Genomic DNA, 57,671 nt, shown 5'->3' with positions numbered 1-57,671 from the left:
TCTTATTAAGAATGGCAGCGTCACGATGGCAGAACTCGACGACGCCACGCGCCACGTTCTGAACGTCAAATATGATATGGGGCTGTTTAACGATCCCTACAGCCATCTGGGGCCGAAAGATTCTGATCCGCAAGACACTAACGCCGAAAGCCGTCTGCATCGCGATGACGCCCGTAAAGTGGCGCGCGAAAGTCTGGTGCTGTTGAAAAACCGCCTCGATACGCTGCCTTTGAAAAAATCAGGCACCATCGCGGTGGTCGGGCCGCTGGCTGACAGCAAACGCGACATGATGGGCAGCTGGTCTGCCGCGGGCGTTGCTGACCAGTCCATCACGCTGCTGCAGGGCATGAAAAACGTCGCGGGCGACAAGGCGAAAATCCTCTACGCCAAAGGCGCGAACGTGACGGACGATAAAGGCATTGTCGACTTCCTGAACCTCTACGAGCCGGCGGTGGTGGTGGATAAACGCACGCCGAAGGAGATGATCGACGAGGCGGTTAACGTCGCGAAACAGTCTGATGTGGTGGTCGCTGTTGTCGGCGAAGCGCAGGGCATGGCTCATGAGGCTTCCAGCCGTACCGATCTGACCATTCCGCAGAGCCAGCGTGACCTGATAAGCGCGCTGAAAGCGACCGGTAAACCGCTGGTACTGGTGTTAATGAACGGTCGCCCGCTGGCGCTGGTTAAAGAGAACCAGCAGGCGGACGCCATTCTGGAAACCTGGTTTGCGGGCACAGAAGGCGGTAACGCCATCGCTGATGTGCTGTTTGGCGATTACAATCCGTCGGGCAAACTGCCGATTTCCTTCCCGCGCTCGGTCGGGCAGCTCCCGGTGTATTACAGCCATCTCAACACGGGCCGTCCGTACAACCCGGAAAAACCGAACAAATACACTTCGCGCTACTTTGATGAAGCCAATGGCCCGCTCTATCCGTTCGGGTATGGTCTGAGCTACACCACGTTCAGCGTCTCCGACGTGAAGCTCTCGTCACCCACCATGAAGCGCGACGGTAAAGTAACCGCCAGCGTCACGGTGACCAACACCGGTAAACGTGAAGGCGCGACGGCGGTGCAGATGTATCTTCAGGACGTCACGGCGTCCATGAGCCGCCCGGTAAAACAGCTGCGCGGCTTTGAGAAAATCACCCTGAAGCCTGGCGAAAGCCAGACCGTCAGCTTCCCGATTGACGTCGATGCGCTGAAATTCTGGAACCAGCGCATGAAATATGACGCGGAGCCGGGCAAGTTCAACGTCTTTATCGGGCTGGACTCCGCCCGTGTGAAACAAGGCGAATTCGAACTGCTGTAAACCTCGTTAAGGGCCGGACAACCGGCCCTTTTTTTCGCCTCGTCTGGCAAAAAATGCCATTTCCCGTCTTTTCTCTCCCTCCCTCACGTTTATCAACTACGCTTTTCTCTTAAGCCCTTAGCGAAGCGGATAAAAGAGGAAAATCATGAAGCTAAAACTCTGGAGCGCGGCAGGTCTGTTGCTGCTGGCGGCAGGTGCACAGGCGGCCGAGCCGGTGAAGGTGGGGTCGAAAATTGACACCGAAGGCGCGCTGCTGGGCAATATCATTTTGCAGGTGCTGGAAAGCCACGGCGTGAAAACCGTCAATAAAATACAGCTTGGCACCACACCGGTGGTGCGCGGCGCGATCACCGCCGGCGAGCTGGACATCTACCCGGAATACACTGGCAACGGGGCGTTTTTCTTTAAACAGGAGAACGATCCGGCGTGGAAAAACGCGCAGCAGGGCTATGAGAAAGTCAAAAAGCTCGACGCCGAACAGAACAAACTCATCTGGCTGACGCCGGCGGCGGCAAACAACACCTGGACCATCGCGGTGCGCCAGGATCTGGCGCAGAAAAACACGCTCATCTCGCTTGCCGATCTCAGCCGGTACCTGAAAGAGGGCGGGCAGTTTAAGCTTGCCGCTTCGGCGGAGTTTATCGAACGCCCGGACGCGCTGCCCGCGTTTGAAAAAGCCTATGGCTTTAAATTAAACCAGAATCAGATGTTGTCGCTCGCAGGCGGCGACACGGCGGTAACCATCAAAGCGGCGGCGCAGCAGACCTCCGGCGTTAACGCGGCGATGGCCTACGGCACCGACGGCCCGGTGGCGGCGCTCGGCCTGCAAACGCTCACCGATCCGAAAGGCGTGCAGCCGGTGTATGCGCCTGCGCCTGTCGTGCGCGAGGCTGTGCTTAAGGCTTACCCGGAGATGCCGCAGTGGTTCGAGCCGGTCTTTAACGCGCTGGATGAGAAAACGCTCCAGGAGCTCAACGGCCAGATTGCGGTCGAGGGGCTGGATGCCGGTAAAGTGGCATCGCAATGGCTCAAAGAAAAAGGACTGGTGAAATAGCGCGCCCTGCGCTTGCCTGCGGGATACGTTTTGTCGATTAAATGCCAAAACCGGGTCCTGGTGCTGCTGGCGGCGCTGCTCGCCGCCGCGGCCCTGTTGCCCTTTTTAAATCACGCGCCGAACCGGCTGGTCTCCGGCGCACCGCTCGGTCTTAATGAGCTTTTCCCGGCCATCGCGCCCGCGCTCTGGGCGCTGCCGCTATTACTTTGTCTGTTTGCCTGCGTGCCGGGAAAACCCGGTGCGCTGCTGGTGCTGGTTGCCGTAGAGGCGCTGTTTATTGTGCTGCTGTACGTGGCCGGCGAAGAGGCGAGACGGCTTGCGCAAGCGGGCAGTCGGCTTGCGCGCACGTCACCTGGCAGCGGGCTGTGGCTGATGCTCGCGGTCGCGCTCCTTGGCGCAAGCGATGCCATTAGCAGGCTGACGCGCCGTCCGCTCTGGCGCTGGCTGTTGCAGGCGCAAATCTGGATAGCGCCGCTGTGGCTGCTGCTTGACGGGCACTTCGATACGTTGTCATTGCTAAAAGAGTACGCCAACCGCCAGACGGTGTTTGATGACGCCACGGCGCGCCACCTGACGCTGCTGTTCGGTACGCTTGCGCCCGCGCTGGCTATCGGTATGCCGCTCGGCATTCTTTGCTACCGCCATCCGCGCTGGCAGCCAGGGCTGTTTGCCGCACTCAATATTATTCAGACGGTGCCCTCTGTGGCGCTGTTCGGTCTGTTAATGGCGCCGCTCGCAGGGCTGGCGCAGTCCTTTCCAGCGCTCGGCGCCATTGGCGTCTCCGGGACCGGGCTTGCGCCCGCTTTAATTGCGCTCACGCTCTACGCGCTATTGCCGCTGGTGCGCGGCGTGGTGGCAGGCCTCGGTCAGGTGCCTGCGCCAGTACTGGAGAGCGCGAAAGGAATGGGGATGTCGGCGCGCCAGCGCTTCTGGCATGTCGAGGCGCCGCTGGCGTTGCCGGTCTGGCTGCGTAGCCTGCGGGTGGTGGCGGTGCAGACGGTGGGCATGGCGGTAGTCGCCGCGCTTATCGGCGCGGGTGGCTTCGGCGCGCTGGTGTTTCAGGGGTTGCTTAGCAGCGCGCTTGATTTGGTCCTCCTCGGCGTTATCCCTGTGGTGGCGCTGGCGGTCGTGCTGGACGCGCTGTTTACGCTTGCGATCGGGGCGCTGGAGGCGAAACGAGATGATTGAATTTCAACAGGTCAGCAAATTTTATGAGGGCGGCGCGGCGGTCAAGGATCTCAGCCTGACGTTTGCGGAAGGCGCCTTTTCGGTGCTTATCGGCACCTCCGGCTCCGGGAAATCCACCACGCTGAAAATGATTAACCGTCTGGTGGAGCACGACGCGGGCGAAATCCGCTTTGCGGGTGAAGAGATCCGTCGCTTTTCGCCGGAGGCGCTGCGTCGGCGTATGGGCTACGCCATTCAGTCGGTCGGGCTGTTTCCGCACTGGACCGTGGCGCAAAACATCGCCACCGTGCCACAGCTACTGAAATGGCCGAAGGCGCGCATCCAGGCGCGGGTGGATGAACTGCTGGATCTGCTCGGCCTTGCGCCTGATGCGTTTCGCCGCCGCTACCCGCACCAGCTCTCCGGCGGGCAACAGCAGCGCGTCGGCGTGGCGCGGGCGCTTGCCGCCGACCCGGAGGTGTTGCTGATGGACGAGCCGTTTGGCGCGCTCGACCCGGTCACCCGCAACGCGCTGCAACAGGAGATGCGCCGTATACATCAGTTGCTCGGGCGCACCATTGTGCTGGTCACGCACGACATCGACGAGGCGCTTGGTCTGGCCCAGCATCTGGTGTTGATGGATAATGGCGAGGTTGTGCAACAAGGGGCGCCGCTCGACTTACTGACCGCGCCGCGCAACGATTTCGTGCGCGATTTCTTCGGACGCAGCGAACTTGGTGTGCGTCTGCTGTCGCTTAAACAGGTCGCGGAATTTATCGAGCCTGGCGTGGGTGAGGGCGAGCCGGTGGCGGAGACTATAACGCTGCGCGAGGCGATGTCAGTGTTTGTCGAGCGCCAGAGCGAGGCGCTGTCGGTCGTTGATGCCCAGGGCGCGCACCGTGGCGTGCTACGTTTTCGTCATCTGGTTAATCAGCGGGAGGCGCGGGGTGAGTAGACTGCGCGATCCGCTGCTCTGGCTGGCGCTTACATTTATCGCGCTGCTGTTGGCGATGCCGCACAGCGCGGGAGTGTTCCAATGGCTTTTTCCGGTGCTGTCGCGCCCGGTTTATCTTCAGGAAAGCTTTGTGGCGCTGACACTTTCCCATCTTGGCTTAGTGGCGGTCTCCGGCGCCGTATCGGTGGCCTGCGGTGTGGCTGTGGGGATTGCCGTCACGCGCCCATGGGGCCGTGAATTCCGCGCGCTTGCTGAAACGCTTGCTGCCGCCGGGCAGACCTTTCCGCCGGTGGCGGTCCTGGCTATTTGCGTGCCGGTGATGGGGTTTGGACGAGAGCCTGCGATTGTCGCGCTTATTCTCTACGGCCTGCTGCCCGTATTACAGGGCACGCTCGCCGGGCTAAGCGCGGTGCCGGAGGATGTTAAAGAGGTGGCGCGGGGCGTTGGAATGAGCCGCGGACAGATTTTACGCAAAGTCGAATTGCCGCTGGCTTTTGGCGTGATGCTGGCCGGTATCCGGACGTCGGTAATTATTAATATCGGTACCGCGACGATTGCCTCAACCGTGGGCGCCAGCACGCTTGGCACCCCGATTATCATTGGCCTGAGCGGCTTTAATACGGCGTATGTGATTCAGGGCGCGGTACTGGTGGCGCTGGCCGCAATCCTGGTAGACCGCCTTTTCGAGCGTCTTGCAAAGCTTATGAACCGGAATGCAGGATAACGGTATAACCTGCCAGCATGACGCCGCCAATACCGCCGATAGCCATCAGGACCATGCCGGTGATAAGGCTAATTCTGACTAATTTCATGCGTTGCTCCTTATGTTAACCGGATAATTATACGGTGAAGCGTGGGTGTTAATGAACCTTTAAATCAAATCCGGTTCATGGAGCGAAAAGACGGCGTGTCCTTGCTGGTGCCAGAGGGTAATCTGCTCAAGCTGACGTGAAGAGGGCGGTTCGCCGCACCACACCAGCAGCGTTTTACCTGGAAACAGTTCAGGGCGAAGCTGAACGAGCGGCTGCGCCAGCACATCGACCCGCCAGCCTTTCTGCACTGCCACCCAGGCCGCCAGCCACAGCGGCGTTGAATCCTGATTATTCCAGCCTACCACCAGCGCGTCGTTGCCCGGTTTCTTCCAGGCTGATTGCAGACAATACGCGACATAGTTAATCAGGATCCCGTCAAGCAGGCTCAGCAGCGCGTGCAGCGTGGCATGTTGTAGTTGCATGCGCCGGCGCAGTGGGGTGTAGAGATGACGCACCAGCATCTGTGCCGGATAGTCGCGCCCGAGTTCGCTTACCCAGTGACGGACCTGGCCGATATTCCCGCTGCGCAGTTTAGTCAGCAGTTCTTCCTGACGTTCGCGCCAGCCTTCCGGTTCATCTGTGCTGTCCTGGCTTAACAGGGTTTTGACTTTACTGACCTGTACGCCTTGCTCGATCCAGTGTTTGATTTCACGGATGCGGTCAATATCTGCCTCGCTGAAAAGGCGGTGGCCGCCGTCGGTGCGTACCGGTTTGATAAGACCGTAGCGCCGCTGCCAGGCGCGCAGCGTTACGGGGTTGACTTCGCAAAGATCGGCCACTTCGCCAATCGTATATAGCGCCATACTGGTTCTCTTCCTGGGATCGTACCCGTTAAATGTAGTCGGTGATGTGCGAACCGGGAAAAAGAGTTTAAGCCAGACCCGGCGGGGGTAAAAGGCGATTTAAATGTGCTGTGAGATGAGAGCCGACATGAAAAAGGGGAGACAGACATCTCCCCTTGATGAATGACGCTTATGGCGCGTCAGCGTGGTGAATTATTTCACCTGCTGACCCGGTTTCGCGCCGCTGTCCGGGCTCAGCAGGAAGATATCTTTCCCGCCAGGGCCTGCGGCCATCACCATGCCTTCGGAGATACCAAAGCGCATTTTGCGCGGCGCGAGGTTAGCCACCATCACGGTCAGACGGCCAATCAGCGCCTGCGGGTCCGGATAAGCGGAACGGATGCCGGAAAAGACATTGCGTTTTTCGCCGTCGAGATCGAGCGTCAGGCGCAGCAGCTTATCGGAACCGTCGACAAATTCAGCGTTTTCAATCAGCGCCACGCGCAGATCGATTTTCGCAAAATCATCAAACGTGATGGTTTCCTGGATAGGGTTATCCGCCAGTTCGCCGGTCGCCGGAGCGGCCGCCGCTTTCACTTCTTCTTTAGAGGCTTCCACGAGCGCGTCTACCTGTTTCATTTCAATACGGTTATAGAGGGCCTTGAAGCTATTTACTTTATGACTAAGCAGCGGGGTGTGGATGCCATCCCAGCTCAGCTCGACGTTCAGGAACGCTTCGGCGCGGGCGCACAGCTCCGGCAGCACCGGCTTAAGCCAGGTCATCAGCACGCGGAACATGTTCAGCCCCATGGTGCAGATAGCCTGCAGATCGGCATCGCGACCTTCCTGTTTTGCGACCACCCACGGCGCCTGCTCGTCAACGTAACGGTTAGCGGCATCCGCCAGCGCCATGATTTCACGAATCGCTTTGCCAAATTCACGGCTTTCCCACGCTTCGCCAATGGTGGCGGCCGCGTCGGTGAAGGTTTTGTACAGCGCCGGGTCGGCCAGTTCAGAGGCCAGTTCGCCATCGAACCGTTTGGCGATAAAGCCCGCGTTGCGCGACGCCAGGTTTACCACTTTATTGACGATGTCCGCATTCACGCGCTGCACGAAATCTTCCAGATTCAGGTCGATATCATCGATACGTGAAGAGAGTTTTGCCGCGTAGTAGTAACGCAGGCTGTCGGCATCAAAGTGGTTCAGCCAGGTGCTTGCCTTAATAAAGGTACCGCGCGATTTGGACATCTTCGCGCCGTTGACCGTCACATAACCGTGCACGAACAGGTTGGTCGGCTTGCGAAAACCGCTGCCTTCCAGCATGGCCGGCCAGAACAGGCTATGGAAATAGACGATATCTTTACCGATGAAATGATAAAGCTCGGCCTCGGAGTCTTTTTTCCAGTAGGTCTCAAAGCTTTCGTTATCGCCGCGCTTGTCGCACAGGTTTTTGAACGAGCCCATGTAGCCGATAGGCGCATCCAGCCAGACGTAGAAATATTTGCCCGGCGCATTCGGAATTTCAAAGCCGAAGTAAGGCGCATCGCGGGAGATATCCCACTGCTGCAGGCCGGATTCAAACCACTCCTGCATTTTGTTCGCCACCTGCTCCTGGAGCGCGCCGGAGCGGGTCCACGCCTGCAACATTTCGCTAAAGGACGGCAAGTCAAAGAAGAAGTGCTCAGAATCACGCATCACCGGCGTCGCGCCGGACACGACGGATTTCGGCTCGATAAGCTCCGTCGGGCTGTAGGTTGCGCCGCAGACTTCGCAGTTATCGCCGTACTGATCCGGAGATTTACATTTCGGGCAGGTGCCTTTCACGAAGCGGTCCGGCAGGAACATGCCTTTTTCCGGATCGTAAAGTTGCGAAATGGTGCGGTTTTTAATAAAGCCGTTTTCTTTAAGGCGCGTGTAAATCAGCTCCGACAGCACGCGGTTTTCGTCGCTGTGGGTCGAGTGATAATTGTCGTAGCTGATGTTGAAGCCCGCAAAATCGGTCTGATGCTCTTTGCTCATCTCGGCAATCATCTGCTCCGGCGTGATGCCAAGCTGCTGGGCTTTGAGCATGATAGGCGTGCCGTGGGCGTCGTCGGCGCAGATGAAGTTAACCTCGTGGCCGCGCATTCGCTGGTAACGGACCCAGACATCAGCCTGGATGTGCTCCAGCATATGGCCGAGGTGGATGGAGCCGTTGGCGTACGGCAGCGCGCACGTTACCAGAATTTTCTTCGCGACTTGAGTCATAGTGAGTATTACGTCTTCTGTGGCAAATGGGGCTGTCATAGTAACCGAATCAACCCGCGTTGAGTACCGCACGGCGGCAAAAGCGCGCAAAAAAGGAGACGAAAGAGCGGCATACGGTGAGGTGTTGAGCGGCCAGGAATAAGACGGCGTGGGATCCTGAATTCAGGACGCGGCGGGGGCGGCATAACCTCATCACTCTCTCTACGATGAAGATAGCCTGCGAACCCTATTATCACGGATAAAACCGGGCTTCTCTCCAGAGGTGAAAACGCTATCGGCGATGTCCTGATGTTGCGGGTTAATTTAACCGGCGGCGTCGCCGCCGACCCGGCGACATTTAATCGCCCCCTGCTGTCTGTCGGGCGCTGGCCTGACTCGCTTATAGCGCACGTCAGGCCAATGCAACGCAGGCGTTTAATATCGTCTTCTTCCCTGTGACTCTGTTATGATTCTATGACTGCAATTTTTTAACATCAGAACAACAAAGGAGTCGGGATGAATTCGCAATCCCAGGCCAAATCCCCCGAAGCGCTGCGTGCGCTGGTCGCCGGGACGCTGGCCAATTTCCAGCACCCAACCCTGAAGCACAACCTCACGGCGCTGAAAGCGCTGCATCATGTCGCCTGGCTTGATGACACCATCCACATCGAACTGCTGATGCCGTTCGTCTGGCGTAGCGGGTTTGAAGAGCTGAAAGAACAGGTGAGCGCAGAGCTGCTGCGTCTGACCGGCGCAAGCGCTATTGACTGGAAACTGTCGCACAATATCGCGACGTTAAAGCGCGTGAAAAACCAGCCGGGCGTGAACGGCGTGAAAAACATCATCGCGGTCAGCTCTGGTAAAGGCGGCGTCGGTAAATCTTCGACGGCGGTGAACCTGGCGCTCGCGCTGGCGGCCGAAGGCGCCAAAGTCGGGATCCTCGACGCTGACATTTACGGCCCGTCGGTGCCGACGATGCTCGGGGCGGAAGGCGAACGCCCGACCTCGCCAGATGGCACCCATATGGCGCCGATTATGTCGCACGGGCTTGCCACTAACTCCATCGGCTATCTGGTGACGGACGATAACGCCATGGTCTGGCGCGGCCCGATGGCGAGCAAAGCGCTGCTGCAACTGTTGCAGGAAACGATGTGGCCGGATCTCGATTATCTGGTACTGGATATGCCGCCGGGCACTGGCGACATTCAGCTGACCCTTGCGCAGAATATTCCGGTCACCGGCGCGGTCGTGGTCACCACGCCGCAGGATGTGGCGCTGATCGACGCCAAAAAAGGCATCGTGATGTTTGAGAAAGTCGAAGTGCCAGTGCTTGGGATCGTCGAGAACATGAGCATGCACATTTGTAGCAACTGCGGCCATCACGAACCGATTTTCGGCACTGGTGGCGCGCAGAAGCTCGCGGAAACGTACCGCACGCAGCTGCTGGCCCAGATGCCGCTGCACATCTCCCTGCGTGAAGATCTCGACCGCGGTCAGCCGACCGTCGTTTCCCGCCCGGAAAGCGAATTCACCACCATTTACCGTCAACTGGCGGGCCGTGTGGCGGCACAGCTTTACTGGCAGGGTGAAGTCATCCCTGGCGATATCGCCTTCCGCGCGGTGTAATGCGCGAGCGCGTTACGCTGAATGCCTGACCAGACGCCTCCTTCGGGAGGCGTTTTTATTGGTGTTATGACTGACGAAAATGCAGCAGTTCGTAGGCGCCTTCCGGCGCTTCGCCGCTTGCCTCTCGCACCCAACCGTGATGCTCATAAAAGCGCAGGGCATGTTCGTTTTTCGATAAGCATTTCAGCGCGCCGGTGCTGGTAAACCGCGCCTGCACAGCCGTCAGCAGCGCCGTACCGACGCCGCGCCCCTGAGCGTCCGGTGCCACAAACAGATGGTGCAGAAAGTTATCGCTCCCGGCAATTGAGGCAAAACCGAGCCGGTGCCCGTCCTCTTCTGCTACCAGAATCGTTTCGCCGAGCGTGTCGGCGTCGAAATCCTCCAGTTGCCATTCGCTGCTGTCAAGCCATGGCCACCCCTCGCGGCGGGCATGTAAATAAATCGTGCGCAAAAAAGGGCGATCGCTCTCCTGCCAGGGTCTGATGTTCACGCGCTACCTCCTTAATAAACGACGCTCACTCATGGTTTTTTGGTTTTCTTCATAGAAAGTTATGGCACAGCAGCGTATTTTACGCGCTCTTAATCGCAACCGGAGCGTGGGCGTGTACGAGTTTAATCTGGTGTTATTACTGCTCCAGCAGATGTGCGTGTTTCTGGTTATCGCCTGGCTTATGAGTAAAACGCGGTTGTTTATTCCGCTCATTCAGGTGTCGATTCGTCTGCCGCACAAGCTGTTGTGTTACGTCACGTTCTCCGGTTTCTGCATTATGGGCACCTATTTCGGGCTGCATATTCAGGATTCCATCGCCAACACCCGCGCCATCGGGGCCGTAATGGGCGGGCTGCTTGGCGGGCCGCTGGTCGGTGGGCTGGTGGGGCTCACCGGCGGGTTGCACCGCTATTCGCTCGGCGGGATGACGGCGCTAAGTTGCATGGTATCAACGATTGTCGAAGGGTTGCTCGGCGGCATCGTCCACCGCTGGCTGATTCGCCGCGGGCGCACCGATAAAATCTTTAATCCATTCACGGCGGGCGCCATTACGCTGGTGGCCGAAATCGTCCAGATGGGCATTATTTTGCTCATCGCGCGCCCGTTTGGCGATGCGCTGCACCTGGTGCAAAACATCGCCGCGCCGATGGTCGTCACCAATACTGTCGGGGCCGCGATGTTTATGCGCATTCTGCTTGATAAACGCGCCATGTTTGAGAAATACACCACCGCGTTTTCCGCCACGGCGCTGAAGGTCGCCTCCGCGACCGAAGGGATCCTGCGACAGGGCTTTAACGTCGAAAACAGCATGAAGGTCGCGCAGGTGATCCGCCAGGAATTAGACATCGGCGCGGTTGCCATTACCGATCGTGAACAGCTCCTCGCTTTTACCGGCATCGGGATGGATCACCATCTGCCCGGCAGCCCGATCTCGTCGCCCTGGACGCTGCGAGCTATCGAATCCGGCGAAGTGGTCTATGCCGACGGCAACGAGGTGCCGTACCGCTGCTCACTGCATCCGAACTGCAAACTTGGCTCAACGCTGGTTATTCCGCTGCGCGGCGAAAACCGCAAAGTGGTCGGGACCATCAAGCTCTACGAGCCGAAAAACCGCCTGTTCAGCTCTATCAACCGCACGCTGGGCGAGGGGATAGCGCAGCTGCTTTCCGCGCAGATACTGGCGGGGCAGTATGAGCGCCAGAAGCAGTTACTGACCCAATCAGAAATCAAACTGCTGCACGCGCAGGTAAACCCGCACTTCTTGTTTAACGCGCTTAACACGTTAATGGCGGTGATCCGCCGCGACAGCGAACAGGCCTGCCAGCTGGTGCAGTACCTTTCTACGTTCTTTCGCAAAAACCTCAAGCGCCCGACGGAAGTGGTGTCGCTTGCTGATGAAATAGAACACGTCAACGCGTACCTGAAAATTGAACAGGCGCGGTTTCAGTCTCATCTGCAGGTGAGCCTCAACCTGCCTGCTGAACTGAGCCATATCAAGCTCCCCGCGTTCACGTTGCAGCCGATTGTGGAAAATGCCATTAAGCATGGCACCTCACAGCTGCTGGGGGTGGGTGAAATTACCCTGCGCGCGAGCCGTGACGCTGACCATCTGGTGCTGGAAATTGAAGATAACGCCGGGCTCTATCAACCCAACGCCACCGGCAACGGGCTTGGCATGAGCCTGGTGGATAAACGACTGCGCGCGCGCTTCGGCGACGGGTGCGGCATTTCGGTCGCCTGTGAGCAGGACCGCTTTACCCGAATTACCTTACGTTTACCGCTGGAGGGAACGACATGATTAACGTGCTGATTGTCGATGACGAGCCGCTGGCGCGGGAAAATCTGCGCTTGTTGCTAAAAGAGGAGCCGGATATTGAGGTGGTGGGCGAATGCGCCAACGCCGTAGAGGCCATCGGGGCGGTGCATCGCCTGCGCCCCGATGTCGTGTTTCTCGATATCCAGATGCCGCGCATCTCCGGCCTCGAAATGGTCGGTATGCTCGACCCCGACACCCGCCCGTGGATAGTCTTCCTCACCGCGTTTGATGAATACGCTATCAAGGCGTTTGAAGAGCACGCGTTTGATTATCTCTTAAAACCCATCGAAACCGCGCGCCTGCAAAAAACGCTGGCGCGGATGCGCCATGCGCGCCGCGAGCAGGATATGTCGCCGCTCACTGAGCATCAGGAAGCGCTGAAGTTTATTCCCTGCACCGGCCACAGCCGCATTTATCTGCTGCAAATGGAGGATGTGGCGTTTGTGGCAAGCCGTATGAGCGGCGTGTACGTTACCAGCGGGCAGGGGCAGGAAGGATTCACGGAGCTTACGCTGCGCACGCTTGAGAGCCGCACGCCGCTGATGCGCTGTCACCGACAATATCTGGTTAACATGGCGCATCTGAAAGAGATCCGGCTGGAAGAGAACGGCCAGGCGGAGCTGCTGCTGCGCCACGGACAGACGGTGCCGGTGAGCCGCCGTTATCTTAAAACGCTTAAAGAGGCGCTCGGGCTGCGCGGTTAACCGGCCAATAGTACCGGTACTAAAATAAATATCGCCGCTCTGTACATCTTTTGCCTCGTTTGCCGATAACGGAGGATATATCCGTATCGGGCAAAAATGAGGACTTCTTGATGGGCCTGCTTAAAGACTTTTCCATCCGCGCAGTAATGCTGACGGTGCTTGGCGTACTCTGCGTGTTATGGGCAGCCGTGGGCGTCTACAGCGTCTATTCGCTTTCGGCGATGGCCGATGGCAACCGCGTGGACCGCCAGCTGGTGTCACAGATGACCGTGCTCAGCAAAGGTAACGACCAGTATTTCCGCTTTGTCACCCGTCTGACCCGCGCCATGGAAAATGGCACGCCGGACGCCAAATCGCTCGAATCCGTCCAGCAGGCGCTCGACAGCATGTCACGCCAGCTGGACCAGTTTAAAAAACTCTCGCCAGGCCCGCTGGATCCGGCCGTTTCACAGCAAGTGATTACCGACTGGCAAAAGCTGCTGAACGAAGGCGTGATTCCGCAGATGAAGCTGGCGCGTGAGGGCACCCCCGAGGCGTACCGCGCCCATGCGGGCAAGGTGACCCCGGCGTTCAGCCGCGCGTTTGGCGCAAGCGCTGAGAAATTCAACGCCGCAGCGGGCAGCAAGCTCGACGCCACGCGTGAAAGCGTCGATGCGATGACCACCGCCACCAAAACGGTGATTATTATCGCGGTCATCATTGGCCTGATGCTGCTGCTGTTGACCGACCGCTATCTGGTGGCGCTGCTGGTCAAGCCGCTTGAGAAAATCCGCAACCATTTCACTCTGATTGCTGGTGGCGATCTCAGCCAGCCGGTTGAGCCGTTTGGCCGCAACTGTGTCGGTAAACTGGTGCCGCTGCTGACCGCGATGCAGGATCAGCTGCGCGAGGCCGTCAGCGCCATCCGCCACGGCAGTGAAAATATCTGGCGCGGCGCGTCTGAAATCTCGGCAGGCAACAACGATCTCTCGTCGCGTACCGAAGAGCAGGCTGCGGCGCTGGAGCAGACCGCCGCCAGTATGGAAGAGCTGACCTCCACCGTACGTCTGAATGCTGAAAACGCCCGTCAGGCGAGCGAGCTGGCGCATGCCGCTTCGGAAAACGCCGGTCAGGGTGGGAAGCTTGCGCAGGATGTCATCGCGACGATGCAGGGCATTTCCGGCAGTTCGAAGAAAATCGCTGATATCACAAGCGTCATCAACAGCATTGCATTCCAGACTAACATTCTGGCGCTGAACGCCGCGGTGGAAGCTGCACGAGCAGGCGAACAGGGCCGTGGCTTCGCGGTAGTGGCAGGCGAAGTGCGCAACCTCGCAAGCCGCAGCGCCGAAGCCGCGCGCGAAATCGAAACGCTGATAACCGAATCGGTCGAGCGTATCGACAGGGGATCCGAGCTGGTGAATGCGGCGGGTGATTCCATGGCTGAAATTTATCGTGGCGTGTCAAACGTCAGCAGCATCATCAAACAGATAGCCTCCGCCTCGGAAGAGCAGAGCAAAGGCATTTCGCAGGTCGGGCTTGCCATCACTCAGATGGATACGGTCACCCAGCAGAACGCCTCGCTGGTGGAGCAGGTTTCCGCCGCCGCCGCCGCGCTGGAGCGCCAGACCGAAGAGCTGCAAAGCACCGTGCAGAAGTTCCGCCTCTCGGCCTGATCGTCTGCGTATACGCTATAAAAAAGCCGCCTGTCAGGGCGGCTTTTTGGTTTTATAAATTTATAGCCTTGCTGAATCTTGAACAGGTTCAGAAGGAAATGACATGTCAGACTATTTAACAGGAATGAACACGCCTGATAATCTCCCCCGTTTTGATAACCCCTTACGTGGGGCGGGCCGGGAGCCATTGATTTCAATTTTGATGCGCTTGCAAAAGAACTGGATCGTACGCATGACTTCAGCAATGTAGGCATCATATATTCCAACGGAATAAGTGACTGGCTTGTAAGGCCCTCACGACGTATCGCGACACCCAATCAAGCTACGGTTAGCCACGTTATCGTTACAAAGGTAAATGATACATTCCCTCAGAATGTAGCAAGAGCGATAACAAAACCACTGCAGGCACCCTCACTGACAACGGAAATAACTTCGACGGCCATATCTTGTGGTGCGTTAGTTGCGACCGCATTTATCGCTGTCAGTGCAACACTAGTCATTCCTTTTACGGCAGGAGCAACAGGTATCATTGCGGGCATTATGACTGCGGGAACAGTAGCTACAGGTTTCCAGTGCGCGGTAGGCGTTGGTCGCTTATTCGCTATGGGTTATGGTTACGAAGAAAATGTCGCCTGGTTAGATTCTCAGGAATGGTATGCCTCTACGATGACTGCGTTAGATGTCATTTCCATTGCTGGTGCGAGTGTCGCTCTTAAAAGTACAATTAAGGCCTATATGGCAATGAAAGCAGGCTCTTCGGCAAAGGCACTTGATTGGTTCAGGACATTAAGTCGACATGAACGTAAACGTATAACGATTGAAATCATACGTAACAGAAATCCAGGCATCTCTAATGACGGGATAAAAGCTCTCATTAAAGCTGGCGCTTATCCAGTTCGATACCCCACAGAAGCTATACAAAAAAGCTTGCAATATGAATTAATTAAAGCATTCAATAATGCATCTGCTTTTGCAGGGAGCGCTGTCTCGGGAACCATCAGGAATCCGCAAAACTTACCAAAAACCGGCCAGTTTGTTATTGGTCTTATCCAGTCGTTTTCACTGGCAGGGAGTCGTTAGATTAGGGATGTTTAATTATTTAAAAAGAAGTTTTGAACTGGCTCGCTTTGTCGAGAATGGGATTAAAACCACAGGATCAGACGCACCTGAGTTGCTCAAAAAGCAACTTAAAGAAAAAGTCAGTTTGCCAGTCGGTTGGCGCAGTTTTGGTTTGCCGTTAATTTTCAGTATGGTGCTGTCAGTGATTAGTTTTGCCATTCCGCAAGTTAATCTTTGGGTGGCAGTTTCTGATAGCCTGGCGTTGCCGGATCCCGCATTTATTATTGGTGTCCTGATAACCAATCTTCTTTTTTGCCTGCTTATCATTCCGGCTATGATGTGGGTCGCAAGGGGATATTTACGTGCATTGCAGCTTTATCTGGGACTCATTTCGCTTGCTGTGCTGGTTAACCTGATTTTCTTTATTCGCGTTATGCTGACCCTTTATAGCTCAGGCAGTGACGGGTACTGGAATGTTTTTGGGGCACTGTTGGGAATCATATTAATAGTATTTGGCGTGCGTTGTGTTAATAGCGAATCCTTCGTTAAAACCATTGCGCTTGGTCTGCATAATCGCATCGTGCGTAAGTAGGCCTCTTCGCGAACACATCGGTTCAACAAAATAAAGTCATAGAGGCTGTAGCTCCCTGAATATTTCAGGACACTATTGCGTTACGTAAAAAAGCCGCCTGTCAGGGCGGCTTTTTGGTTTATTCCAGCCCCAGCGCGGCGCTGATATGTGCTATCTCCTCCCGCCACTGCGCCTGTAAGGCCGGTTTCTGATGGCGCGGCTTGCGTTCGAGATCGGCGTTAAGCCGGGTCTCAAGCGCCACCAGCCGTTCCAGCAGATGGGTTTCATGCTCAGGCGCGGTCGCTTGCGGGGCCGGGCTCTCACTGGCAGAGGCCGCTGATGTGGCCGCCGCAGGCGCTTCGCGCAGTCGCGCCAGCAACGCTTCCAGGTTATGCCATTCGCTGAGAACGCCACCCTCCACGAGCCAGAAGCGGTTGCAGCTTGCCTCCATCAGCGTTCTGTCGTGCGTCACCAGAAGCAGCCCGCCTTCGAAGGTTTGCAGGGTCTGCGCCAGCGCCTCTTTGCCTTCCATATCCAGATGGTTGGTCGGCTCGTCGAGCATCAGCAGCGAATAACGCGCGAGCGACAGCCCGACAAAAAGCAGGCGAGAGCGCTCGCCGCCGCTGAGCGTTTGTACGTGTTGCCCGTGTCGTGCCCACGGAAAACCGGCGCTGATAAGCGCAAGCTTACGCGTTTGTAGCTCAGGCGAGAACGGTTCCAGCGCCTCCAGCAGCGTGGCGCCATCAGGGAGTTGACGCAGCGACTGATCGTAATAGCCAGGCGACACGCGCGGATGAAAGGTGATGCCAGGCTGCGCCGTTTGCCTCTGCCACTGCCGCCACAGCAGGCGCAGCAGTGACGATTTACCGCAGCCGTTATGGCCAAGCAACGCCACGCGGTCACCGCTTTTCAGGCGTGCAAGCGGCAGGGTAAAGAGCGTGGGCGAACCGGGCGCGGCGCTGACCGCCAGGTTTTCCATCTCAAGCAGACGGTCTGCCGTCAGCGCGTCACCGGTCAGGGTCAGCCGCCAGCGGCTGCCCTGGGCCAGCTCGGTTTGTTCTTCCTTAAGACGCGCCACCTGCTTTTCCATTTGCTTCGCTTTGCGCGCCAGATCCTCGTTGTCATACACCTGGCCCCATGTGGCGAGCCGTTTGGCGCTGGCCGTCACGCGGTCTATCTCTTTTTGCTCCGCTTTGCGGCGCAGGGCGTCGGTTTCATCGCGCGCTGCAAGCGCAGCACGGGCGGCAGTGCAGGGGAGATCGAATGCCTGCAACTCGCCGTCACGCAGCACCCAGGTGCGGTTGGTGACGCTGTCCAGCAGCGCGCTGTCGTGGGAGACCAGCACGAGGCTGCCGTTCCAGCGCAAGAGGAACTGCTCCAGCCACAGGAGGGTTGGCAGGTCGAGATGGTTGCCCGGCTCGTCGAGCAACAGCAAGTCGGGCGTGAGGATCAACGCGCGCGCCAGCAGCAGACGCGTGTGCTGGCCGCCGCTTAGCGAACCTGCCGTTAGCGTCCAGACGGCTTCGCCAAAACCCATGCTCGCCAGCAGTGCCTGCGCCTGCCATGCGCGGCTTTCGCGCTCGGCCTCCGGCAGGCGCGCCAGCAGCGCGCCGAGCAGTGTCTGGTGATGCAGTTCTTCAGGCAGGTGCTGCTCCACGCGCGCCAGCAGACAGCGTGCCGCGCGCGTGACGACGCCTTCCGCCGGTGACAGGGTGCCGTCCAGTGCTTTCAGGAGTGTACTTTTGCCGCAGCCGTTATGGCCGATAAGCCCGATGCGGTCGCCTTTTTTCAGGGTAAAAGAAACATTGCTCAGCACGGGGCCGAACGGGGAGTCAATACGCAGAGAATGCGCAGTCAATAATGTGCTCATCGCTTACTCAGAATGTTCAGGCAAGAGAATGCCTCGTCAAACATCGCTGACGATAATCTGGTAAGCCCTGGAGAAGGGATTATGTGATGGGATCTTCGCTCAGGGTCCAGTTATCGCAGCACGAAACCGGTAATGCCTGAGCTCTGGCGATCGCCAAAATGATGTGAATAGTCAAACAATTCACAGCACAGCATAAGAGTCCTCCTTTATATTTATCAGGTTTATGGGTACAGCGAGTGTACCGAGGGGGACGTTTTTTCGCCACTCCCAACATTTAGATGTGTGCAGTCTGTGGGATTAAGGCGAGAAGGGGAAAGAAGCCTGAAACCCCGGGGGCTTCAGGCGCAACGGTCAGCGGTGATAGAAGATATCGCCGTTCATGGCGCGAACGACTTTGCCTTCGGCGTCGGTGATAAGCACATAGTAGCCGCCCATATAGGTCCAGTGGGTGCCCGCTTCCGGCGCAGGCAGATTGCGGATCTGCCACTGCTTAATATTGTATTCCTCGGTGCGGTAGAGATCCGGCACTACGTCCCCGATAGTGAATTTGTGCGAATCGGAGATAAACTCCTTCACTTCATAGCTATCGATGGTTTTGGGTTTTACGGCGTCCGCGGCGAATGCAGAGGCCACCGACATCAACAGCACTCCCGCTACGATCATTCTGGTTTTCAACATACCTTCTCCACATGTGAGCGCGCAGCGCCCCTTGATTTTTGTTACCGCCAGGCCGCTATCATTCCAGCGCCATACACGGTCGGGCAAGGTTAATTATGTATAAAAAAATGAAGCGGATAGCAATCAGCGCAGGGCGGGATTACGACGGCACAGTCAGGGCGCTTGCGGGATAATTAATACCTTGTATGCCAGACGCGCCGCTGGCATTATCCTGGAGCAGAATCCGCCTGGCTGTTTTATCCGGCTGGGGCGTGATTCACATGACTCGGGGTGCCCCATCTCTGATGGGCTGAGAAATACCCGTATTACCTGATCTGGATAATGCCAGCGTAGGGAAGTCAGATGCCTGTCCGGTATCCCGTCTTCGCGCCTGGCAGGAGAGAACCATGTCTTCCGACCTGCTTTGCGGCACCCATGCCGCGCCTGTTGTCACCCAACTTCGTCGTCACGCGCCACTGGTGCACTGTATCACCAATGATGTCGTGCAAAATGTTACCGCGAATGTTCTGTTAGCACTTGGTGCCTCACCCGCGATGGTGGTGGACGCCGAGGAAGCCGCCGAGTTTGCGGCAATCGCGGATGCTCTGTTGATTAATCTTGGGACGTTGACACGCCCGCAGCAGCAGGCGATGCGCGCGGCTATCGATAGCGCCTGCGCGGCGGGTAAACCCTGGACGCTCGATCCAGTCGCAGTTGGCGCGCTGACGTTACGAACCTCCTTTGCACACGAACTGCTGGCGCGCAAACCCGCCGCCATCCGCGCGAATGCCTCAGAAATCCGGGCGCTGGCGGGCGAGAGCACCGGTGGGCGCGGCGTTGACTCAACCGAAAGCACGCATCTGGCCCGCGAGGCCGCGATAACCCTCGCACGCCGGAGTGGCGCGATTGTCGCCGTGACCGGCGAGGTGGATTTCATTACCGATGGTGAACGTACGGTTGCCGTGCACGGCGGCACCGCCATGTTAACGCGCGTCGTGGGCACCGGTTGCGCGCTGTCTGCTGTTGTCGCCGCCTGCAGCGCGCTTGCGGGCGACCGCCTGCAGAATGTCGCGGCCGCCTGCTGGTTAATGAAACGCGCGGGCGAAGCGGCGCTTGCGGCCTCGCACGGGCCGGGTAGTTTCGCCACCGCCTTGCTTGATAGCCTGCACGTTCAAGCTTGCGGAGGTCGCCATGAAACGCATTAATGCGCTTACCATCGCCGGTACTGACCCAAGCGGCGGCGCAGGCATTCAGGCCGATCTTAAAACCTTCTCGGCGTTAGGTGCGTACGGCACATCGGTTATCACCGCGCTGGTGGCGCAGAACACCCGCGGCGTACAGTCGGTTTACCGCATTGAGCCGTCCTTTGTCGCCGCCCAGCTCGATTCCGTATTAAGCGATGTACGCATCGATACCACGAAAATCGGCATGCTGGCAGAAACGGACATTGTCGAAGCGGTGGCCGAGCGGCTCGCTCATTACCGGGTGCGCAATATTGTGCTGGATACCGTGATGCTCGCGAAAAGCGGCGATCCGCTGTTAAGTCCGTCGGCGGTGCGCGCCCTGCGTGAACATCTGCTGCCACAGGTGGCGATCATCACGCCAAACCTGCCAGAGGCTGCGGCACTGCTTGAAACGTCGCATGCCCGCAGCGAAGCGGAAATGCGCCAGCAGGGCGAGGCGTTGCTCGCGCTTGGCTGCGAGGCGGTGTTGATGAAAGGCGGGCATCTGATTGATGACGAAAGCCCGGACTGGCTTTTCACCCGCGACGGGGCGACGCGCTTTACGGCTACGCGCGTTGCGACCAAAAATACGCATGGCACGGGTTGTACGCTTTCCAGCGCGCTCGCGGCCTTACGCCCACGGCACGACGACTGGGTGCAGACTGTGAACGCCGCAAAAGCCTGGCTTACGCAGGCGCTGCAACAGGCAGATAGTCTGGAGGTGGGCGAGGGGATCGGGCCGGTTCATCATTTTCATGCATGGTGGTGAAGCGAGCCAGCAGAATTAGCTGAAAATGCGCTCGGGTCTGGCAATCTGTGCTAAACAGGTCCACGCTTAGACTGCCCAGTTAATGGGCGGGTAAGGAATCTTTTCGTCCGGCGGGCCACCGTCCGCCGACAATTACGGGAGCGTATGATGACTGATATAGTGCAGTTGCTCGGCAATGATGCCGATAGTCTGTTACAGCACCGCTGTACGACCATTTCCTCCGACCAGCTCTACCTGCCAGGACCCGATTATGTCGATCGCGTGATGGTGGATAATAATCGCCCTCCGGCAGTACTGCGAAATATGCAGACCCTCTATAACACCGGGCGTCTTGCGGGCACGGGGTATCTTTCCATTCTGCCGGTTGACCAGGGCGTTGAGCATTCGGCAGGCGCGTCGTTCGCCGCCAATCCAATGTACTTCGATCCTAAAAATATTATCGAGCTGGCAATTGAAGCGGGCTGCAACTGCGTGGCCTCGACTTATGGCGTTCTGGCCTCGGTGTCGCGCCGCTACGCACACCGCATTCCGTTTCTGGTGAAGATTAACCACAACGAAACCCTGAGCTACCCGACCCAGTACGATCAGACCCTGTACGCCAGCGTCGAGCAGGCGTTCAATATGGGCGCGGTGGCCGTCGGGGCGACCATCTATTTTGGATCTGAAGAGTCCCGTCGCCAGATTGAAGAGATCTCTGCGGCGTTTGAGCGCGCGCATGAGCTTGGCATGGTGACGGTACTGTGGGCCTACCTGCGCAACAGCCACTTTAAGAAAGATGGCGTGGATTACCACTCCAGCGCCGACCTGACCGGGCAGGCGAACCATCTGGCAGCCACCATCGGCGCGGATATCGTGAAGCAGAAGATGGCGGAAAATAACGGCGGCTATACGGCGCTGAAGTTTGGCTATACCGATGAGCGCGTTTACAGCACGTTGACTACCGATAACCCGATTGACCTGGTGCGTTATCAGCTGGCGAACTGCTATATGGGGCGCGCAGGGCTGATTAACTCTGGCGGCGCGTCCGGTGGCGAAGCGGATCTGACCGACGCGGTGCGTACCGCCGTGATTAACAAACGCGCAGGCGGCATGGGGCTTATCCTGGGCCGTAAGGCGTTTAAGAAAACGATGGCCGACGGCGTGAAGTTGATAAATGCGGTGCAAGACGTTTATCTGGATAAACGTGTAACCATCGCCTGATAACAGTTGACGTCAGCCTGTAAAAAACGCGCCTGCGGGCGCGTTTTTTTGTAAAGAGAAAGGGGATACGGGGGTATGCGTTAGCACCACCCGCCGTACGTCCCGCACACCCTTTATTTCAGTAGCGGGCAATCCGGCGGCAGGCGGCAGTGCAACGCGCCGGGGCGGATTTCGATACGGAACTGCCTGCCGCTCAGCGGCTCGCCGTCAAGGTTAAAGGTAATCTCGTGCGGCGCGGTTATCTCAAACCACGCCGAGGCGCCGTCGATAATATTGGGGCTCTCTTCCGGCTGCGTCAGCGTGGTGAAGAGTGCGGGGAGCAGTTCTTCACCGGTAAAAATCCGCAGGTGTAATAGCCCGTCGTTAATCAGCGCATCCGGACACAGTTCCTGCCCGCCGCCTGCCTGTCTGCCATTGCCGATGCCAATCACCAGCGCGTCGCCCTGCCAGTGGAAATGCTCGCCGCGGATGTCGCAGCGGTCCGCCTTCAGGGCGTCCATGCGCATCAGGCCGTGGATCAGATACGACACGCCACCGAGCGCCGCCTTCAACCGTTCTGGCGTTTCGGTGGTGATGCGCGTGCCGAAACCGCCCGTCGCCATATTAATAAACCAGGCTTTGTCATTCACCTGCGCAATGTCTATCGGTACGGCGCGGCCTTCTACCGCCAGTTTCAGCGCCAGTTCGATATCGTCCGGCACGCCCGCGCTGGTCGCAAAATCGTTCGCGGTGCCGAGCGGCAGCAGACCGAGCGTCGGACGTTTTTCCGCGGGTACGCATACCAGCGCCGCCGCCACTTCGTTAATGGTCCCGTCGCCGCCTGCTGCGATCACCGTTTGCGCGCCACTTTCTGCCGCCTCTTTCACATAACGCGCCGCGTCGCCATTTTCCCAGGTCACGCGCACATCCAGCGGGTGGCCCTGGTCCCGCAGCAATTTTATGCTGCCGCGCAGCACGTCATTATCCGCGCTTTTACCATTTAAAATCAGAAACGAACCGGGGGAACGAGACATGATCTACTCCTGTGAATACGCATTCACAGAGTTTATCGCAGAGTCTGGCGAGTCGCTTAAGAACTGGCTGAAAGGACAAAAAAATAAGCCTGCGTAAGGGAGTTTACGCAGGCTGAAGGAGGTGGTTCCTGGTACAACTGGCATTTATGGATTATGTTTTTCAGCGCCTGGAATAATAACCACTTTAAACATAACCGTTTGTGATCCCATTCGAAGATCCATTCGCGCGGTAAAAATAACCCTTATAAATTATTTACCGTGTGGATTTCTCGTGGTCTGTCCAGTGAAATTACGCATCAACAGCGCGTATTCCAGTGAGAGATCCTCAGGAACTGGCATCCAGATGGTATATCCATCTCCTGGCGCCACGTCCATTTTTTCGCCTTTGGCGTTTTCCATGTGCTCCAGCGTAAAACTGATATTCCCCTGGGGCGTCATCAGCTCAAGGCTGTCGCCAATACTGAATTTGTTTTTTACCGCCACGGCGGCAAGCTGCCCGTGACGCTCGCCGGTGAATTCGCCGACAAACTGCTGACGATCCGAGACGGAATAACCGTACTCGTAATTTTGATAATCATCATGCGTGTGGCGGCGCAGGAACCCCTCGGTGTAACCGCGATGTGCCAGACCTTCCAGCGTTTCCAGCAGGCTTGGGTCAAACGGCTTGCCTGCGGCGGCGTCGTCAATGGCGCGACGATACACCTGTGCGGTGCGCGCGCAGTAATAGAACGATTTGGTGCGGCCTTCGATTTTCAGAGAGTGCACGCCCATTTTAGTGAGTCGCTCAACGTGCTGAATGGCGCGCAAATCTTTGGAGTTCATGATGTAAGTGCCGTGTTCATCCTCGAACGCGGTCATGTACTCACCGGGGCGCTGGGCTTCTTCAATCATGAAGACTTTATCGGTCGGCGCGCCGACGCCGAGCGTCGGCTCAACGGTTTGTACCGGGATCGGCTCATGGATGTGCACGATATTGCCCACCGTGTCTTCTTTGCCTTCCTGAACTTTATATTCCCAGCGGCAGGCGTTGGTGCAGGTGCCCTGGTTCGGGTCGCGCTTATTGATGTAGCCGGAAAGCAGGCAGCGGCCGGAGTAGGCCATGCAGAGCGCGCCGTGTACGAAGATTTCAAGCTCCATCTCCGGCACCTGTTCGCGAATTTCGGCAATCTCTTCAAGCGATAACTCGCGGGAGAGAATGACGCGCGTCAGGCCCATCTGTTGCCAGAATTTTACGGTCGCCCAGTTAACCGCGTTGGCCTGGACCGACAGGTGGATATCCATCTGCGGGAAGTGCTCGCGCACCAGCATAATCAGGCCCGGGTCGGACATAATCAGTGCATCCGGCCCCATCTCGACCACCGGTTTAAGGTCGCGGATAAAGGTTTTCAGCTTAGCGTTATGCGGCGCGATATTGACCACGACGTAGAATTTTTTACCCAGCGCGTGGGCTTCGTTGATGCCGAGCTGGAGATTCTCGTGGTTGAATTCGTTATTGCGCACGCGCAGCGAGTAGCGCGGTTGCCCGGCGTAAACAGCGTCGGCGCCATAGGCGAATGCGTAACGCATATTTTTCAGCGTTCCCGCAGGCGAAAGTAATTCTGGTTTAAACATGATGAACTCGTTCTGATGACAGGTCAGACCCGCTTCAACAGTGAAGCGGTAGGGGGCACGTTTACCCCCACGTTAAGGGCGGGAATTGTAGCGCCAGTGACGCAGGGGTGCAAACCGTTACGGGGAGGCTTATGGAAGTGAGGTGGTGCGCTGCGCTTACACCTGCGAAACCACAAAACCCAACGCCGATGCCGTGTATTTTCCCTGGCAGCTGTCCTTTGGCCGCAAGCCGGGATTGTTAAGGGCGGCGGCGAGCCCCCCTTAACACATTCGCGTGAATCAGCGTTCTGGCGAACGGAACCGGTTACCGGGCGTGCATCTTCATCGGGCCCGCGTATCAACCGTGTAGGTGATATCTACACTACTCGCCCTGCATCAGCCTCCCAGCGGTAGCCCACGCCGTATACGGCGCGGATAAACGGCTGGTCGTCGTCGAGCGCCTCCAGCTTGCGGCGCAGGTTTTTGATGTGGCTGTCAATGGTGCGGTCGGTCACGACGCGGTAATCATCGTAAAGATGGTTTAGCAGTTGCTCGCGGGAAAACACCTTGCCCGGCTCGCTGGAGAGCGTCTTCAGCAGGCGAAATTCGGCAGGGGTCAGATCGAGCGCTTTTTGCCGCCAGCTTGCCTGAAAGCGTCCTTCATCAATAATCAGCGGGCTCTGGGCATCCAGCGCCTGGATATCGCGCTGCGGCTTGCAGCGGCGCAGGATCGTTTTTACGCGTGCCACCACTTCGCGCGGGCTGAACGGCTTGCAGATGTAATCATCCGCGCCAATCTCCAGGCCCAGCAGGCGATCTATCTCTTCAATCCTCGCGGTCACCATCACAATCGGCACTTCGGAGAAACGACGGATTTCGCGGCATAGCGTCAGCCCGTCGGTGCCGGGCAGCATTAAATCCAGCAGAATCAGATCCGGCGGCGTCTGGCGTACATACGCCAGCACCTGATCGCCATGGTTAATCAGCGTTGGGGCATAGCTGGCCGCACGCAGATAATCTACCAGCAGCGCGCCGAGTTTTGGCTCATCCTCAACAACCAGAATGCGCGGGGTTTTGTCATTAATCGGTAACTCTGTCATACGTCTCCCGGAAGAACAGCATCAAGCGGTAAGGATACGGTAATGCTAACACCGCCTGATGAGGAATGATCGGCGGAAATCGTGCCGCCATGCGCCGCCACGATATTCGCGCAAATGGCAAGCCCCAGGCCGGAGCCGCCGCTGGCGCGGTTACGCGAGCCTTCCGCACGGTAAAAGCGCTCAAAAAGTTTGCTGAGCTGTTCATCGCTCACGCCCGGCGCGCTGTCGCTAAAGCGCAGCACAAAACGTTGCGCCTGACGTTCGCCATGAATCAACAGGCCGCCGCCTGCATCCGTGTAGCGCAGGCTATTTTCGAGCAGATTATTAAAAAGCTGCATCAGCCGGTCACGGTCACCAAATAACGTTACGCTCTCGGGCATGGAGAGGTTCAGCATAAGCCCGCGCGCCGCGAAGCGTTCACGAAACGCACCGGCGGCCACTTCTATCAGCGTCACAATCTCCAGCGGTTTTTTCTGATAGGCGAGCGCCCCTTCGTCTGAGAGCGAGAGCTGATGTAAATCGTCCACCAGTTTGGTCAGCGTGCCGACCTCCGCCTGCAATGAGGCGACCGAGTCTGGCGTAAACTGCCGAACACCGTCCTGAATCGCCTCCAGTTCACCGCGCAAAACCGCGAGCGGCGTGCGCAGTTCATGGGAGATATCCGCCATAAATGCCCGGCGCATCTGTTGGTTTTTCTCAAGCGTGCTGGCGAGCTGGTTAAAATCCTGCGCGAGGCGGCCCAGCTCATCCTGGCCGGTGGCGACAACGCGCGTCGTGAAATCGCCTGCCGCCAGCCGGTGCGTGCCTTCCACCAGCCGTTTGACCGGTGCCAGCAGACCACGGGCGAGCAGTAACGTGGCTGCCGCCGCGAGCAGCGTCGAGAGCGCGACGATAAGCCAGCTGGTGCGCCGCTGTTGTTTATCAAAATTAATATCGGTGCTGCGCGTGAGGCGTTCCACCGGCGAGGCGATAACCCAGCCCACACGCGAGCCGTCGACAACAATCGCGCGGCGTGCGCCATCCTGCGGCACCGGCGAGCGCGGGCCGACCAGCACATTTTGCGCGGCATCCACGACCCAAAATTGTGTGCGCCAGCCGTGCGGCGGCAGATGCGGCGGCGGTCCTCTGTCCGGCGGCGGCGGGCCGTCGTGGGCATTATCGCGCTCAAACGAGCGCAAAATCTGGAACACGACACGATCGTTATGACGCAGGAATCCCCAGTCGCCATGCTGCTGGTATTGCTCGCTCAGCGCGTCGCTTAACAGCGCCAGCCGCTGCTCATTGCCATGTTTGATGTAGTCAATAAAGCCGCGCTCAAAGCTGAAGCGCACCGCCCAGTGCATCGTTATCAACAACAGAATGCAGGTGGCGAAAATGGCCAGAAAAAGCTTACCCGTAATGCCGGGCCGCCAGAACTTCATGACGCTCTCCTTTTACGCCGTGCTATCACGGCGTTTTTACTCACATCATCCGGGACGCGGGCGAATACCAGCGCGGGCAGGGCGATAATTAGCGCCATACACAGGTAGGTCCATAAAAAAATCCCATGGGCGTCGCGACTGTCGGCCGCGAGGTGGTTATGGCCGAACGCGCCGAGCAACAGGCCCGCAATCGTCACGCCAAGGCTCATGGAAAGCTGCATCACCATCGACAACATACTGTTACCGCCGCTCGCCATCTCATCCGGCAGGTCGCGCAGCGTCAGTGTGTTCATCGCGGAAAAACGCACCGAGTTCACCATCCCCTGTAACAGCAGAACCACCGGCAGTAGCCAGTACCAGCCCGCGAGCGCCACGCCCATAAAAAGCAGGCTCACGAGCGCAAGCGAAAGCGTTGCGACAACAAGCACCTGTCTGTAACCAAAACGGTTAACCACCTGCACCACGATGCGCTTCATCCCCATGCTGCCAAGCACCATCGGGATCATCATCAGCCCCGCGTGAAACGGCGAAAAGCCAAGGCCAATCTGCAAAAAGACCGGCGTCATAAACGGCAACATGCCGCTGCCTATCCGCCCGCAGAGGCTGCCAGCCAGCCCCAGCGAAAAGGTCCGGGTCTCGAAAAGCCGCAGACTGAACAGCGCCCGTTCATTGCCGCGCGCATGCCAGAGATAACACAACACCGCCGCGCTGCCGCCCGCCACCAGCACGCCGAGCCCGGCGGCGGAAAGGCCGGTGCTCTTGTAGCCATCAAGCGCCACGGTCAGCGCCGCCATCCCAAACGCCAGCAGCAAAAAGCCGGAGAAATCGAAACGCCGGGTTTGCATGGTGTAGTTCGGCATCAGCCACAGCGTCGCAGCGGCACCTGCGATCCCAACGGGCAGATTAATCAAGAAGATCCAGTGCCAGGAGGCGTATTCCACCAGTAAACCGCCGAGCGCCGGGCCGAGCAACGGCCCCACCTGGCCTGGCAGCGTCACGAAAGTCATCGCTGCCATGTATTGTTCGCGCGGGACGATTTTCATTACCGTCAGCCTGCCCACTGGCACCATCATCGCGCCGCCGACGCCTTGTAACACCCTCGAGGCCACCAGTTCATTGAGCGTCGAGGACCAGGCGCAAAACAGCGACCCGAGCGTAAAGAGCACAATGGCGCAGCAGAAGATATTGCGCACCCCAACGCGGTCCGCGAGCCAGCCGCTGGCAGGCAGCATTACCGCGACCGTTAGCACGTAGGAGACGATAACCATATGCATCCGCAGCGGACTTTCTCCAAGGCTTGCGGCCATGGAGGGGAGGGCGGTGTTAACGATAGTGGTGTCCAGGGCTTGCATAAAAAAGCCAAAGGCGACAATCCACAATTGCCAGCGCACGTTCTGGGGCAGGTCGGTCATAGGCTATTCGCTCGTGGTCACGGGGTCCTCAGGTTTCGCCCGGCGCGTAAAACGCAGGCGCAGTCGGTCGAAGAAGAGGTAGACCACCGGCGTGGTGTAGAGAGTCAGCAACTGGCTCATCACCAGCCCGCCGACGATCGTAATGCCGAGCGGCTGTCGCAGCTCCGCGCCGTCGCCGCTCGCTATCATCAGCGGCAGCGCGCCGAACAGGGCGGCCAGCGTCGTCATCATGATCGGGCGAAAACGCAGCAGGCAGGCCTGGAAAATGGCGTCGCGGGCGTTAAGTTGACCGCTGCGCTGCGCCTCCAGCGCGAAGTCCACCATCATTATCGCGTTCTTCTTCACGATACCAATCAATAGCATAATACCGATAAGCGCGATGAGACTAAACGGCGCGTCGAACGCCTCCAGCGCCAGCAGCGCGCCGACGCCTGCGGACGGCAGCGTGGAGAGGATAGTCAACGGATGCACATAACTTTCGTACAAAATCCCGAGCACAATATAAACGGTGGCGATCGCGGCCAGAATTAAGATCACCTGCGAATTCATGGTGTCCTGGAAAACCTGCGCCGTGCCCGCGAAGCTGCCGCGCACCGACGGCGGTACGCCAAGCGAGGTGATGGTGCGGGTGATGGCGTCGCTTGCTTGCGAAAGCGAGACGCCGGTCGGCAGGTTAAACGCGATAGTCGATGCCGCCGATAGCCCCTGATGATTCACCGAGAGCGGCGCATTGGCGGGCTGCCATTTAGCAAACCAGGAGAGCGGAATCGGTTTGCCTTCACTGTTCATCACAAACATCTGATTCAGCGCGCTGATATCCTGGGTGTAGCGCGGGTCCACCTCCATCACCACTTTGTACTGGTTAAGGGGCTGATAGATAGTGGAAATCTGCCGCTGACCAAAGGCATTGTTCAGCAGGCTATTTGCATCCTGCACGCTGATGCCAAGACGCGCCATTGATTCGCGATCGTAGATAAGGCTCATCTCCGCGCCGTTGTCCTGCTGGTCGGAGTTCACGTCTGCAAGCTCTGGCAGTGTTGCCAGCGCCTGGCGAATTTTCGGCTCCCATTCGCGAAGCGCTGACAGATCGTCAGACAGCAATGTGTACTGGTAGCTGGCGTTTGATTGCCGGCCGCCAACGCGGATATCCTGCACTGCCATCAGGAACAGGCTTGCGCCCGGTTCCCGCGCGAGCTTTTTGCGCAGCCTATCAATCACTTGCTGCGCGCTTTCTGTGCGCTCGCCAAGCGGTTTTAACGAGATAAACATCATTCCGCTGTTTACCCGCGAGCCGCCGGTAAAACCGGTAACATTATCGACCGCCGGATCGTCGCGGATGATTTTCATGAAATCCTGTAATTTGCCGCGCATCGCCTGGAAGGAGATGCTCTGGTCGGCCTGAATGCCGCCCATCAGTCGTCCGGTATCCTGCTCGGGAAAAAAGGTTTTCGGGATAGAGATATAGAGCCAGACGTTGAGAGCAATCGTAGCAAGCAACACCACGCCGACCAGCCGCGCGTGATTCAGCACCCAGCGAAGCGAACGGGCATAGCCGCCCTGCATCGCCAGTAACAGACGGTTAATGCCGAGACGACGGCGCGTTTCCTGCGGCGCCCGAGCCTTCAGCAGCCAGCCGCACATCATTGGCGTGAGCGTGAGCGACACCACCATCGAAATGCCGATGGCGACCGAGAGCGTGACGGCAAACTCCCGGAACAACCGCCCCGGCAGCCCGCCCATTAACAGCAATGGCAGGAACACCGCCACCAGCGACACGCTCATCGAGAGTACGGTAAAGCCGACCTCTCGCACACCCTGCAACGCCGCCTGGAGCGGCTTCATCCCGGCTTCCAGATGACGAGAGATATTCTCCAGCACCACAATAGCGTCATCGACGACAAAACCGGTGGCGATAGTTAACGCCATCAGTGAAAGGTTATTAAGGCTAAAGCCGCACAGATACATCGCGGCAAAGGTGCCGATAAGCGACACCGGCACCGCAACCGCCGGGATGAGCGTCGCGCGGCCCGAGCGCAGGAACAGAAAGACGACCAGGATCACCAGCGCCACGGATATCGCAAGCGATTGTTCAACTTCCGCCAGCGACGCGCGGATGGTGGGCGAGCGGTCCTGCGCGATTTGCATATCGATGGCCGCGGGAATGGTGTCGCGCAGCGCCGGCAGGGCCGTGCGGATGCGGTCAACCGTGTCGATAATATTGGCTTCGGGAAGCTTGCGAATCATCAGCAGGATCGCGGGCTTTGCGTTGGTCATGCCCGCGTTACGCACGTCCTGCACTGAATCAGTGACCGTCGCCACATCGCTTAACTTCACCGCCGCCCCGTTATTGTAGTGGACGATAAGCGGGCCATATTCGGCGGCGGTTTTCAGCTCGTCGTTGGTTTGTAACTGCCAGCGGCGCTGCGTGTCTTCAATCGCGCCTTGCGGGCGGCGCACGTTGGCATTACTGATGGCGCTGCGCACAGTGTCAAGCGAGACGCCCTGGTTAAACAGCGCCTGCGGATTAAGCGCGACCCGCACGGCAGGCAGCGAGCTGCCGCCCACATCGACATCGCCCACGCCGTCTATCTGGGCGATCGTCTGGGCAAGCTGTGTCGAGGCGTAGTCATACAGCTCGCCTTGTGAAAAGGTGTCCGAAGTGAGCGTGAGGATCATGATCGGCGCATCAGACGGGTTTGCTTTGCGATACGTCGGCCGCGAGGGCATACCGCTTGGCAGCAGGCTCTGCGCGGCGTTGATCGCCGCCTGTACGTCACGCGCCGCCCCGTTGATATCACGGTCAAAGTTAAAGACCAGAATGATTCGCGTGCTGCCAAGCGAGCTGGACGAGGTCATCTCACTGACCCCGGCGATCCGCCCAAGCGAACGCTCAAGCGGCGTTGCGACCGACGAGGCCATCGTTTCCGGCGAGGCGCCAGGCAGCGAGGCGCTGACCATGATCACCGGAAAATCGACCTGCGGCAGCGGCGCGACCGGCAGCAGACGGAAACCGAGCACGCCGCAGAGCGTCACGGCGACAGAAAGCAAAATCGTCGCTACCGGCCGGTAAATAAAGAGCGCGTAAAACTTCACTTACGCCTCCTCGTGGTCACGCACGGGAAAGCGACGACGCACGGCGTGGCCGAATCTGTCGAACAGCAGATAAATCACCGGCGTGGTAAAGAGCGTCAATACCTGACTTACCAGCAGACCGCCCACCATGCCGATGCCGAGCGGCCGTCTTAGCTCGGCGCCAACCCCTGTGCTGAGCATCAGCGGCAACGCGCCGAGCAGGGCCGCAAGAGTGGTCATCAGGATCGGACGAAAGCGCAGCAGGCAGGCCTGGTAAATCGCCTCGCGCGGCGACATACCCTGTTCGCGCTCGGCGGCGAGCGCGAAGTCGATCATCATGATGGCGTTTTTCTTCACGATGCCTATCAGCAAAATAATGCCGATGATGGCGATAACATCCAGTTCCGCGCCCGCGATCAGCAGTGCCAGCAGCGCGCCGACGCCCGCGGTGGGCAGCGTCGAGAGAATAGTAATCGGGTGAATAAAGCTCTCATAGAGCACGCCGAGGACGATATACATCGCGACGATGGAAGCCACAATCAGCCAGATGGTGCTGCCAAGCGCCGCCTGGAAGGCAAGAGTGCTGCCCTGGAACTGGGTGGTGATCTCCGCCGGGAAGGCGAGATCTGCCTCCGCCTGGGTGATGGCATCCACCGCGTCGCCCAGCGAATACGCCTCCGGCACGTTAAACGAGATAGTCGTGGACGGGAACTGGTCGAGATGGTTAATCGTGAGCGGGCCGAAGCGCTGCTCTACCTTCGCAATGGCGCTCAGCGGCACCATTCCGCCGTCGCTACTGGCGAGACGAATGCTGTCGAGCGCGCTCAGGCCGGGCGTTGCGGTCGTATTATGCTCCAGCACCACGCGATACTGGTTAGCCTGCGTGTAAATGGTGGAGATAAGCCGCTGGCCAAAGGCGTTATACAGCGCATTGTCGACATCGTTCATGCTGATGCCAAGACGGCTGGCGCTGGCGCGATCGACATTCACATAAGCCACCAGCCCTTTGTCCTGCCAGTCGCTGCTGACATCCGCAAGCTGCGGCAGTGTCTGTAGCCGCTCCATTAATGTCGGCACCCAGGTGCTGAGCGCCTCCAGCGAATTGGCCTGGAGTGTGAACTGATACTGTGTGCGGCTCACCTGAGTATCAATGGTGAGATCCTGTGTGGGCTGCAGATAGAGCGTCGCGCCCGGCACTTTTGCCGCCGCTGACTGCAGGCGGGTAATCACGGTCTGCACGCGGTCGTCACGGTCATCCAGCGGTTTTAAGTTGATTTGCAGACGCGCGCTGTTCAGCGACGGGTTGGTGCCATCAACGCCCACAAACGCAGTCAGGCTCTCCACCGCCGGATCGTTGAGAATCACGTCCGCCACCGCGCGCTGGCGCTCGGCCATGCTGGCAAAGGAGACAGACTGCGGCGCCTGCAACGTGCCCTGAATGATGCCGTTATCCTGCACCGGGAAGAAGCCTTTCGGGATAACCACCCACAGCAGTACGGTCAGGGCGAGCGTGCCCAGGGCCACGCCAAGCGTCAGCCACGGATGGTTCAGTACGCGCTTGAGCCACTGTCCGTAGCGGGCAATCACACGGTTAATCAGGTGCTCTGAAGCACGCGAAAAGCGGTTCTGTTTGCGCAGCGATTCATGGCTTAACATCCGCGCGCACATCATCGGCGTCAGCGTCAGCGAGACTACGGCGGAAATCAAAATGGCCACCGCCAGCGTTACCGCAAACTCGCGGAACAGACGGCCCACGATATCGCCCATGAACAACAGCGGGATCAATACCGCAATCAGCGAAAAAGTCAGCGAGATAATAGTGAAGCCGATCTCGCCCGCGCCTTTGAGCGCCGCCGCGAGCGGTTTTTCGCCTTTTTCGATATAGCGCGAGATATTCTCGATAACCACGATGGCGTCATCCACCACAAACCCGGTAGCGATGGTCAGCGCCATCAGCGTCAGGTTGTTGATGGAGAAATCCAGAAAGACCATGGCCGCGAACGTGCCCACCAGTGAAAGCGGCACCGCCACTGCCGGGATAATGGTCGCCGGCACGTTGCGCAGGAACAGATAGATAATCATCACCACCAGCGCAATGGCGAGCATTAGCTCAAACTGCGTGTCGTTGACCGACGCGCTGATATTCGTGGTGCGGTCGGTCAGAACTTTCACCTCGACCGATTTCGGCAGGCTTTCGGTGAGCTGCGGCAGGAGTTTCTGAATGGTTTCGGCGGTCGTGATGATATTTGCGCCCGGCTGGCGCTGGACGTTCATCACAATCGCAGGCTGTTGGTTAGCCCAGGCGCCAAGCCAGGCGTTTTCGGCCCCTTGCTCGATCGTCGCCACGTCTCCCAGCCGCACCGGCGCGCCGTTCTGATACGCAATGATCAGGTTGCGGTATTCGTCAGCGGATTTCATCTGATCGTTGGCGGAGAGCGTTACCGCGCGCTCCGGGCCGTCGAAACTGCCTTTCGCCGAGTTGACGTTCGCACTGGTGATAGCCGTACGCACCGTTTCGCTGTTCAGGCCTAACGCAGCCAGGGCCTGTGCGTTGAGTTTTACCCGCACCGCCGGGCGTTGCCCGCCGGAGAGCGTCACCAGGCCTACGCCGGTTACCTGCGAAATCCGCTGTGCGACGCGGGTTTCTACCATATCTTCCACCTGCGTCATCGGCAGCGCCGAGGAGGTGACCGCAAGCGTCATGATAGGCGGATCCGCCGGGTTCACTTTGCTGTATACCGGCGGATTAGGGAGGTCGTCGGGTAGCAGATTTGTGGCGGCATTGATGGCCGCCTGGACTTCCTGTTCGGCGACATCAAGCGGCAGCGTCAACTGGAACTGTAAGGTCACGACGGACGCGCCGCCCGCGCTCTGCGAGGCCATCTGCTTTAAGCCTGACATCTGGCCGAACTGCCGCTCCAGCGGCGCGGTAATGGCCGATGTCACCACATCCGGGCTGGCGCCCGGGTAGAGGGTGACGACCTGAATCGTCGGGTAATCCACTTCCGGCAGCGCGGACACCGGCAAAAAGCGATAGCCGATGATCCCGGCAAGGAGGATCGCCACCATCAACAGCGTAGTGGCGACAGGGCGCAGAATAAACAGGCGGGACGGGCCGCCCGTGGCGCTCGGAGGTAACACCTGCATCAGGAACGCGCTCCTTTGGCCGCGCGGGCGCTGTCAGTTGAGGAGCGCTCGCCCCGCGTGGGTTTGGCATTATCCGTAGCGGTTTGCGCCTCCACGACGTCCACTTTTGCGCCTTCGGTGAGGCGGTCAATGCCGTCTGTTACCACGCGATCCCCTGCCGACAGCCCGGCACTTATCACCACGGTTTCGCTGTTCTGAATACCGGTCGTGACGGTGTGTTTGCTGACGTTATTGTCATCGTTTAATACCCAGACGAAATGGCCTTCATTGCCCATTTGCAGCGCGGCCGTAGGGATCACCACGGCGTTTTGCTGGGTATCAATAAGCATGCGGGCATTGACGAACTGGTTTGGGAAGAGCGCGTCGTCTTCGTTTGCAAAGCGCGCTTTCAGTTTGATAGTGCCTGTTGTGGCGTCAATCTGGTTATCAAGACTCAGCAGTTCGCCCGTGCTGAGTTTCGTGCTGTTGGTGCGATCCCAGGCTTCTACCGTCAGGGTTTTGCCTGCTTTTTGCGCCTGCATCACGGCGGCGATATCGCTCTCCGGCAGGGTAAAGACCAGATCAATCGGGTGCGTCTGGGTCAACACGACGATCCCGGTGGTATCGCCGCTGGAAATCTGGTTGCCGATATCTACCTGCTTTAAGCCGACGCGACCGTCAATCGGCGCGGTAATACGGCTCCAGTCGAGCTGTAGCTGCGCGCTGGCGACGGCGGCCTCATCCGCTTTTAGCGTCCCTTCCGTTTCGTTGACCAGCGCCTGCTGGGCATCAAGCTCCTGGCGCGACACCAGATGGGTTTTACCAAGCTGCTGGTAGCGCGCTAAATCGCGACGGGCATTGGCGAGCATTGCACGGTCTTTGGCAAGCTGCCCCTGCGCCTGGGCAAGTGCGACCTTAAACTGGCTCGGATCAATTTCCGCCAGCAGATCGCCGGCTTTCACCTGTTGGCCTTCTTTAAAATGAATGGCCATCAGTTGCCCATCGACCCGGCTGCGCACCGTGACGGTATTGGCGGCGGTGATAGTGCCAAGCCCCGTGAGATAACGCGGCACCGCTTCACTGCGGGCCGTCGCGGCTTGCACCGGCGCAGGCGCGCCGCCGCGCATGGCGGCACGTCCACCCCCGTGCGGCGCTTTGGCTGAAGGGGCGTCTGTGACGGCGTGACGCCAGTAAAGGAGGGCGGCAACCAGAGCGACAACGACGCCGGCGATAACCCACCGGCGCTTTTTAACCGTGCTTTTCATAAGCAGTACGTCTTCTTTTCCTGAAACGATTAGGCGTAATGATACAAGTTTAGTGAGCCTTCACCGCAGAAAGATGGAGGAAATATGAAACACCGTTTAGAAGTGTCCGAATAAGGCAGGCTTACGAGCTTTCTCGCAGAGGCGTAATCCTTTTCTGACAATGCCTGAAAGCCCTTATTAAAGTATGGTTTTATGCTGGGATATAAACTGTAGTTTATGAGGGATGGGTATGACATGGAGGGTGATTTTTACCCCGCATTTTTATGCATGGTATCAACAACAGCCAGAAGGATTACAGGAACGTATCGCCGCGCTGTTATGGAATTTACGCCACAGCGGCCCGTTGGTCGGGCGTCCGCTGGCGGACACGATAAAAGGCTCGCGGATCCCCAATCGGAAAGAGCTGCGCGTTCAGTATGGCGGTTCGCCGTGGCGGGATTTTTTGCCTTCGACCCAACCCGTCAGGCTGTGATGCTGTGTGCAGGCAACAAGCACGGTCACAAAGATTTTTATAAAACCCTAATCACGCAGGCGGAGGCGGCGTTCTTCCTGCATCTGCAATTAATGGAGACTAAAATTGAAAACGCTTGATGATGTGATGGCGGAGTTTACGCCAGAGCGGCAGGCTGAGATCCTGCGCATGGCGGAGGAAATCGCCCTTGAACACGGGCTGCCGCGCCTTCGCGAAGAGCGAGCCTTCTCGCAGCAGCAACTGGCGGACATTATGGGCGTCACGCAGCCCGCTATCGCCGCCATTGAGCAACGTGGCAAGGAGATCAAATTGCTGACCCTCAAGCGCTATGTCGAAGCGCTGGGCGGCAAGCTTTCACTGCTGGTGGAGCTGCCCGAAGGCAGCAAAGTGATCCCTGTCTGAGTGCAGTTAAGACTGAAACACCACCTGCGCCCAGCGTGCCAGCCCGGCGGTGACGGAGCCGAAATCGTCGCCGCCCTGTACCGGGATCCCCGGCAGCTGGGTTTGCAGCGCCTCGCGAATGAGCGGCGAACGCGCGCTGCCGCCGGTGAGGTAAATTACATCCGGGCGCTCGTTGCTTGCCTCAAGCGCCAGTGTCACCTGCTCCAGAATACGCTGCAGCGGCGGGTTTAACGCCAGCGCCAGCGCCTGCTGGGTTATCTCATGACGGAGATCCGCTTCGATAAACGGCAGCGCCGTCTCACAGAGAGGTGCCTGCGACAGCGCGATTTTGCTCTCTTCTGCGGCGCGCACCAGCCGGTAGCTCAGACGCTGACGCCAGACTTTCTGCAGCAGCGCCACTTTTTGCGGTTCGCGCGCGTCACGCACTAAATCGGCCAGCAGACGGCCACAGGCGGCGCTGTAGAAGTCGCTCTGCGCGGGAACATCGTTAATAGCGCAGGCGTTCCACCAGGGCAGGACCGGCAGCGAAGTGCCTTTTTCCGTTTCGCCGCCCATGCCGAGCAGCGGCATCAGCTGTTTAAACGCGAGTGCGATATCCAGATCGTTACCGCCCACGCGGCAGCCGCTGTGGCCCAGCAGGCTTTGATCGCGATCGCGTCGCGTACGCCACTGCGGGCCCATCAGGAGCAGCGAGCAGTCGGTGGTGCCGCCGCCGATATCAACGACCAGCACCCGCTGTTCTTCGTTAAGCGTTGCTTCGAAATCAAGCCCCGCCGCCACCGGTTCATACTGAAACACCACGTCACGAAATCCCGCGCGGTGCGCGGCGCGCTCCAGAATACCCTGCGCCTGATGGTTGGCGTCATCGCCGCCAAGCCCCTGAAAGTTAATCGGGCGGCCAATGACCGCCTGGTCTATCTCGGTGTTAACCTGCGCCTGCGCGGTCTTACGTATGTGTACCATCATCGCGCAGACCAGATCTTCAAACAGCGCGACCTGCTGCGGCTTAAGGCCGCTTGCTCCGAGAAACGATTTCGGCGATTTCACGAACCAGACCTCTTCCGGTTCGTCCATATACTGGCGCAGCGCGTTCAGGCCAAACTGCACGCTGCCGGGCGTCACGTCGATGCTCTCTTCGCGGTTATAGCTGATAGCGCGGCGCAGTAGCGCCTGCGTTTCTGTCCCGCTCGCTTCAACATTTTGATGGCGATATAACCATTCGCTCACCGCCTCGCGTACCGGGGCTGCGATCATCGAAGGCAGCAGCGCGGAGCCCTGTTCAAGCGGGAGCATCTGCGGCGCACCGTCGCGCATAATCGCGACAGAACAGTTCGCCGTACCGTAGTCAAAACCAATAAACATTCACCTTTTCCCCATGCCGTGAAGAAGGGGGGCGACTTTAGCGAAATGTCGTGTCGGCGGCAAATGGAATCACGACGCAGAGCAAAAAAAGGCGCTAACGATTAAGCTTGAGAAATCAAAAGCAAAGGAGACGCTATGTTTACGCTTCGCTATCAGCCGCCATACGACTGGCCGTGGATGTTACGCTTTCTGGCCGACCGTGCCGTGGTGGGCATAGAAGAGGTGAGCGACAGCCAGTACCGGCGCACGCTTTCTGTCGGTTCGCATCACGGGTGGCTCAGCGTCACGCCGCATCCGGAAAGCGCGACGCTGACGCTGACTTTAAGCGACGGGCTGCTGCCGGTGGCAGAAGAAGTGCAGGCGCGCGTGGCACGGCTTTTTGATTTGCACTTCGATCCTGCACCGATGCTGGAAACGCTTGGCCCGCTTGCCGCGGCAAGGCCCGGGCTGCGTTTGCCAGGCTCGGTGGACGTATTTGAACAGGGCGTGCGGGCGATCCTCGGGCAGCTGGTGAGCGTAGCGATGGCAGCGAAGCTCACCGGTAAAGTGGTGCAGGCGGTCGGTACGCCGCTTGAAGACGGCAGCGGATGGCGCTTTCCCACCCCTGAGGCGATGGCGCGTACCGAGCCGCAGAGGCTTAAAGCGCTGGGTATGCCGCTGATGCGCGCAGGCGCGTTAATTCAGCTTGCGCATGAGCATCTGGCCGGGCGGTTTCCGCTACGCTGCCCGCAGGATGTGGCGGCCGGGGTAAAGGCGCTGACGCAACTGCCCGGCATCGGCCCCTGGACGGCGAACTATTTCGCGATGCGCGGCTGGCAGGCACCGGATATCTTTCTGCCGGATGATTATCTGATTAAGCAGCGTTTCGCGCCGATGACGCCCGCGCAAATCCGCCGCTTTGCCGAACGCTGGCAACCGTGGCGGACCTATGCGCTGTTGCATGTCTGGTATGCCAGCGACTGGCAGACGCCGGTCAGTGAATAGCGAAGTAACTGGTGGCAAGGCGCGCGGCGAGCGGTTGCGTCTGGGCGACGGTCTCGCCATAGACTAAATCGATACCGACATTGGCGAGCGTTTCCAGCAAGGATTGCTGATCGGCCGGGCCTGCGATGGTTTGCAGTCCGAGACGGCGCGCGTTGCCCATGACAATGGTCAGCAGCATTTCGTCCATCAGGCTCGCATGCGCGTCCATCACCAGATCGCTTGCCACCATAATGTAATCCGCACATTGCGTGCAGATATGTTCGAACACTTCCAGTTCGCGGCCCACCTGGCTCAGAATGACCCGGCATCCCGCTTCGCGCAGGCGCAGTAAATGGCGACGTGCGACGGCGGTGTCCTGCATTAACACCTCGCTGCTGATAATAAGATGCAACAGGCCTGGCGGCAGGGCGCTTTCGCGAAGCTGTGCGAGCAGCACATCGAGGCGCTGTGACGAGAGCAGGGTGGCCGTAGAGAGCGTCAGTGCCACGCCAACGCCTTTAAGTGCGACGCTTGCGGCGTGGTCGCGGAAGAAATCTGCGGCCAGACGCGCATCCAGCGCCTGAAGAAGTTCAGGATCGCTAAGCCCCGCGCGGAAGCTGTACTCTTCCATCATTTCGCCCTCGCTGGTCCATAACCGCAGCGACAGCAGCCAGAAGCTGGCGCTTTCCGGCACGCGTGGCGAGGCGACCGGGCGCACCATTAATACCTGATGATTTTCGGCTACCATGCGCTGTTGCTCCTGCGCAGTCAGCGTACCGCGGGCATTGTGCAACTGTTGCTGATGTGGTTCGTAAACCGTCACCACGCCGCGCCCGGCGTTTTTCGAGGTATAGCAGGCGATATCCGCCTGCGACATTACATCCTGCGCCTGATTATTTGACGCTTCGATAATGGTGATGCCGGCGCTGGCGCCGATGCGGTGCATACGGCTTTCCCAGACGAAGTGATAGTCATTGATGGCGGCCACGATACGCTCGGAGATGGTGCGGGCGTTTTCAAGGCTGCAGTCTGGCAGCAGCAGACCGAACTCATCGCCGCCGAGGCGCGCCAGCACGTCTGTCGTGCGCAGCATACCCAGCATCAACGAGGCGAGTTCACGCAGCAGCGCGTCGCCCGCCGCATGCCCGGCGGAGTCGTTCACCGCTTTAAACCGGTCGAGATCGATATACACCAGCGCATGGCGCTGGTGAGTGTCGCTGACGCTTTGCAAAAGCCGTTTGAGGTGGGCCTCAAAACTGACGCGGTTCGCCAGATGTGTCAGGGCATCGTGCGAGGCGTTATAACTCAGCTGGCGCAGCATTTTGCGCGATTCGGTGACATCGTGAATGACCAGCACCGACCCGATGTTTTCTCCTTCCAGCGTGCTGAGGGGCGTAATGGTGTAGTGAATGTCATAATTGCCGCCGCTGCGGCAGTGCAGCACCACATCCTGATCGATACCCTGGTTCACGTGCGAGGCTTCGCCGCTGTGAATATCCTCAAGCAACGGGCCGTTGTCGCCAAAGGTGATGCGCAGGATAGCGAGTATCGGCTGGCCAATTGCTTCTTCCTGGCGCCAGCCACTCATTTTTTCCGCGACCGGGTTCATAAAGGTCACGTTCATATCGATGTCGGTGCAGATGACGGCCTCGCCGATGGAATCAAGCGTGATATGCAGACGCTCTTTTTCCTGGAACAGCGCTTCGTTAAGCTGTTTCACCTCGGTCATGTCCATATTTACGCCGAGCAGGCGTTCCACCTCGCCCTGTTTATTGAGCACGCGGTTCGCCAGCGCGCGGATATGTCGCACGCCGTTTTTCACCTGAATACGAAACTCCAGCTTAAACGGCACGCGCGAGCGCAGCGCCTCCTGGATAGTCGCTTCCGCCAGAGCAACATCCTCTTTTAAGAGACGGGATTTCCAGAGCTGGTAGGTCGGGCGCGTGTGCGGCGCCACTTCATAAAGCTCAAACATGCGCTGATCCCAGGCGAGCAGGTCGGTGCCAGGCTCCCACTCCCAGATACCAATGCCGCCCGCTTCGTTGGCGAGCGTGATGCGCTCCATCAGGCGTTTGTTCACCCACTCGGTGCGTTTGAGGTCAGTGATATCTTCGATTTGCGCGATAAAGTAGAGCGGCGAGCCGTCGCGCTGGCGCACAATCGACACCGCAAGCAACGCCCAGACCACATCGCCCGCGCGGGTGTAGTAGCGTTTTTCGAGCGAATAGTTGTTCATCTCGCCGTTGAGCAGTTTCTCAACCAGCGCCATATCGGCATGCAGATCTTCAGGGTAGGTCAGCTGCTGAAAGCTCATTAACGCGAGCTGTTCCGGCGTATAGCCAAGAAACGTACACAGCGCTTTGTTGACCTGCAAAAAACTGCCTTCAGTGGAAACCAGCGCCATGCCGATGGCGGAATATTCCATCGCATTGCGAAAACGCGTTTCGCTCTCAGTGATGAGCTTGCGCTCTTCGCGCGAGGCGTACATCACCATGGTCATGACGTTGGCAGGCAGCAGGATCATTAAAAACGGCAACCAGGGCGCGTTCACGACGATGCCTTCATGCGGCAAATCAAGTAGCGTGGGATTGGAGGCTATCACGAACGACACCATCATCACGGTCGCGAGAAAGACCGCGAACGCCTCCAGGCGCGGCAGGCGGATAGCGCTCCACATCAGCAGCACAATCACAAAGGTGAATGGCCAGGGCAGATAGTGTAGCGACAGCCAGCTGCAAAGGAGGGTAATGCAAAGCGTCGCGAGACTTTCTGCCAGCAGGCGCGGGCTGCGATGGCGCAGCAGATAACGCGCTTTGAACAGTAACCCAAGCGGAACCAGCGCCAGCGCGCCGATGGTTTCTGATAATATCCACACCATGAACAGGCGCAGCGTCAATGCCTGTTCGCTTAAGGCTACCAGTAAAAAACCGCCTACAAGCGGCGGCACGACGGCACTGGCAAAGGCCAGCCGCAGCCAGTTATTCAGATTCTTAAGCGGGTTGTACCACGGTAGCAGTTTACGAAGCAGAACTGCGCCCACCAGCGCTTCGACAATATTAATCAGGGTATAAGAGAGCACCAGATGCTGGGGCGGAAAGAGCGTCAGGGTCGCGAGTACCGTGCCTGCGCCGCAAACCAGCGCAATTGGCACCCACATTTTTAATGCGTGGCGAAAGAACGCGACCATCATGATGGATGTCGGGAACCACAGCGGGGCCAGCAGCGTGTCGAATAGCGTCAGCTCAAGCGAGAAGAGCGTAAAAAGGTAAGTCAGTAGTCCAAGGCTAACTAAGCGCAACAGAGGATGCGGCGTGGCCGCCAGCTCCTGCTTTTTCTTTTTTTTTGTCATTACCACATAATCCGCATAGGCATTGCCGTCAGGTGCAATACCCGGACGTATCAGGAAAAATGTTTGGGTTATGCTAGTACAAACAATTTACAATTCCTATGGCGTCTGCTCATAAATTAACTGTGGTGAATAATAAAAAACGCGCCGAACCGTTTTCGCCTCGCTTAATGCCTGTTTCCTCGACAAAAAACGGCGTTTTTCGCCTGCCGCGCGCGACAGAATTTGCGCACTTATTCTCACGATTGCAGCATCGACTGGTATCAATTTAGCGAAATCCCTATAATTGCCGCGTCTGACGCGACGGCGTCACCCTTCCTTTTCTCTTTATTATGTAAACCAGGTCGCTAATTTATGACTGACAAGTCCCATCAATGCGTCATCATCGGCATCGCCGGCGCATCGGCTTCAGGTAAAAGCCTTATCGCAAGCACCCTCTATCGGGAGCTGCGTGAACAGGTCGGTGATGAACACATTGGTGTTATTCCAGAAGACAGCTATTACAAGGATCAAAGCCATCTGTCCATGGAGGAGCGGGTTAAAACCAACTATGACCATCCGAATGCGATGGATCACAACCTGCTGTTTCAACACCTGCAAATGCTGAAAGCAGGTAAACCCATTGAGCTGCCGGTTTACAGCTATGTGGAACACACCCGTACCGCGCAAACGGTACATATCGAACCGAAAAAGGTGATCATTCTGGAAGGGATCCTGCTGCTCACCGACGCGCGCCTGCGCGAAGAGATGAATTTCTCGATTTTCGTCGATACCCCGCTGGATATCTGTCTGATGCGCCGTATTAAACGCGACGTTAACGAGCGCGGCCGTTCGATGGACTCGGTCATGACCCAGTATCAGAAAACGGTGCGCCCGATGTTTTTGCAATTCATCGATCCTTCCAAGCAGTACGCCGACATCATCGTGCCGCGCGGAGGCAAGAACCGCATCGCTATCGATATCCTCAAAGCGAAAATCAGCCAGTTCTTTGAATAAGCTGCGTTTTGCGTGTACCGTTCCAGAAGATACCCTCAGGCTTTCGGCATTTGCCGGAAGCCTGAACACATCAGGAGAGTGTAATGCGTCTTTGTGACCGAGATATTGAAGCCTGGCTGGATGACGGCCGACTGGCGATAACCCCGCGTCCGCCGGTAGAGCGCATTAACGGCGCGACGGTGGATGTGCGTCTTGGCAATAAATTCCGCACCTTCCGCGGCCACACCGCGGCATATATCGATTTAAGCGGCCCGAAAGATGAAGTGAGCGCGGCGCTCGATCGCGTCATGAGCGATGAAATCGTCCTTAACGACGGCGAGGCGTTTTATCTGCATCCGGGTGAACTGGCGCTGGCGGTGACGTATGAGTCCGTGACGCTGCCGGCAGATCTCGTCGGCTGGCTCGACGGACGTTCGTCGTTGGCGCGTCTGGGGCTGATGGTGCACGTTACTGCGCACCGCATCGATCCGGGTTGGCAGGGCTGCATCGTGCTGGAGTTCTATAATTCAGGTAAGTTGCCCCTGGCGTTGCGCCCTGGCATGTTGATTGGCGCGCTGAGCTTCGAGCCGCTTTCCGGCCCGGCGGCGCGGCCTTACAACCGTCGTCAGGATGCGAAATACCGCGATCAGCAGGGCGCTGTCGCCAGCCGTATAGATAAAGACTAAGCGCCTGCGGGCCGGTCTGCAGAGGATGCCATGAGACGAGTTCTGACCACGCTGATGATCTTACTGGTGGTGTTTTTCGCCGGTCTTTCCGCGCTGGTGATGCTGGTAAATCCCAACGATTTTCGCAGTTACATGATAAGCCAGGTGGAACGGCGCAGCGGCTATCAGCTGAAGCTTGACGGCCCGCTGCGCTGGCACGTCTGGCCGCAGCTCAGCATTCTCTCAGGCCGTATGAGCCTCACCGCTCCTGGCGCGAGCCAGCCGCTGGTGAGCGCGGATAATATGCGCCTCGACGTGGCGCTGTTCCCATTGTTGTCGCATCAGCTCTCTGTCCGCCAGGTAATGCTTAAAGGCGCGGTGGTGCAGCTCACCCCGCAGAGCGAGGCGCGTCGTGAACCCGGCGCACCGGTCGGGCCAAAAAACAGCGCGCTGCCGGTGGAAGATACCCGCGGCTGGACGTTTGATATCGCAAAGCTCAAGGTCGCCGACAGCCTGCTGGTGTTCCAGCATCAGGATGGTGAGCAGATCACGGTTCGCAATATCAATCTGCAGATGGAGCAGAACGAGCACCACGACGCGCAGCTTGAGTTAAGCGGTAAAGTCAGTCGCGATCAGCGTGACCTGACGCTCTCGCTTGCCGCCGAACTCAACGCCGCCGATTACCCGCAAACCCTGAACGCGACGGTGTCGAAACTCGCCTGGCAACTGCACGGGGCAGATTTGCCGCGTGACGGCATTCAGGGCGAGGGGACATTCCAGGCCCGCTGGCTGGAGGGCGACAAGCGGCTTGAATTCAGCGCGCTTGATCTGAAAGCCAACGACAGCCAGCTTGGCGGGCAGGCGAGCGTGACGCTCGGCGATAAGCCTGTCTGGGATCTCGATTTGCATTTCAGCGCGCTGAATCTGGAAAACCTCCTTGCGCCGGACCCCGCCACCACCACGACGGTTGCTCAGCAAGGCCAGCAGAACGCGCTGCCGCGCCCGGTTATCGCCTCGGAAGTGGAAGAAGCGCCTTATACGGCTTTGCGCGGCTTTAGCGCCCGCGCGCAGATAAGCGCTGACAGCGTGCGCTGGCGCGGGTTGACCTTCAAAAACGTGAATGCCCAGATGCGTAATCAGGCAGGGCTGCTGGATATCACGGCGCTTGGCGGCAAACTCGGCGCAGGCGAACTTTCGCTCCCGGGCATGCTCGATGCGCGTGATGAGGTGCCGGATGCGCGTTTTGCCATTAAGGCGAAGGACATTGAAGTGGGCGAGATCCTGCGCGCCTTTAATTATCCTATCGCGCTGACGGGCAAAATGAACGTTGACGGCATGTTCCACGGCGATCGTATTGATGCGCAGGCGTTTCGTGAAAACTGGGAAGGCGAGGCGTCGCTTGCGCTTTCCGGCAGCCGCATGGAAGGCCTGAATTTCCAGCAACTTATTCAGCAGGCCGTGGAGCGTAGCGGCGGCGGCGCGGGCGCCCGTCAGGATTTCGACAACGCTACCACGCTTGATACGTTCACGACGCGCGCCACGCTTGATCATGGCGAACTGACGCTTGATGAGATGCAGGGCCGCTCCTCGCTGCTGACATTAAGCGGCGAAGGTACGCTTGACCTGGTACGCGAGCAGTGCGACACGCGCTTTAAGGTGCAGGTGATCGAAGGCTGGAAAGGCGACGACAAGCTGATTGAATGGCTTAAAACCACGCCGGTGCCGCTGCGCGTCTACGGCCCGTGGAAGGCGCTTAATTACAATTTGCAGGTCGATCAGCTGCTGCGTAAACATCTGCAGGATGAGGCGAAACGTCGCCTTAGCGACTGGAGTGAGCGACACAAAGACAACAATGACGCGAAAGATGTCAAAAAGCTGCTCGATAAACTCTGAGTACACCTTACTAAAAAGCGGCCCGACGGCCGCTTTTTTTATGTCGCTAAAGGCTCTCCTCCGCTGGGGCTGCCCCTGCTTGCGTCTGCGCGATTATCTGCACCTTCTGAATTCGGTGATGTTCCACTTTCAGCGTTTTCAGCTGGTAGTGGCCGACGCTCAGCGTTTCACCTTCCCCCGGAATACGCTGTAAATATTCCATCACCAGCCCGGCAAGCGTGTGGTACTCGCGTTTTTCATCCAGCGGCAGCGGCACATACTGAATTAAATCTTCAAGCGGCATATGACCGTTAGCGGTCCAGCTGCCATCGGCATTTTTCTGGATGTCGTGGCGGGCATCTATTTCTTCTACTTCATTGGGCAGATTGCCGGCGATGGTTTCCATGACGTCGCTCAGCGTGACCACGCCTTCGACCGAGCCGAATTCATCAACCACAAAGGCAAAGTGCGTGCGCGCATTGCGAAACTGCTCCAGCGCTTTAATCAGCGCCAGCCCTTCTGGAAATACCAGCGGCTGGCGTACCAGTACGCGCAGATCAAGCGGTTCGCCGCGTAATGACTGCTGCAGCAGGTCGATAATGTGAACCACGCCGAGCAGATCGTCATCGTCATCTTCGCTGCGCACCACCACGCGGGTGTGCTGGTTGCGTTCCAGCAGGGCCCGCACCTGGGCTTCCGGGGCGTTGATATCGATATGTTCCACGTCGTGACGCGAGGTCATAATACTGCTGACGCTGCGCTGATTAAGATTTAACACGCGTTCAATCATCAGCTGTTCCTGAGGATTAAACAGCGGATGATTGTCGTAATCGGCAAGCAGGGAGGCGGTCTGCGGGTCGAGATCGGCATCTTCTTTCTTACCGCTGATAAGCCGCATCACCGCCTCGGTGGTGCGCTGGCGCAGCGTCTGGTTAGCGGTGGAGAGAAAACGGCGGCGGTTGAAAATCGCAAGCTGGTTCAGGGCTTCAATTAGGATGGAGAAGCCAATCGCTGCGTAGAGATAACCCTTTGGAATATGGAAGCCGAAGCCGTCGGCGATAAGGCTAAAGCCTATCATCAGCAGAAAGCTCAGACAGAGAATAACTATCGTCGGATGGTTATTCACAAACCGCGTCAGCGCCTTGCTCGCCAGCAACATCAGCGACACGGCGATGACCACGGCCGCCATCATGACCGCCAGATGATCGACCATGCCTACGGCGGTGATCACCGAGTCCAGCGAGAACACCGCATCGAGAATGACAATTTGCGCCACGACTGCCCAGAATTTCGCACCGCGCCGCTGCGTCGGGTTTTCCGTATCCTTGCCTTCGAGCCGCTCGTTAAGTTCGACGGTCGCTTTAAACAGCAGGAACAGCCCGCCCAGTAACATAATTAAATCGCGGGCGCTGAAGCTGAAACTTTGAATAGTGAGCAGTGGGGTGGTGAGCGTCACAAGCCAGGAGACGGAAGCGAGCAGTCCAAGGCGCATCACCATCGCCAGCATCAGGCCGGTGACGCGTGCTCGGTCGCGCTGGGTGGGGGGTAATTTTTCAGCAAGAATGGCGATAAACACCAGGTTGTCGATTCCGAGCACCAGCTCAAGCACGATAAGCGTGGCCAGACCTGCCCAGATTGAGGGGTCGGCAATCCATTCCATAACGCGTCAGTGACCTTTTAAGATAAATAAAAGTGTGCTGATCATGGATAAACCGCGCTTAAATTGCAACGCGGGGCAGAATTATCTTAACGATGAACAGTGGCGGGAAATTAACCAAAAATGGCAAATAAATGCTAATTAATAGCCAGATGCCATATTCTGGTCATAATGAAAAAGAATGAAATAATAGAACTACCCAGATATTTCTTAATTAAATAATCTGCGTAGTTTGTCTAACCCTGCCTGTCAACATGAAGAAAATCCTAAAAGCAATAAAATGCGCTGTTCATATTATTCTTAAAAACAGCCCTGCAACGATGCGTTAACTTGCCTGCCAAAACTTTAGCTGCAACAATCCATTCAGCATTTCTTATTCCCACCGGCACACAAGAATTTTTTCTTTGTGCGTTCTGAATGAGCAGTGCACCAGCGCAATGAACCGTCTCTTTCAATAAGATAAATCCAATTGGAAGAGGCTTCACAGGGGTGTGTCAATATAACCGTCTGTTTTTGCAGTAGATTGGTAACTGAAAGCCAAGGGCGGTAGCGTGCCTGAAGTCTGTCAATTAGCCGCAATTATTCTGTCAATAGTATATGGGTAAATAAGCGACTTTTAGGAATGATTCCAGTTATATTCTGGCGCCTGACGCCGCATTCTTGATGCAGGAACAAGCGGTACGGTGGCTTATTTTAAAGGGTCAGAATAATTACTCTGCCAAAGTGATAAAAATTCAATGATGAAATCCAGACTGAAATTGATGCCTTTATTGGTGTCTGTAACCTTGATGAGCGGTTGCACTGTTTTTCCCGGCAGCAATATGTCTACGATGGGAAAGGACGTGATCAAGCAACAGGATGCAGACTTTGATCTTGACCGGATGGTGAACGTATATCCGCTGACGCCGCGACTGGTAGAACAATTACGTCCCCGTCCAACTGTGGCCCAGCCAAATATGTCTCTCGACCAGGAGATTGCCAACTACGAATATCGCGTAGGGCCGGGCGACGTGCTGAGCGTCACCGTCTGGGATCACCCGGAACTCACGACGCCGGCAGGCCAGTACCGCAGCTCCAGCGATACCGGCAACTGGGTGCAGCCGGACGGCACGATGTTCTATCCCTACATTGGCAAGGTCCATGTCGTTGGCAAAACGCTCGCTGAAATTCGCAGCGATATTACCGGCCGTTTAGCGCAGTACATCGCTGACCCGCAGGTGGACGTTAATATCGCCGCATTCCGTTCGCAAAAAGCCTATATCTCAGGCCAGGTGGCGAAGTCAGGCCAGCAGGCCATTACTAACGTGCCGCTGACCGTGCTGGACGCGATTAACGCAGCAGGCGGCCTGACGGACACCGCTGACTGGCGCAACGTGGTGCTGACCCATAACGGGCAGGAGCGCCGCATCTCCCTCCAGGCGCTGATGCAAAATGGCGATCTCAGCCAGAACCATCTGCTTTATCCAGGCGACATCTTATTTGTTCCGCGCAACGACGACCTGAAAGTGTTCGTCATGGGCGAAGTGAAGAAACAGAGCACGCTCAAAATGGACTTCAGCGGCATGACGCTGACCGAAGCGCTCGGCCAGGCCGAAGGCATCGATCTGAATACGTCTAACGCGAGCGGCATCTTTGTTATCCGACCTCTGCGCGGCGACAACCAGCGCGGTGGCAAGATTGCCAACATTTACCAGCTCGATATGTCGGACGCGACGTCGCTCGTGATGGCGACCGAATTCCGTCTGCAGCCGTATGACGTGGTCTATGTCACCACCGCACCGGTGGCGCGCTGGAACCGTCTTATCAACCAGTTGCTGCCGACCATCAGTGGCGTCCGTTATATGACGGATACGGCAAACGACCTTCATAAGTGGTAACGCGCATGTTTAACAAAATTCTTGTGGTTTGCGTGGGGAACATTTGTCGTTCCCCCACCGCGGAGCGATTGCTTAAACGTTACCTGCCGGACGTGACGGTTGCGTCCGCAGGGCTCGGCGCGCTGGTGGGAAAAAGCGCTGATGCCAGTGCCGTCAGCGTGGCACAAGGGCATGACCTTTCTCTGGAGGGCCATGTGGCCCGCCAGATAACCAGCGCGATGTGCCGTGAGTACGACTTAATCCTCGCAATGGAAAAGCGCCATGTCGACTCGATTTGTGAGATGGCGCCGGAGATGCGCGGCAAAGTGATGCTGTTTGGTCACTGGGACGACCAGCGCGATATTCCCGACCCGTATCGCAAGAGCCGGGACGCCTTTGAGGCGGTCTACGGACTTCTGGATCACTCTGCCCGCCAGTGGGCGCAGGCACTGAAAACGCAGCAGGGATAACGATGACTGATAAAGTGAGACATTCTGCCGCCCCGGCGGAGGGCGGCGACGAGATAGATATTGGACGCCTGGTCGGCACCGTAGTGGAGGCGCGCTGGTGGGTGCTTGGCATTACGGCGCTCTTCGCGCTGGGTGCGCTGATATACGTCATGTTCGCCACCCCCATCTACAGCGCCGATGCGCTGGTGCAAATCGAGCAGAATCAGGGCAATTCGCTGGTGCAGGACATCAGCACAGCGCTGCAAAACAAACCGCCGGCTTCTGATGCCGAAATCCAGCTTATCCAGTCGCGCATGGTGCTTGGCAAAACCGTCGACGATCTGGATCTTGATATCGCCGTTCAGAAGAAAACCTTCCCGCTGTTCGGGGCTGGCTGGGAGCGGCTAATGGGTCGCGCCAACGAGACGCTTAAAGTGACCACCTTCAACCTGCCGAAAGGCATGGCGCAAGATGAGTTTACGGTTGCGGTACTCGGCCCGAAGCAGTATGAACTGACCAGCAACGGGGGCTTTAGCGCTCGCGGCGAAGCAGGCAAGCCGCTTAGCAAAAATGGCGTGAGCATGCTGATAAGTGAAATCCACGCGCAGGAAGGCAGCGAATTTACCGTTACCAAATACTCCACGCTTGGGATGATAAACCAGCTGCAAAACAACCTGACGGTGACGGAAACCGGTAAAGATACCGGCGTGCTGAGCCTGACCTTTATGGGTGAAGATCGCGATCAAATCCGCGATATTCTCAACAGCATCACCCGTAACTACCTTGAGCAAAACATCGAGCGTAAATCCGAAGAGGCAGCCAAGAGCCTGGCGTTCCTCGCCAAACAGCTTCCGGAAGTACGTGCGAATCTGGATATCGCTGAGAATAAACTCAACGCGTATCGCCAGCAGCAGGACTCTGTAGACCTGCCGCTCGAAGCGAAAGCGGTGCTGGATTCGATGGTGAACATCGACGCCCAGCTTAATGAGCTGACGTTCAAAGAGGCGGAAATCTCCAAGCTCTACACCAAAGCGCACCCGGCTTACCGCACGCTGCTTGAAAAACGCCACGCGCTGGAAGAAGAGAAAGCCAAGCTCAACAATCGCGTGACCGCAATGCCGAAAACCCAGCAGGAAATTGTTCGCCTGACCCGTGACGTGGAGTCCGGTCAGCAGGTGTACATGCAACTGCTGAATAAACAGCAGGAGCTGAAAATCACCGAGGCGAGCACGGTGGGCGATGTGCGCATCGTCGACCCGGCAATTACCCAGCCGGGTGTTGTGAAGCCGAAGAAACCGCTGATTGTCCTGGGCAGCATTATTCTCGGCCTGTTGCTCTCTATCGTCATTGTGTTGCTGCGCTCGCTCTTTAACCGCGGCATCGAAAGCCCGCTGGTGCTGGAAGAGGCAGGGATCAATGTCTACGCGAGCATCCCGCTCTCCGAATGGCAGAAATCCCGCGACAGCGTGAAGACCATCAAAGGCGTCAAGCGCTTCAAGCAGAGCCAACTGCTGGCCGTGGGCAACCCGACAGATCTGGCCATCGAGGCTATCCGCAGCCTGCGCACCAGTCTGCACTTCGCCATGATGCAGGCGCCGAACAACGTTCTGATGCTTACCGGCGTCAGCCCGTCTATCGGTAAGACGTTTGTCTGCGCCAACCTGGCGGCGGTCATCAGCCAGACCCACAAGCGTGTGCTGCTTATCGACTGCGATATGCGTAAGGGCTACACCCACGAGCTGCTCGGCACCACAAACGTCAACGGCCTGTCCGACGTGCTGGCAGGGCAGGGCGATATCAGCCGCTGCGCGCAGAAAACTTCTGTGCCGGGCTTTGACCTCGTGCCGCGTGGCCAGGTGCCGCCGAACCCGTCAGAACTCCTGATGAGCGAACGCTTTGCGGAACTGGTGAAATGGGCGAGCGCTAACTACGACATGGTGCTTATCGATACGCCGCCGATTCTGGCGGTTACCGACGCCGCCGTGGTAGGCCGTCATGCAGGCACCACGCTGATGGTAGCGCGCTATGCGGTCAACACGCTTAAAGAAGTGCAGACCAGCTTAAGCCGCTTCGAGCAGAACGGCATCCAGGTGAAAGGGGTCATTCTGAACTCCATTTTCCGTCGCGCTTCTGGCTACCAGGACTACGGCTACTACGAGTACGAATACAAATCGGATCATAAGTAGCGGCGTCACCCCTCACCCCGCCCTCCCGCTTCCTGCGGGAGGGGCAGCAAACCCTTAACGGCAAGCGCGCTTTCTTTCTCAAGGCAGAGGGGGAGGGCGGGGCGAGGGCAACGAACACGGCGCAGCCCCTGCGGCTACGCCCTTGCGGCAACGTGCATAACATCCATTTAGCATTCGGAGAAACCACAATGACCAGCACAGCGCGCCCATTAGTTTCTGTTTACATGCCGACGTGGAATCGTCAGCAACTGGCCATCCGGGCTATCAATTCCGTGCTGCGCCAGGACTATGACAACTGGGAGCTTATCATTGTCGATGACTGCTCCAGCAACTGGGAGCAACTGCAAAGCTTCGTTCTGGCGCTCAACGATCCGCGTGTCAGCTACACGCGTAACGACTTCAACTCCGGCGCGTGTGCGGTGCGTAATCAGGCTATTTTGCAGGCGAAAGGTGATTTCATCACCGGCATCGACGATGACGATGAGTGGATGCCTAATCGTCTGTCGGTCTTCCTGTCGCATAAAGAGAAGCTGAACCACCACGCGTTTCTCTACGCCAACGACTACCTGTGCGAAGGCCAGGTTTACTCTCAGCCGAACAGTCTGCCGCTCTACCCGAAATCGCCGTGGTCGCTGAAGCTTTTCTTTAAACGCAACATCGTCGGCAACCAGGTTTTCACCTGGGCCTGGCGCTTTAAAGAGTCGCTGTTTGATAACGAACTCGCCGCCGCCCAGGACTATGACATGTTCCTGCGCATGGTGGTGACCTACGGCGAGCCGTGGAAAGTGGAAGACGCGACGCAAATTCTGCACATCAATCACGGTGAAATGCAGATTACGAAATCGGCGAAAAAATTTGCAGGCTATTTCCACTTCTACCGCAAACACAAAGATAAATTCGACCGCGCCAGCAAAAAATATCAGCTCTTTACGCTCTATCAGATCCGTAATAAGCGCATGAACTGGCGCACGCTGCTGACTTTATTGTCGGTGCGTAATACCAAACGTCTGGCCGACAGCCTGCGGGGGAAATAATGCTGCTTGAGGATCTGCGCGCTAATTCATGGAACCTGCGCCCCTGCTGCATGGTGGTCGCTTATCGCATCGCGCACTTCTGCTCGGTGTGGCGCAAAAAAAACGTGCTGAATAACCTGTGGGCAGTGCCAGTGCTGCTGCTTTACCGCTTTTTTACCGAATGTTTTTTCGGCTATGAAATCCAGGCTGCCGCCACGATTGGCCGCCGTTTCACCATTCATCATGGCTATGCCGTTGTCATCAATAAAAATGTGGTCGCGGGCGATGATTTCATTATCCGTCACGGCGTCACCATCGGTAATCGCGGGGCCGACAATCTGGCGTGCCCGGTTATCGGCAACGGTGTGGAGCTTGGCGCAAATGTCGTGATCATTGGCGATATCACCATTGGCAATAACGTCACCATCGGTGCGGGCAGCGTGGTGCTGGACAGCGTGCCGGACAATGCGCTGGTAGTGGGTGAAAAAGCGCGGGTGAAGGTAATTAAATGAATATTTTACAGTTTAATGTCCGCCTCGCAGAAGGCGGCGCGGCAGGGGTTGCGCTGGATCTTCATCAGCGCGCGCTGCAAAAAGGGATGCGTTCTCGTTTTATTTACGGCTACGGCAAAGGCGGCAAGAAAAGCGTCAGTCATGACAACTACCCGGAAGTGGAAAAACACACGCCACGTCTGACATCTGTTGCCAACATCGCGCTGTTTCGTTTCGTAAACCAGGATCTCTTCGGTTCGCTCGACGGGCTTTACCGTCGCATTACTCGTACCGACGGGCCAGTCGTGCTGCATTTTCATGTATTGCACAGCTACTGGCTCAATCTCGATAAGGTCGTGGCGTTCTGCCAGAAAGTTAAAGCGCACAAACGCGATGTGAATTTCGTCTGGACGCTGCATGACCACTGGAGCGTTACGGGCCGCTGCGCGTTTCTCGACGGCTGTGAAGGCTGGAAAACCGGCTGCCAGAAATGCCCGACGCTTGACAACTACCCGCCGGTGAAAGTAGACCGCGCGCACAGCCTGGTAGAGAGCAAGCGTCAGCGCTTTCGCGACATGCTGGCGCTCGGCTGCCACTTTATTTCACCAAGCCAGCACGTAGCCGATGCGTTCAATAGCCTCTACGGGGCAGGGCGCTGCAACATCATCAATAACGGTATCGACGTGGCGACCGAAGCGATTCTTGCCGAATTACCGCTGATGGCACCAGGTACGGGCGCGCCGAAAATCGCGGTCGTGGCGCATGATTTACGCTACGACGGTAAAACCAATCAGCGTCTGGTGCGCGATCTGGTGGCGCTTGGCGATAACGTTGAAGTGCATACGTTCGGTAAATTCTCGCCGTTTGAAGGCGCAAACGTGGTGAACCACGGCTTTCTGACTGACAAACGCAAGCTGATGAATGAACTGAACCAGATGGATGCCCTGCTGTTTACTTCGCGCGTTGATAACTACCCGCTGATTTTGTGTGAAGCGCTTTCTATCGGCGTACCGGTTATTGCCACCCATAGCGAAGCGGCGCAGGAGGTGCTCAATAAGTCCGGCGGAAAAACCGTCGACGAGCAAGAGGCGCTGTTACTCGCCCAGCGCGGCAAAGCGCAGATTGCCGAAGCGGTGTTCGGCACCACGCTTGAGGCCTTCCGGGCGCGCAGCCGGGAAGCGTACAGCGGCCAACAGATGCTGGAGGAATATGTCTCGTTCTATCAGAATCTGTAGCTATCTGCTGCTGCCGTTCATCTATCTGGTGGTGAACGTCAAACTGGCGCAGCTCGGCGAGAGTTTCCCGATTACGATTGTGACATTTTTGCCGGCGCTGCTGCTGCTGTTTGTTGACAAGATAAATCTGAAGAAACTGATGATCGCGCTGGGTATAGGCGCAGGATTAACGCTCTTCAACTATCTGTTCGGTAAGTCGCTGGATGCCAGTAAATACGTGACCTCGACGATGCTGTTTCTCTATACAGTTATCATCATTGGTATGACGTGGAGCATCCGCTTTAAGACCGTCTCGCCGCGTAACTACCGCAAAATTTTGCGGCTGTTTTACCTCGTGGTCGGCTTTATTGTCGCGCTGGCTGCGCTGGAGATGGCGCAGATTATCCTCACTGGCGGCAGCAGCCTGATGGAGAACATCTCGAAGTTCCTCATCTACAGCAACAGCTATGTACTCAATTTCATTAAGTTTGGCGGCAAGCGCACCACGGCGATGTATTTTGAGCCAGCGTTCTTCGCTCTGGCGTTAATCTCAATTTGGCTCAGCATCAAACAGTTTGGTATCAAAACGCCGAAAACCGATGGTATGATTCTTTTAGGGATAGTCTTATCGGGTTCGTTTTCGGGCGTGATGACATTTATCCTGTTTTATTTGCTTGAGTGGGCGTTTCAGTATCTTAATAAAAACGCAATTCGTAAAAAGTTGCCGCTGGCAATTGTTTCCCTGGCTGTCTTTATCGTAGGTGTGGTTTTCGCCTTCCCGTATATCGCGGGGCGAATCGGCGATTTAGGCACTGAGGGTTCGTCATCGTATTATCGCATCATCGGCCCGCTGGTCATGGTGGGATATTCACTGACGAATATCGATGGTGTAGTGCGTTTTGGTTCGCTTTACGAATATGTCGCATCATTCGGAATTTTTAACGGTGCGGACGTCGGGAAAACAATAGACAATGGGCTCTACCTGCTAATCATTTATTTCTCATGGTTCGCAGTGTTACTCACCGGCTGGTATATGTTCAGGGTCGGGAAAATGATGATTAATGCTTTTGGTAATAATCAGAATTTTCGCGTACAGCTGTGGTTATTTACACCTGTATCCCTGTTTTTTACCGGTTCGATTTTTAGCCCGGAATATGCGTTCTTAATTGTTTGCCCGTTTATTCTGCGTAAAGCGTTAAACATTACAGATTCCTGATGAGGTAGGCCCGGATGCTTTTAAGTGTAATTACTGTCGCCTGGCGAAATTACGAAGGGGTGGTGAAGACCTGGCAGTCCCTGGCCCACCTGGCGCAGGCGCCGGAGATCGAGTTTGAATGGATTGTGGTGGACGGCGGCTCAAACGACGGCACCGCACAGTTCCTGGAAGATCTCAACGGTCAGTACAACCTGCGTTTCGTCAGCGAAAAAGACAACGGCATTTACGATGCGATGAATAAAGGCATCGAAATGGCCAACGGTCGCTTTGCGATTTTTCTGAATTCCGGTGATATTTTTCATCCTAATGTGGCAGACGTTGCACGTCAGTTAGCCGCTGCGCCTGTGAATGAAGACGCGATGTATATTGGCGATGCGCTGCTCGATTTCGGCGATGGCAATAAAGTTCGTCGCAACGCGAAAAGCGGCTGGTATATTTACCACAGCCTGCCGGCCAGCCATCAGGCCATTTTCTTCCCGGTTTCCGGGCTTAAGAAGTACCCCTACGATCTGCAATATAAAGTCTCATCCGATTACGCGTTAACCGCCAAAATGTATAAATCTGGCTACGGCTTTAAACGGCTGAACGGGCTGGTGTCAGAATTCTCTATGGGCGGCGTGTCAACCTCGAATAATCTGGAATTATGCCGGGACGCTAAAAAAGTCCAGCGTAACATATTACGGGTTCCTGGATTATTAACAGAACTTTCTTATTTATTACGCTTGCGTACGACCGGAAAAGCTAAGGCGCTGTATAACAAAGCATAAAGCCTTGCCATAAGGAAAGAATATGCAGGATTTAAGCGGATTCTCGGTGCCGAAAGGCTTCCGGGGTGGGCATCCTATTAAGGTTCAACTGTGGTGGGCGGTGCAGGCAACGCTGTTTGCCTGGTCTCCGCAAATATTATATCGCTGGCGCGCTTTCTTATTACGGTTATTCGGTGCGCGTATTGGCAAAGGCGTGGTAATTCGCCCTTCGGTGCAAATTACCTACCCGTGGAAATTAACTATTGGCGATTACGCCTGGGTCGGGGATGACGCGGTGCTGTACACGCTCGGGGATATCACCATCGGCGCGAACGCCGTGGTGTCGCAGAAATGCTACCTGTGTACCGGCAGTCACGACTATATGAGCCCGCATTTTGATATTACCGCCGAGCCGATTGTTATCGGCGAGAAAGCCTGGCTTGCGACGGATGTGTTTGTCGCACCGGGCGTGACCATCGGCGAAGGCACGGTGGTCGGCGCGCGCAGCAGCGTGTTTAAGACGCTACCGGCGAACAAGATTTGTCGCGGTAACCCGGCGCAGATCGTTCGCGACCGGGTCGCGGTGACTCCTGACCCTCTCCCCTGAAGGGAGAAGGAATAAAAGCACCCACACTGTCGGTAAAGCGTTAAACGGTTTTTTCCCTCGCGCCTTTGGGGTGAGGGCTGGGGTGAGGGGCCAAAGGCTTTCCACCCCGCAACAGATTTCCCCTCTCAAGCCGAGAGGGTTTGGGAAAGGGGAGCAGGACACTGATCCCTGAATTAATAAACGGCCTGGTGAGCCAGGCAAAGTCCGATTTAAACAGAGGAAAAACAAATTATGA

The 57,671-nt window shown here is 57.4% G+C and carries 48 protein-coding genes and 1 riboswitch (2 of these 49 running past the window's edge); of the genes, 31 read left to right on the top strand and 17 right to left on the bottom strand.

Translation table 11 applies throughout. From position 1 onward, the window contains the following. The 5 genes from bglX to AFK62_RS12810 form a co-directional block, all read left to right on the top strand. Positions 1 to 1,309, top strand: the 3' portion of a protein-coding gene (gene bglX / locus AFK62_RS12830) for a beta-glucosidase BglX (protein ID WP_032984585.1). It extends 989 nt beyond the left edge of the window; the window shows 1,309 of its 2,298 coding nt (coding positions 990-2,298); its start codon lies off the left edge, out of view; the stop codon is at positions 1,307 to 1,309. 145 nt (positions 1,310 to 1,454) lie between these two features. Then, complete coding sequence (osmF, locus tag AFK62_RS12825) at positions 1,455 to 2,363, top strand: glycine betaine ABC transporter substrate-binding protein OsmF (RefSeq protein ID WP_007675938.1); 909 nt, start codon at positions 1,455 to 1,457, stop codon at positions 2,361 to 2,363. A 30-nt stretch (positions 2,364 to 2,393) separates the two neighbouring features. After that, positions 2,394 to 3,551, top strand: a complete 1,158-nt coding sequence (locus tag AFK62_RS12820; RefSeq protein ID WP_053531954.1) for an ABC transporter permease — start codon at positions 2,394 to 2,396, stop codon at positions 3,549 to 3,551. Then, positions 3,544 to 4,485: an ABC transporter ATP-binding protein gene (locus AFK62_RS12815; protein WP_007675944.1), complete on the top strand. Its 942-nt coding sequence runs from the start codon at positions 3,544 to 3,546 to the stop codon at positions 4,483 to 4,485. The genes AFK62_RS12820 and AFK62_RS12815 overlap by 8 nt, the downstream gene beginning before the upstream one ends. Beyond that, on the top strand, positions 4,478 to 5,209 hold the full coding sequence (locus AFK62_RS12810) for an ABC transporter permease (RefSeq protein WP_007675949.1): 732 nt from the start codon (positions 4,478 to 4,480) through the stop codon (positions 5,207 to 5,209). The genes AFK62_RS12815 and AFK62_RS12810 overlap by 8 nt, the downstream gene beginning before the upstream one ends. Here AFK62_RS12810 and AFK62_RS21880 read toward each other — a convergent pair. The 3 genes from AFK62_RS21880 to metG form a co-directional block, all read right to left on the bottom strand. Then, on the bottom strand, positions 5,187 to 5,297 hold the full coding sequence (locus AFK62_RS21880; RefSeq protein ID WP_032967300.1) for a protein YohO: 111 nt from the start codon (positions 5,295 to 5,297) through the stop codon (positions 5,187 to 5,189). The two genes, AFK62_RS12810 and AFK62_RS21880, sit on opposite strands and share 23 nt — an antisense overlap. Before the next feature lie 59 nt (positions 5,298 to 5,356). After that, the gene (locus AFK62_RS12805) at positions 5,357 to 6,100 is read right to left on the bottom strand and encodes a MerR family transcriptional regulator (RefSeq protein ID WP_007675952.1); all 744 of its coding nucleotides are present in this window, start codon (positions 6,098 to 6,100) and stop codon (positions 5,357 to 5,359) included. A 192-nt stretch (positions 6,101 to 6,292) separates the two neighbouring features. After that, a complete protein-coding gene (metG, locus tag AFK62_RS12800) occupies positions 6,293 to 8,326 on the bottom strand; it encodes a methionine--tRNA ligase (RefSeq protein ID WP_032984586.1) in 2,034 nt (677 codons plus the stop codon). Between the two features lie 495 nt (positions 8,327 to 8,821). On the opposite strand from metG, the gene apbC reads away from it, so the two are divergent. After that, complete coding sequence (gene apbC / locus AFK62_RS12795) at positions 8,822 to 9,931, top strand: iron-sulfur cluster carrier protein ApbC (RefSeq protein WP_007675960.1); 1,110 nt, start codon at positions 8,822 to 8,824, stop codon at positions 9,929 to 9,931. A gap of 64 nt (positions 9,932 to 9,995) precedes the next feature. Here the strand turns inward: apbC and AFK62_RS12790 are convergent, their stop codons facing one another. Then, positions 9,996 to 10,421, bottom strand: coding sequence for a GNAT family N-acetyltransferase (locus AFK62_RS12790; RefSeq protein WP_007675962.1), 426 nt, complete (start codon positions 10,419 to 10,421; stop codon positions 9,996 to 9,998). Positions 10,422 to 10,533: 112 nt separating this feature from the next. On the opposite strand from AFK62_RS12790, the gene AFK62_RS12785 reads away from it, so the two are divergent. The 6 genes from AFK62_RS12785 (at position 10,534) to AFK62_RS12765 (ending at position 16,247) form a co-directional block, all read left to right on the top strand. After that, positions 10,534 to 12,219, top strand: a complete 1,686-nt coding sequence (locus AFK62_RS12785; protein ID WP_007675965.1) for a sensor histidine kinase — start codon at positions 10,534 to 10,536, stop codon at positions 12,217 to 12,219. Further along, complete coding sequence (btsR, locus tag AFK62_RS12780; protein ID WP_007675968.1) at positions 12,216 to 12,941, top strand: two-component system response regulator BtsR; 726 nt, start codon at positions 12,216 to 12,218, stop codon at positions 12,939 to 12,941. The genes AFK62_RS12785 and btsR overlap by 4 nt, the downstream gene beginning before the upstream one ends. Positions 12,942 to 13,051: 110 nt before the next feature. Next, complete coding sequence (locus AFK62_RS12775; protein ID WP_007675972.1) at positions 13,052 to 14,596, top strand: methyl-accepting chemotaxis protein; 1,545 nt, start codon at positions 13,052 to 13,054, stop codon at positions 14,594 to 14,596. Between the two features lie 103 nt (positions 14,597 to 14,699). Then, positions 14,700 to 14,846: a hypothetical protein gene (locus AFK62_RS22880; protein ID WP_235509456.1), complete on the top strand. Its 147-nt coding sequence runs from the start codon at positions 14,700 to 14,702 to the stop codon at positions 14,844 to 14,846. A 290-nt stretch (positions 14,847 to 15,136) separates the two neighbouring features. After that, positions 15,137 to 15,676, top strand: coding sequence for a hypothetical protein (locus tag AFK62_RS22875; protein ID WP_007675974.1), 540 nt, complete (start codon positions 15,137 to 15,139; stop codon positions 15,674 to 15,676). A gap of 7 nt (positions 15,677 to 15,683) precedes the next feature. Then, a complete protein-coding gene (locus AFK62_RS12765; protein WP_007675980.1) occupies positions 15,684 to 16,247 on the top strand; it encodes a hypothetical protein in 564 nt (187 codons plus the stop codon). Between the two features lie 118 nt (positions 16,248 to 16,365). Here the strand turns inward: AFK62_RS12765 and AFK62_RS12760 are convergent, their stop codons facing one another. Then, positions 16,366 to 18,096, bottom strand: a complete 1,731-nt coding sequence (locus AFK62_RS12760) for an ABC-F family ATP-binding cassette domain-containing protein (protein WP_032984587.1) — start codon at positions 18,094 to 18,096, stop codon at positions 16,366 to 16,368. Positions 18,097 to 18,447: 351 nt separating this feature from the next. Beyond that, entirely contained in the window at positions 18,448 to 18,774 is a 327-nt protein-coding gene (locus AFK62_RS12755; RefSeq protein WP_007675984.1) for an RcnB family protein, read from the bottom strand. Between the two features lie 256 nt (positions 18,775 to 19,030). Beyond that, positions 19,031 to 19,127, top strand: a riboswitch (TPP riboswitch). 33 nt (positions 19,128 to 19,160) lie between these two features. Here AFK62_RS12755 and thiM point away from each other — a divergent pair. The 3 genes from thiM (at position 19,161) to fbaB (ending at position 21,945) form a co-directional block, all read left to right on the top strand. Continuing rightward, positions 19,161 to 19,958: a hydroxyethylthiazole kinase gene (thiM, locus tag AFK62_RS12750; protein WP_007675986.1), complete on the top strand. Its 798-nt coding sequence runs from the start codon at positions 19,161 to 19,163 to the stop codon at positions 19,956 to 19,958. Further along, positions 19,945 to 20,745, top strand: coding sequence for a bifunctional hydroxymethylpyrimidine kinase/phosphomethylpyrimidine kinase (gene thiD / locus AFK62_RS12745; protein WP_007675988.1), 801 nt, complete (start codon positions 19,945 to 19,947; stop codon positions 20,743 to 20,745). The genes thiM and thiD overlap by 14 nt, the downstream gene beginning before the upstream one ends. Positions 20,746 to 20,892: 147 nt before the next feature. Further along, positions 20,893 to 21,945, top strand: coding sequence for a class I fructose-bisphosphate aldolase (gene fbaB, locus AFK62_RS12740; RefSeq protein ID WP_007675990.1), 1,053 nt, complete (start codon positions 20,893 to 20,895; stop codon positions 21,943 to 21,945). A 113-nt stretch (positions 21,946 to 22,058) separates the two neighbouring features. Here the strand turns inward: fbaB and yegS are convergent, their stop codons facing one another. The 8 genes from yegS to AFK62_RS12700 form a co-directional block, all read right to left on the bottom strand. Beyond that, the gene (gene yegS, locus AFK62_RS12735; RefSeq protein ID WP_007675999.1) at positions 22,059 to 22,958 is read right to left on the bottom strand and encodes a lipid kinase YegS; all 900 of its coding nucleotides are present in this window, start codon (positions 22,956 to 22,958) and stop codon (positions 22,059 to 22,061) included. Positions 22,959 to 23,207: 249 nt separating this feature from the next. Then, a complete protein-coding gene (gene trhP / locus AFK62_RS12730) occupies positions 23,208 to 24,569 on the bottom strand; it encodes a prephenate-dependent tRNA uridine(34) hydroxylase TrhP (RefSeq protein ID WP_053531953.1) in 1,362 nt (453 codons plus the stop codon). Positions 24,570 to 24,925: 356 nt separating this feature from the next. Further along, positions 24,926 to 25,648 carry an envelope stress response regulator BaeR gene (gene baeR / locus AFK62_RS12725; protein WP_053531952.1) on the bottom strand — a complete coding sequence of 241 codons (723 nt, stop codon included), beginning with the start codon at positions 25,646 to 25,648 and terminating at the stop codon, positions 24,926 to 24,928. After that, a complete protein-coding gene (gene baeS / locus AFK62_RS12720) occupies positions 25,645 to 27,069 on the bottom strand; it encodes an envelope stress sensor histidine kinase BaeS (RefSeq protein ID WP_007676008.1) in 1,425 nt (474 codons plus the stop codon). The genes baeR and baeS overlap by 4 nt, the downstream gene beginning before the upstream one ends. Next, entirely contained in the window at positions 27,066 to 28,481 is a 1,416-nt protein-coding gene (mdtD, locus tag AFK62_RS12715) for an MFS transporter (protein WP_007676010.1), read from the bottom strand. Before mdtD ends, baeS begins: the two co-directional genes overlap by 4 nt. 3 nt (positions 28,482 to 28,484) lie before the next feature. Beyond that, positions 28,485 to 31,574, bottom strand: a complete 3,090-nt coding sequence (gene mdtC, locus AFK62_RS12710) for a multidrug efflux RND transporter permease subunit MdtC (protein ID WP_007676012.1) — start codon at positions 31,572 to 31,574, stop codon at positions 28,485 to 28,487. Then, positions 31,575 to 34,700 carry an MdtB/MuxB family multidrug efflux RND transporter permease subunit gene (locus AFK62_RS12705; RefSeq protein WP_007676015.1) on the bottom strand — a complete coding sequence of 1,042 codons (3,126 nt, stop codon included), beginning with the start codon at positions 34,698 to 34,700 and terminating at the stop codon, positions 31,575 to 31,577. Beyond that, positions 34,700 to 35,944, bottom strand: a complete 1,245-nt coding sequence (locus AFK62_RS12700) for an MdtA/MuxA family multidrug efflux RND transporter periplasmic adaptor subunit (RefSeq protein WP_053531951.1) — start codon at positions 35,942 to 35,944, stop codon at positions 34,700 to 34,702. Before AFK62_RS12700 ends, AFK62_RS12705 begins: the two co-directional genes overlap by 1 nt. Before the next feature lie 234 nt (positions 35,945 to 36,178). On the opposite strand from AFK62_RS12700, the gene AFK62_RS12695 reads away from it, so the two are divergent. Then, positions 36,179 to 36,535 (top strand): hypothetical protein, encoded by a 357-nt coding sequence (locus AFK62_RS12695; RefSeq protein ID WP_369834726.1) that lies wholly within the window; start codon positions 36,179 to 36,181, stop codon positions 36,533 to 36,535. Beyond that, positions 36,522 to 36,818: a helix-turn-helix domain-containing protein gene (locus AFK62_RS12690; RefSeq protein WP_007676022.1), complete on the top strand. Its 297-nt coding sequence runs from the start codon at positions 36,522 to 36,524 to the stop codon at positions 36,816 to 36,818. The genes AFK62_RS12695 and AFK62_RS12690 overlap by 14 nt, the downstream gene beginning before the upstream one ends. A gap of 6 nt (positions 36,819 to 36,824) precedes the next feature. Here AFK62_RS12690 and yegD read toward each other — a convergent pair whose 3' ends face one another. Beyond that, a complete protein-coding gene (gene yegD, locus AFK62_RS12685; protein WP_007676024.1) occupies positions 36,825 to 38,180 on the bottom strand; it encodes a molecular chaperone in 1,356 nt (451 codons plus the stop codon). 135 nt (positions 38,181 to 38,315) lie between these two features. Between yegD and alkA the strand changes: the two genes are divergently transcribed. After that, positions 38,316 to 39,164, top strand: coding sequence for a DNA-3-methyladenine glycosylase 2 (gene alkA / locus AFK62_RS12680; RefSeq protein WP_007676025.1), 849 nt, complete (start codon positions 38,316 to 38,318; stop codon positions 39,162 to 39,164). On the opposite strand, the gene AFK62_RS12675 is transcribed toward alkA, so the two are convergent. After that, entirely contained in the window at positions 39,154 to 42,492 is a 3,339-nt protein-coding gene (locus AFK62_RS12675; RefSeq protein WP_053531950.1) for a diguanylate cyclase, read from the bottom strand. The two genes, alkA and AFK62_RS12675, sit on opposite strands and share 11 nt — an antisense overlap. Positions 42,493 to 42,843: 351 nt before the next feature. Here AFK62_RS12675 and udk point away from each other — a divergent pair, with 351 nt between their 5' ends. The 3 genes from udk to asmA all read left to right on the top strand — a co-directional run bounded on the left by udk (position 42,844) and on the right by asmA (position 46,022). Beyond that, positions 42,844 to 43,485, top strand: coding sequence for a uridine kinase (gene udk, locus AFK62_RS12670; RefSeq protein ID WP_004386755.1), 642 nt, complete (start codon positions 42,844 to 42,846; stop codon positions 43,483 to 43,485). A gap of 83 nt (positions 43,486 to 43,568) precedes the next feature. Further along, positions 43,569 to 44,150 carry a dCTP deaminase gene (gene dcd / locus AFK62_RS12665; protein WP_007676036.1) on the top strand — a complete coding sequence of 194 codons (582 nt, stop codon included), beginning with the start codon at positions 43,569 to 43,571 and terminating at the stop codon, positions 44,148 to 44,150. Positions 44,151 to 44,180: 30 nt separating this feature from the next. Beyond that, a complete protein-coding gene (gene asmA, locus AFK62_RS12660; RefSeq protein WP_053531949.1) occupies positions 44,181 to 46,022 on the top strand; it encodes an outer membrane assembly protein AsmA in 1,842 nt (613 codons plus the stop codon). 46 nt (positions 46,023 to 46,068) lie between these two features. On the opposite strand, the gene AFK62_RS12655 is transcribed toward asmA, so the two are convergent. After that, positions 46,069 to 47,661, bottom strand: coding sequence for a TerC family protein (locus tag AFK62_RS12655; protein WP_007676043.1), 1,593 nt, complete (start codon positions 47,659 to 47,661; stop codon positions 46,069 to 46,071). Between the two features lie 734 nt (positions 47,662 to 48,395). Here AFK62_RS12655 and AFK62_RS12650 point away from each other — a divergent pair. The 10 genes from AFK62_RS12650 to gmd form a co-directional block, all read left to right on the top strand. Continuing rightward, positions 48,396 to 49,535: a polysaccharide export protein gene (locus AFK62_RS12650; protein ID WP_032984588.1), complete on the top strand. Its 1,140-nt coding sequence runs from the start codon at positions 48,396 to 48,398 to the stop codon at positions 49,533 to 49,535. Between the two features lie 5 nt (positions 49,536 to 49,540). Beyond that, positions 49,541 to 49,984, top strand: a complete 444-nt coding sequence (gene wzb, locus AFK62_RS12645; RefSeq protein WP_032984589.1) for a low molecular weight protein-tyrosine-phosphatase Wzb — start codon at positions 49,541 to 49,543, stop codon at positions 49,982 to 49,984. A gap of 2 nt (positions 49,985 to 49,986) precedes the next feature. Then, on the top strand, positions 49,987 to 52,149 hold the full coding sequence (wzc, locus tag AFK62_RS12640) for a tyrosine-protein kinase Wzc (protein WP_007676051.1): 2,163 nt from the start codon (positions 49,987 to 49,989) through the stop codon (positions 52,147 to 52,149). A gap of 188 nt (positions 52,150 to 52,337) precedes the next feature. Next, positions 52,338 to 53,183 (top strand): colanic acid biosynthesis glycosyltransferase WcaA, encoded by an 846-nt coding sequence (gene wcaA / locus AFK62_RS12635; RefSeq protein ID WP_032984590.1) that lies wholly within the window; start codon positions 52,338 to 52,340, stop codon positions 53,181 to 53,183. Between the two features lie 2 nt (positions 53,184 to 53,185). Beyond that, entirely contained in the window at positions 53,186 to 53,674 is a 489-nt protein-coding gene (gene wcaB / locus AFK62_RS12630) for a colanic acid biosynthesis acetyltransferase WcaB (RefSeq protein ID WP_085960976.1), read from the top strand. Further along, a complete protein-coding gene (gene wcaC, locus AFK62_RS12625; protein ID WP_007676066.1) occupies positions 53,671 to 54,888 on the top strand; it encodes a colanic acid biosynthesis glycosyltransferase WcaC in 1,218 nt (405 codons plus the stop codon). The genes wcaB and wcaC overlap by 4 nt, the downstream gene beginning before the upstream one ends. After that, positions 54,863 to 56,083 (top strand): colanic acid polymerase WcaD, encoded by a 1,221-nt coding sequence (gene wcaD / locus AFK62_RS12620; RefSeq protein ID WP_007676068.1) that lies wholly within the window; start codon positions 54,863 to 54,865, stop codon positions 56,081 to 56,083. Before wcaC ends, wcaD begins: the two co-directional genes overlap by 26 nt. A 14-nt stretch (positions 56,084 to 56,097) precedes the next feature. Further along, positions 56,098 to 56,850, top strand: coding sequence for a colanic acid biosynthesis glycosyltransferase WcaE (gene wcaE, locus AFK62_RS12615; protein WP_007676071.1), 753 nt, complete (start codon positions 56,098 to 56,100; stop codon positions 56,848 to 56,850). 22 nt (positions 56,851 to 56,872) lie between these two features. After that, on the top strand, positions 56,873 to 57,436 hold the full coding sequence (gene wcaF, locus AFK62_RS12610; protein ID WP_007676073.1) for a colanic acid biosynthesis acetyltransferase WcaF: 564 nt from the start codon (positions 56,873 to 56,875) through the stop codon (positions 57,434 to 57,436). Between the two features lie 231 nt (positions 57,437 to 57,667). After that, positions 57,668 to 57,671, top strand: partial view of a GDP-mannose 4,6-dehydratase gene (gene gmd / locus AFK62_RS12605; protein ID WP_007676080.1) — the 5' end (the start) only. 1,118 nt of this gene lie beyond the right edge of the window; only the first 4 of its 1,122 coding nucleotides appear in the window; the start codon lies at positions 57,668 to 57,670; its stop codon lies off the right edge, out of view.

This window comes from Cronobacter condimenti 1330 (genome assembly GCF_001277255.1).
Lineage (GTDB): Bacteria > Pseudomonadota > Gammaproteobacteria > Enterobacterales > Enterobacteriaceae > Cronobacter > Cronobacter condimenti.
The sequence above is the reverse complement of the archived record's forward strand: the minus strand, read 5'-3'. Positions and strand labels throughout refer to the sequence as shown.

What these genes read in the sequence shown, in the direction of transcription:
- wcaC (WP_007676066.1), top strand. Translation starts at nt 53,671, where the DNA reads ATGAATATTTTACAGTTTAATGTCCGCCTCGCAGAAGGCGGCGCGGCA.
- AFK62_RS12765 (WP_007675980.1), top strand. Translation starts at nt 15,684, where the DNA reads ATGTTTAATTATTTAAAAAGAAGTTTTGAACTGGCTCGCTTTGTCGAG.
- yegD (WP_007676024.1), bottom strand. Translation starts at nt 38,180, where the DNA reads ATGTTTATTGGTTTTGACTACGGTACGGCGAACTGTTCTGTCGCGATT.
- mdtD (WP_007676010.1), bottom strand. Translation starts at nt 28,481, where the DNA reads ATGACCGACCTGCCCCAGAACGTGCGCTGGCAATTGTGGATTGTCGCC.
- AFK62_RS12805 (WP_007675952.1), bottom strand. Translation starts at nt 6,100, where the DNA reads ATGGCGCTATATACGATTGGCGAAGTGGCCGATCTTTGCGAAGTCAAC.
- baeS (WP_007676008.1), bottom strand. Translation starts at nt 27,069, where the DNA reads ATGAAGTTCTGGCGGCCCGGCATTACGGGTAAGCTTTTTCTGGCCATT.
- AFK62_RS12695 (WP_369834726.1), top strand. Translation starts at nt 36,179, where the DNA reads ATGGAGGGTGATTTTTACCCCGCATTTTTATGCATGGTATCAACAACA.
- wzb (WP_032984589.1), top strand. Translation starts at nt 49,541, where the DNA reads ATGTTTAACAAAATTCTTGTGGTTTGCGTGGGGAACATTTGTCGTTCC.
- udk (WP_004386755.1), top strand. Translation starts at nt 42,844, where the DNA reads ATGACTGACAAGTCCCATCAATGCGTCATCATCGGCATCGCCGGCGCA.
- asmA (WP_053531949.1), top strand. Translation starts at nt 44,181, where the DNA reads ATGAGACGAGTTCTGACCACGCTGATGATCTTACTGGTGGTGTTTTTC.
- thiD (WP_007675988.1), top strand. Translation starts at nt 19,945, where the DNA reads ATGAAACGCATTAATGCGCTTACCATCGCCGGTACTGACCCAAGCGGC.
- wzc (WP_007676051.1), top strand. Translation starts at nt 49,987, where the DNA reads ATGACTGATAAAGTGAGACATTCTGCCGCCCCGGCGGAGGGCGGCGAC.
- osmF (WP_007675938.1), top strand. Translation starts at nt 1,455, where the DNA reads ATGAAGCTAAAACTCTGGAGCGCGGCAGGTCTGTTGCTGCTGGCGGCA.
- AFK62_RS12775 (WP_007675972.1), top strand. Translation starts at nt 13,052, where the DNA reads ATGGGCCTGCTTAAAGACTTTTCCATCCGCGCAGTAATGCTGACGGTG.
- AFK62_RS12755 (WP_007675984.1), bottom strand. Translation starts at nt 18,774, where the DNA reads ATGTTGAAAACCAGAATGATCGTAGCGGGAGTGCTGTTGATGTCGGTG.
- AFK62_RS12705 (WP_007676015.1), bottom strand. Translation starts at nt 34,700, where the DNA reads ATGCAGGTGTTACCTCCGAGCGCCACGGGCGGCCCGTCCCGCCTGTTT.
- AFK62_RS22880 (WP_235509456.1), top strand. Translation starts at nt 14,700, where the DNA reads ATGTCAGACTATTTAACAGGAATGAACACGCCTGATAATCTCCCCCGT.
- btsR (WP_007675968.1), top strand. Translation starts at nt 12,216, where the DNA reads ATGATTAACGTGCTGATTGTCGATGACGAGCCGCTGGCGCGGGAAAAT.
- AFK62_RS12815 (WP_007675944.1), top strand. Translation starts at nt 3,544, where the DNA reads ATGATTGAATTTCAACAGGTCAGCAAATTTTATGAGGGCGGCGCGGCG.
- wcaD (WP_007676068.1), top strand. Translation starts at nt 54,863, where the DNA reads ATGTCTCGTTCTATCAGAATCTGTAGCTATCTGCTGCTGCCGTTCATC.
- wcaE (WP_007676071.1), top strand. Translation starts at nt 56,098, where the DNA reads ATGCTTTTAAGTGTAATTACTGTCGCCTGGCGAAATTACGAAGGGGTG.
- AFK62_RS21880 (WP_032967300.1), bottom strand. Translation starts at nt 5,297, where the DNA reads ATGAAATTAGTCAGAATTAGCCTTATCACCGGCATGGTCCTGATGGCT.
- AFK62_RS12675 (WP_053531950.1), bottom strand. Translation starts at nt 42,492, where the DNA reads ATGACAAAAAAAAAGAAAAAGCAGGAGCTGGCGGCCACGCCGCATCCT.
- dcd (WP_007676036.1), top strand. Translation starts at nt 43,569, where the DNA reads ATGCGTCTTTGTGACCGAGATATTGAAGCCTGGCTGGATGACGGCCGA.
- AFK62_RS12760 (WP_032984587.1), bottom strand. Translation starts at nt 18,096, where the DNA reads ATGAGCACATTATTGACTGCGCATTCTCTGCGTATTGACTCCCCGTTC.
- thiM (WP_007675986.1), top strand. Translation starts at nt 19,161, where the DNA reads ATGTCTTCCGACCTGCTTTGCGGCACCCATGCCGCGCCTGTTGTCACC.
- AFK62_RS22875 (WP_007675974.1), top strand. Translation starts at nt 15,137, where the DNA reads ATGACTGCGGGAACAGTAGCTACAGGTTTCCAGTGCGCGGTAGGCGTT.
- yegS (WP_007675999.1), bottom strand. Translation starts at nt 22,958, where the DNA reads ATGTCTCGTTCCCCCGGTTCGTTTCTGATTTTAAATGGTAAAAGCGCG.
- AFK62_RS12650 (WP_032984588.1), top strand. Translation starts at nt 48,396, where the DNA reads ATGATGAAATCCAGACTGAAATTGATGCCTTTATTGGTGTCTGTAACC.
- AFK62_RS12700 (WP_053531951.1), bottom strand. Translation starts at nt 35,944, where the DNA reads ATGAAAAGCACGGTTAAAAAGCGCCGGTGGGTTATCGCCGGCGTCGTT.
- apbC (WP_007675960.1), top strand. Translation starts at nt 8,822, where the DNA reads ATGAATTCGCAATCCCAGGCCAAATCCCCCGAAGCGCTGCGTGCGCTG.
- fbaB (WP_007675990.1), top strand. Translation starts at nt 20,893, where the DNA reads ATGACTGATATAGTGCAGTTGCTCGGCAATGATGCCGATAGTCTGTTA.
- wcaF (WP_007676073.1), top strand. Translation starts at nt 56,873, where the DNA reads ATGCAGGATTTAAGCGGATTCTCGGTGCCGAAAGGCTTCCGGGGTGGG.
- baeR (WP_053531952.1), bottom strand. Translation starts at nt 25,648, where the DNA reads ATGACAGAGTTACCGATTAATGACAAAACCCCGCGCATTCTGGTTGTT.
- metG (WP_032984586.1), bottom strand. Translation starts at nt 8,326, where the DNA reads ATGACTCAAGTCGCGAAGAAAATTCTGGTAACGTGCGCGCTGCCGTAC.
- wcaA (WP_032984590.1), top strand. Translation starts at nt 52,338, where the DNA reads ATGACCAGCACAGCGCGCCCATTAGTTTCTGTTTACATGCCGACGTGG.
- AFK62_RS12655 (WP_007676043.1), bottom strand. Translation starts at nt 47,661, where the DNA reads ATGGAATGGATTGCCGACCCCTCAATCTGGGCAGGTCTGGCCACGCTT.
- trhP (WP_053531953.1), bottom strand. Translation starts at nt 24,569, where the DNA reads ATGTTTAAACCAGAATTACTTTCGCCTGCGGGAACGCTGAAAAATATG.
- alkA (WP_007676025.1), top strand. Translation starts at nt 38,316, where the DNA reads ATGTTTACGCTTCGCTATCAGCCGCCATACGACTGGCCGTGGATGTTA.